The following is a 57,025-nucleotide window of genomic DNA, read 5'->3' as shown; positions in this document are numbered from 1 at the left end:
ATACTAAAAAGGCAGCCGCGTTGTTGAAAAACTGATCATTCAGACTGAAGTGTCGCTCGTTTCTGACATTGAATAAGTGAAACAGCTGAGCGAACACCAGCGAATGAAGCGTGATGGTATTCAAGTGTTCACGGTCATACCCTGCCAGCAGTCCCTGATTGATCCACATAATGGCTCCACCTATAAGCACCGAGACAAAAAGGATACGAAACACGTAATAGGGACTCAACAGCCGCTCATTCGGATTTCTTGGCGGCTTGGACATCGTTCCTTTTTCAAGAGGCTCAAAAGCCAGTGCCAGTGCGATCGTTACGGCTGTGATCATATTGACATAGAGGATCTGAACCGGAGTCAGCGGCATTTCTATACCGATCAGCAGAGCAGCCACCACAAGAAGCGCTTCAGCCCCATTAGTCGGCAAGATGAAAAGGATGGTTTTCTTCAGGTTATCGTACACCCGACGGCCTTCTCTTACAGCGTTGACAATGGTGGAGAAGTCATCGTCTGCCAAGACCATTTCAGACGCTTCCTTGGCTACTTCCGTTCCCTTTATCCCCATAGCGACACCGATATCTGCACGTTTCAGTGCCGGCGCATCGTTTACACCGTCACCAGTCATCGCACTTACATGGCCATTACTCTGGAGAGCTTCAACTAACTGAAGTTTGTTCTGCGGACTCGTCCTGGCAAAAACATCCACTTCTTCTACCAGTGACTGGATCTCCTCTTCCGACATGTCCTCCAGTTCACGACCTTCTGTTACTTTATCCTTATCTGTAATACCTAATTCCTTTGCGATCGCCAGCGCCGTTTCTTTGTGATCGCCTGTTATCATTTTAACCTGAATACCGGCTTCTTTACAGACTTTTATTGCTTCGATCACTTCTTCCCGCGGCGGATCGATGATTCCTGTCAGACCCAGCAGCGTGATGCCGGACTGGACATCATCATGATCGATACGATCAGTTGATTTTGAAACTTCTTTCACTCCTACAGCCAGGACACGCTCGCCTTTTTTCGAACGCTCGCTCACCCGCTCTTCCCAGTATTCACGTTCTTCTGAATCGAGGTCTGCCATATCAAACAACCGGTCAGGTGCCCCTTTGATATAGATTTTTTTCAAATTGCTCTCTTCCACTAACCCTGCCATATATTTATATTCTGAATCAAAAGGTATTTTTGACTGGATATCAAGAGCCTCAATGTCTACGTTTGATTTTTCAGCCAGTGTGATCAGGCAGCCTTCTGTCGGATCGCCTCTTACTTCCCACTGGTCGTCTTTCTGATATATATCTGCTTCATTGATTGTTTTTGCCGCTGTCAGAAGTTCTTTCAAATCATTTTCTTCTGCCACATCAACGGCTTCTTCCTTTTCATTTAATATCTCGCCTTCAGGTTCATAACCCAGACCAGTCACGGAGTAAGCTTTGTCTCTCGTCACAACTGACTGGACAGTCATTTCATTTTTCGTCAGGGTCCCTGTCTTATCTGAACAGATGACTGTCACGGCGCCTAAGGTTTCGACCGACGGCAGCGTACGCATGATCGCATTCTTGTCTGCCATCGACTGCACCCCAAGCGCCAGAATGATCGTCAGGATGGCCGGCAGACCTTCCGGGATGGACGCGACAGTCAGACTGATGACCGAAAGTAAAAGCTCTCCCCATTCATAATCATGGATCAGCATGCCGGCGATAAATAAAAGGACAGCCAGCACAAGGATGACGACTGAAATCGTCTTGCCGAATTTATCTGTCTGCCTGAGCAGCGGTGTCTTGATTTCTTCTACTTCATTCATGGAACGATTGATCTGCCCTATCTCAGTGGATTCCCCTGTTTCCACAACGATGCCTCTTGCTGTTCCAGAAGATACCGTTGTTCCAGAGAAAACCATGTTCGTCCGGTCACCCAGCGGGGTATCTTCGTCCAGTTTCTCCGTCTGTTTCTCAACAGATGTCGATTCCCCTGTCAGTGGTGATTCTTCTACTTTCAGCCTGTCCTCTTCAAACAGCCTTATATCAGCCGGTACTTTGTCACCGGATTTCAAAAGGACGATATCTCCGGGAACGATTTCTGTGGAATCCACCTCTGCTTTCTGTTTGTCCCGCAGAACAATCGCTTCCAGAGACAGCATGTTTTTGATTCCTTCCAGCGCTTTTTCGGCCTTGCTTTCCTGAACATAACCAATGACGCCATTCACGATAGCGACTAAAAGGATGACAGAGGTATCGATATACTGTTCCAATATAAAGGTAACGACAGCGGCGACCAGTAGAATATATATCAGGATGTCATTGAACTGCCTCAGAAACTTGACCCATTCCGGTGTCTGTTCACCCTCAGGCAGTTTATTCAAGCCGTACTTATCTTTTCGTTCTTCACTTTCATTTTCGCTTAGCCCGGTTTCTTTATCCGTCTCAAGTTCCTGCTCGACTTCTTCTTCGCTTAATGTAAACCATTTTATGTCAGCCATAAGGTCCCCTTCTTTATGAGATTATAGAATTTCTTGAGTCATTCATACTGTTTCTTACTTTGCCTGTATCCCAGCTGATTCTGCCATTCAGTCACATCATGATTATTGCATACACACGAGTTACTGACTAGTTCGTCCAGAATCCTCTTACATATAGAATAACATACTGAAAACTCTGATATCTTGTCTGGACGCTTGTAAAAGTATCTGCTCTTTGTTCTTGGATTCCTTTTGTTAGACACAAAAAGAGCGCAGATAATAAAGTGTATCTGCACTCAAGTTATATAAGTTATAGTTATTTGCTGCGATTTATATCACATCGAATAACTATCTATTCTCACTCATCTGTGTTAAAGTTGTAACAAATCTAAAACCACTTCCGGTTCAAAATCATACAGTACCTTCTCTTTCTCACTCGTCATCTCCACTAATCGAACGCTTTCGATTCCCCACTTATTCATAGTCTCGGCAGTAATTTTATTCTTTCTTAACGTTGTCTCCATCGGACAGTCTATCTCACCATCCGCATTCATCACTAAATCATTCTCATCCACAGTTAAAGTGATCACTTTCTCCGTCCCGATCAACACGATCATCAGAGATTTTAACGGATGCAGCGTTATTTTCGATTCTTCTTTCATTCATGTCACCCCATCAGAATAGTAAAAAAAACCAACAACTCAACTTATTTGTATATCCCATTGTTAAATTAGTAACATGATACCACGTTTTTGTAACTATTTTAATATATGTTCAAATTTTACCCAAATGTTAGTAAACCATCTCCTTACTGTATAATTTACAGTAGCGATAATTTTAAGAGCCCTATAAATCAACTATTCCGCATATTAAATTATTCATTTCTGATTTAATATTCACTCATGCTCTATTAAGGAGAATACAAATGGATAATATATACTATCATTTTGGTCAGACGCTGAAAACGATCCGTATGAACAAAGGCTATACCCAGGAAGACATCGCGGACGGTAAAATGTCGCGATCCAACTATACTAAGGTAGAGAATGATGAAATCAATCCGAATATCGTCAAGTTTTTTGCAATCCTCGACCATATGGATATGTCAGTGGATGAGTTCTCCTTTATTTTGAATGGTTATAATTTAAACGAAAAAGAGCATATTCTGTATTTATTCAAAAATATGACCCAGTCCCCTTCGCTACCCTATCTTCAGAATTTGATAAAAGCTTCAAATGACTTACTCCAAAAACGTTCAGATCACATGGTTCAGGACATCCTCAATGTAACGTTAGGTTACTGGGCACTTCTGAATGATCACGATCTGAAGAAAGCGCAGATGTACGCTGGTAAAGTTTGGGACCGCTTGAAAACACTCGATAAGATGTACCTTGCTGAATATCAACTTCTGAATAGAACGCTCTATTTATTTGAAATCGAAACAGCCATTTCACTAACGAACAAAGCACTGGACGACCTTCAGGAATATAAGTCATTTCAGGAAGCAGATGATCTGAGACTTTCTTACTTATCCAATATCGCCTGTATACTGATCGATAATGGTCAATATAAGCGGGCCATGGTCTATGTTGACCACTTGATCACTGAAAGCAAAAAAGAATACCAGATCATTGTTTTAGGAGCTGCTCTTGTACGAAAAGGGATGTGCCTGAAAGGTGACGGGTTTTCAGAAGACAGTGAGAATGCATTCAACTCGGCTATAGAAATGTTTGAAATCATGGATCGGGAGGATTATGTGGAAGGCACGCGTAAAAATCCCAAGGCTGTCTATAATCCATATGGATATGTAGACTTGAAAAGTAATTAACGGATCGACAACTATAACGTTATTTATTGCAGGATCAGACCTAATCGTCTGGTCTTTTTTTCATCCCGAAACGGGTTCGATTATTTAGAACCGTGTGATCTTGCCTACCCTGAAACAGCTTTACAATAGCTATTAATTGAAGTTTTACAGTATGAATAGTAATCTTTAAAGTAACAAGGATCGAATAGATTTCGAAATATTTAAGCAAGCCATGAAAGGAGAGGCGCTATGGAATTAGGTTTAAAAGACAAAGTCGCATTAGTCACAGGAGCAGCTTCAGGGATCGGTAAAGAGACGACCCGGGCTCTTTTAGAAGAAGGCGCAACGGTCGTGATGACTGATCTAGATGAGGAAGACTTGAAACAAGCTGCCATGGAACTGACTGAAAATGACAGACTGCTCTATTTCCCTTCAGACATCAGAAGTCTCGAATCTCTTAAGCAGTTACATGAATATATCAAAAAGAGTCTGGGGAGTATCGATATTTTAGTTCAGAATGCAGGTGTCACGGGGGCTCAGGGACTGTTTCATACGCTCTCGGATGACGACTGGGTCTATACCATCGAGCAGAACCTGCACGGCCCTGTGCGCGTCGCCAGAGAATTCCTTCCCGATTTAAGAGAAGGCGGCTGGGGACGGCTCATCTTTATTTCTTCAGAGAATGCAGTTCAGCCTTATGACAACGAACTGCCTTACGACAGTGCCAAAGCGGCGGTCTTGTCCTTTGCCAAAGGGCTGTCCCGTTCGTATGCCAAGGAGGGATTACTCGTCAATACGGTCTCCCCGGCATTTATTGAAACGCCGATGACCGACAGAATGATGCAGAAGCGGTCGGAAGAGAAGAATGTTTCCTTTGACGAGGCTGTAGACTCCTTCTTAGACGAAGAACGCCCCCATATTGAATTGAAGCGCCGCGGTCAGACCGAAGAAGTGGCTGCCGTCATCACCTTTTTATGTTCAGAAAAAGCCTCATTCGTCAACGGAGCCAATTACCGTGTAGACGGCGGATCCGTTGCGACGATATAATACTTCATTTATTTTTAAAGGAGAGATCAGTTAATGACTTTATCCAGCGAAAACTATTATGACTACTTATTTATCGGTGGCGGGATCGCTGCCGGCTATGCTGCAGAAGGCATCAGAGAAGTGGATAAAAAAGGCTCCATCGGTATCCTCTCTTCTGACCAGGATGGTCCATACACACGTCCGGCTTTAACGAAAAAAATATGGACAGATGACACGTTTACCGTTGACGATGTCCCTTTCGACACAGCCGAAGAAACAGATGCAGACGTCATGCTCGAAACGGTGGTGACGACTATCGACCGGCAAAACAAATCTGTCACCACTGAGGACGGTAAATCTTACACTTACAGCAAGCTGCTTCTAGTCACTGGCGGTGAACCACAGACACTGGACGGACCAGAAGACGACCGCGTCATCGCCTTCCGTTCATTTGAAGACTACCGCAAGTTGAGAGACGTCTCAGGAGACAACCAGCACGTCATCGTTGTCGGCGGCAGTTATATCGGAACGGAGCTGGCTGCCAACCTGAAACTGAACAATACTGAAGTCACTCTCATTTATCCGCAGCAAGTCCTGGGTGATACGCGTTTTCCACTTGAACTGGCAAAAGAATATGAAGACAGTTACCGGAAAGCCGGCGTCACTTTAATGCATGACAGCCGCGCCGATTCTTATAAAAAAGACGACGGAAAACTGGTCCTTGAACTGGAGGACGGAGAAACAGTTGAAGGCGATGCCCTCGTTTTAGGCCTGGGCGTCAAACCGCGTCTCTCCCTGGCAGAAGAAGCCGGTCTGGACGTCGAGGACGGGGTCATCGTTGACGACTACTTCCGCACGTCTGACCCTGACGTCTATGCGGCCGGAGATATTTCGGCTTATCCGGATCCGATTTTAGGTCGACACCGTATCGAACACGTCGATCATGCCCGCAAATCAGGAACAGCCGTCGGAAAAAGCATGGCCGGTGCCGGCGAACCGTATGACTATACCCCTTACTTCTATTCAAAAGTCTTTGATATTTCATGGAAAGCCATCGGCACACTCGATCCGGATCTGCATATCTTTATCGATCATGTCGATGACGGCAAAGTGGCTTATTATCTTAAAGAAGGAAAACCGGTCGGTATCCTGACTTGGAACGTGGAACCCGATCTGGATAAAGTCAGAGAGGTGCTTAAGAATCCACCAGAGACAGCTGAAGATTTGCGCGGACTCATTCGCGATAAAGAAGACGACTCTTAAACCAGGCAATATATGAGGAGGACTAACTTGTGAATACACATGTCGAAGGCAGTTATGCCAAAGTGGAAGATGCCCTGCGTGCCGTGGACACGCTGATCATGCGTGGTTACGATGCTGATGCGATCATACTCATCAGCAGTAAGGCACATCAGGAAGAACAGCTCAAAGCCGTTGATATCACGGTCAAACAGATTTCAGATCTGACTGATCAGGATAAGAAAGAGTTAGGCAAGCATATGGAAGATCTGGAAGACGGGCGCTTTGTCGTTCAGGTGACTGAAGACAAAGGCGAATCGAAGGAACAGTCTCCCGATGTCAATCCTTTGCAGGCAGACCGGGCCTATACTGGCGATGATTCTGGTCTTACTTCGGAAGAAGGTTCCTACACGGCTGATGCCGAACTACTGGAAGACCTCAGAAACAGCAGCACGGACCCTTCCAACAACCGTTCCAATGATGCGATCGGCTATTCCGACAGTATGAAGAATCCGAATGAGACACCACTAGATAACGGACCTAACCGTTCACTATAATTTACTATTTCGAATTTGAAGAAAGAAGCCGGCTGGCTTCTTTCTTTTTCATTTTATAGGTGCTTCAGCATAGATTCTGTGCCTTTCAAGTAGGTTCTCTGATCGTGAAAGGCACGCGCGACCTCATTGCGTGCCCTCCAGCTCGACTTTCTGTTCGCGAAGGGCACGCGCGGACCGTTTGCGTGACCTCCAGACCATTTTCCTGATCGCGAAGGGCACGCGCGGACCCAATGCGTGACCTCCAGCTCGGCTTTCTGATAGCGAAGGGCACGTGCGACCTCATTGCGTGCCCTCCAGCTCGACTTTCTGATCGCGAAGGGCACGCTTTGTTCTTATAAAAGAAAAAAGGATGGGAGCCCCATCCTTTTACCGAGCGATCGATTCAAATTCTACTCAAGCTCTAACTCTTTGAATAGTGACGGTTCAGGTAACTGGCCAGGGATTCCGCTTTTCTTCCTGTTATGGTCCGGAAGTCATCCGTAACGATATCCAAAAGACCCAGATTGGCTGCTTTATACATAGAAGCCAGCAACGCACCAAACCCTTCCGGTTCATCATACGTTTCTGCGAACTCTTCAAGCGATAGAGGCTCAAAACCGATTTTCTTTCTCGACACATCGCTGAGCGTATCTGCCAGCTCCCTCATTGTGTAAGAGCGGTCCTGAGTTAACGTGTATGTCCGGTTCTGAAGTGTGGCATCTCCTGCCACTTCCACGATCGCCTTGGCACTGTCTTCTCGTGAAATATAACTGACTTTTTCATGCGGGACCGGATAAACGACATTTTTCCGTTCGATCAGTTCAGGCAGATAACTGACCAGTGGATCCGCGTACATCGCATTCTTTATAACCGTATAAGAAAGCTTGGAGCTGGCCAGACGTCTGCTGGCGTACCCGTAAAACGGACTCATCTGAAACGGATTATTCTCCTGGTCCGCGTAGAAACTGACAAAAATGAACTGCTTCACCTCTGCTTCCTCTGCCGCCGTGACCACATTCTCGATTTCCGGCAGCCGCTCATAACTTGGGTGAACGATGCTTGGGATATAGATCAGGACATCGGTATCCTCCCAGGCCGAAACCAGTTCTGATTTGTTCCGGTAATCTGCTTTCTTCACTTCCACCCCCTGTTCTTTATACTCTTCAGCTTTATCGACATTGCGGACAGAGACCCGCAGTTCTTTAGCCGGTAAGCTATTTAAAGCAACGGTCATGACTTCTTTGCCTAAACGTCCCGTTGCTCCTGTAATGGTATAACGCATAATTTGCTCCTTTCATCAAACATCGTTGTACTGGAACCCTTTATTACCCTATAGTATAAGACAAACCTTACAGAATAGACAGAATAACGGATACCCCATTCTCTGTTTTTCCTTTAAAAGGATCCCAAAAGAATAAGACCCTTCTGACCCAGCTTGCCAGGTTAAAAAGCATTTGAATTTAGTGGCACAGATAGATAGAATAGGTATAATGGAATAAATTTTTCATGACAAAGCGGATGAGGATGATAGGATCCATGAGATATAAAAAAATAATTTTTGATTTAGATAACACGATACTCGATTTTTCAGATACCGAGGAAAAGTCTCTGAAAAGAGTCATAGAGATGTATGACCTTCCTTATACAAAGGAAACGGTTCAGACATATAAAGACATCAACCACGGCTTATGGCGAAAGCTCGAGCAGGGGATCATTACACGGGAAGAGCTTTTTTCCAGTCGTTTCGCCTTGTTCCTTGAAACGTTCGATATAAAGGTGGATGGCAAAAAAGTGGATGCCTATTTCAGCGAGTATCTTGGCGAAGGCTATAAGATGATGGAACACGCCCATGAGCTGATGACCGTCCTTAAAAACAACGGGTACAAGCTTTATGCCGGATCGAACGGTGTCGCAAAAACCCAGTGGCAGCGGATGAAAGGCGCCGGCATCACTCACTTTTTCGAAGAGGTCTTTATTTCTGAGGACATCGGTGTCGAAAAACCGGACCCTCACTTCTTCCATCATATTTTTGACACCTTAAACGCCCACACTAAAGAGGAATTCCTGATGGTCGGGGACAGTCTCACTTCGGATATCAAAGGCGCTAATAACGCCGGGATAGACAGTGTCTGGTACAACTATGCTGAAGTATCTGTCGATGCCGAACTCGCCCAGAGTACCTATACGATCACCAGCCTGCTTGAATTACTCCACCTGTTCAATTTAAAACGAGGAGTCACTCGCTCCGTTTGATCCCTATCGACTAAGTCAAAAAGAGATCAGAGATCACAAATAAGTAGACAGCTCAATACGTTTACCCAAACAAAAGGAACGACCGTCTCCCTGCATCAGGGAAAATGGTCGTTCCTTTTTCAAATTACATGTTAAATCGTGTCCATACTGAAGTCCAGGTCGGGTCCTTTAGGGACGATCCCCGTCGGATTGATGGTTTTGTGGCTGCGGTAGTAATGCTCTTTGATGTGACGGAAGTTGATCGTTTCAGAAACGCCCGGCCAATTATACAACTCTCTTGTGTAGAGCCAGAGATTTTCATAATCTGTGATGCGTTTGAGGTTGCACTTGAAGTGACCATGATAGACACTGTCAAAACGGATCAGCGTCGTAAACAGGCGCCAGTCTGCTTCAGTGATCCGGTTGCCGATCAGATACGGATTTTTTTCAAGGATCGCTTCCACTTCATCCAGGGCTTCAAAGAGTTTGGTGACTTCTTCGTCGTAGACCTCCTGCTTCGTCGCAAAGCCGGCTTTATACACCCCGTTATTGATCGCATTGTAGACACGGTCATTGATCTTGTCGATATCGTCCCTCAGTTCTTCAGGATAATAGTCACCTTCTAGCGCTCCAACTTCATCAAAGGCACTGTTCAGCATGCGCATGATTTCTGAGGATTCGTTGTTGACGATCTTGTGCTGTTTCAGATCATACAAGACAGGAACCGTTACCCGTCCGCTGTAGTCCGGTTCGACACGCGTGTACACTTCGTATAAGTAATCCGCATCATCCACCGGATCCGGGACGCCCCCTTCATCCGGCTCGAAAGTCCAGCCGTTTTCCGCCATCAACGGATTGACGACCGACACGGAGATCATGTCTTCCAGACCTTTTAATTTGCGCATGATCATCGTACGGTTCGCCCAGGGGCAGGCATTGGAAATATACAAGTGATATCTGCCTGGTTCGGCTTTAAAGCCCGCTTCACCACTGGGACCGGCACTGCCGTCTTTGGTGACCCAGTTCCTGAACTGGGATTCTTCTCTTATGAAACGTCCGTCATTTTTTTCGGTATCATACCATTTATCATGCCACTGTCCATCTACTAGTAACCCCATAATGTCCTCCTTCTAACGTTCAGATCCGTTTATTCTGCAGTCAGTTCGATCAGGTTGCCTTCAGGGTCTTCGATCACCGCTTCATAATACCCGTCTCCTGTCGTACGCGGTCCATCCATCAACGTATAACCGTCCGCCTTCAACTTATCCACAAGGTTATCCACAGCCTTTTCATCTCCGACGCTAAGGGCGAGATGTGCATAACCGTAGCTTTCTACATTCGGACGTTTGATGTCTTCTCTGTGCATCAGTTCCAGTCGGCTGCCTGAATCAAAGGTCAGAAAATAGGAACGGAACCCCTTTTTCGGATTATGATAAGGTTTACCGCTTTTTGCTTCAAAATAAGTTTCGTAGAACTCCCGCATTTTTTCCAGATCGATAGTCCATAAACCGATATGTTCAATTCTCACACTGCTTCACTACTTTCTTTTATTAGATACTTTTTTCCGGATATAAAATCCTACACCAATGAGTAAGACTAATATCAGTATAAATGGAATGGCGTAAATTAACCAAATAAATGCGTCCTGCATGAAATAATAGAAAGCAAAGAAGGAATCCACAAACGCTTCTCTGATACGGGCCAGGAACGACAGGCCATCTTCCCGTGTATTTGCGATGCGTGGACGTTCAGTTACCGACAGATGGACTTCTGTATAATCGATCAGATCATCAAAGGTTTCCAGCCGTGACTGAAGGGCTTCACGTTCCGCGATCGTTTCACTCAAGCTGTTTTCGATCTGAAGGATGTCTTCGATCGTTTCGGCCTGTTCCAGCAGCTCGTTCAGTCGTTCTTCTTTATTTTCCAGTACCTGAATACGAGATTCCGTGTCCCGGTAGGTCTGCGTGACATCTTCTGTTCCGATGTTCTCGCTTAACTTATACGCATCCATACCATCCAGATCGTCTAAAAAGTCGTTCAGTGAATCGGTCGGGATCCTGAACAGGTAATTCACCCGTCGGTACTGCCGCGACTGGTCTCTTGGAGCGATGCCTGACGGCGAATAGCTGGACTCATTGGAATATTCGATATAGCCGTCATACTCGCTCACTGTGTCCAGAACAAAGGACGTCGTTTCCTGGAAATCGAGCGTTTCGTACTCAAGCTGGACCCGGCGGATGACCTTGTCACCGATCAGCTGCTCACCCTGACCATCTGTGATTTCCGCTTCTCCCATCTCTTCTTCAACAGCGGCATCCTCAGCCGCTCTTTCGTCCATATATCCAGCACCCGAGTCCGATTCGGTCGATTCCGACGTGTCGTTACTTCCACTTGCGCAGCCGCTTAACATCACTATGAAAAGCAGCAGGAAAGCCAACCCTTTTTTTATCATCTGACATCACTCCACACCATTAGTTTATGTACCATTAAACCGCTTACTTAGCTCTATTATATAGTATAAGCAGGCAGATTAGCTACTCAGAACTGATTGAGTACTAAAAAGACTTCCTCACTCAATGGAGTCAGGAAGTCTTAACAATACCTTTTATAGCTTGAAGCGGTCGACCAGCTGATTCAGTTCTTCGGCGATCTTAGCTAGTTCTTCGGAACTGGCTGAAACTTCCTGCATCGTGCTGGTGGTCTGCTGGGCGGATGCTGAGGTCTGTTCGATACCTGCTGCAGATTCTTCGGAAACGCTGGCGATTTCTTCCACGCTTGCACTCATATCCAGCGTCTGCTGCTTGTTGGCCTGCAGCTTGTCTGAAATCTCTTTGATCGATGCCCCCATCGACTGAACGGATGACGAAATCTTATTGAACGTTTCTCCAGTGCTTTCGATCTGGGTCGTCCCTTTAGCCACCTGTTCATATCCATTCTCTAAACTCTGAGCCACACTGGATGATTCTGACTGGATGCTTAAAACGATCTCTGTGATATCACCGACGGAGTGGGAAACTTGTTCAGCCAGTTTCCTGACCTCTTCCGCAACAACCGCAAATCCCTTACCCTGTTCACCGGCACGTGCCGCTTCGATCGCCGCATTCAATGCCAGCAGATTCGTCTGTTCAGCGATTTCTTCAATCACTGAAACCAGCTTTGTGACTTGACCCGACTTGTTATCCAGTTCTTTCACACCATCGACCGACTGCTTGACGATCTGGTCGATCTTCTGCATCTGCATGACAGAAGAATCCATCAGTCCTTTTCCTTTTTCAGTCAAAGCTCTGACGTCATTGGAGGTCTGGTAGATCCGGTCACTCTGATCGGCTGAATCTTCGATCGTCTGGACAAAGTTCTGCATATTCATGGATAAGTCACTGGTGTAATTGGCTTGGGACTCAGAGCCGGAAGCCAGTTCCTGCATGGTGACTGCGATCTGTTCCGCACCCTGACCGACTTCGTGTGTCGATTGAGTCAGTTCTTCACTGGAACTCATGACCTGTGTCGTCGCCTGGGAAACAGATGAAATGATAGTTCGCAGTTCATTCTGCATCGCGTTGCTGGCGTTGACCAGTGTGCCGATTTCATCCTTGCGTTTCGTTTTCAGCGGCTTGACGGTCAGATTGCCTTTGGCTACTTCGTTCAAATTATGCGAAATACCTTTCAGCGGCGTACCGATCATTCTTCCCATGAGAACACCAATAACTACAGCCAGTACAGTCGCGATCAGACTGATAAGGATAATGACGTTTCTTAGTGTTTCATACGTATTCAGATTCTGATTATGTGTTTCACTGGATAACTCGTCTGTCAAAGTGAGCAGTTCTTCCAGATACATATTGGCAGCCCCATATCGTGCTCCGCTGTCACGCACGCCCTCCATCGTTGCCGTGTAATCACCTGCCGATAAACTGGCTGCTGTGGTACGTATGGATTCCGCAAACAAGTCCCAGTTCACTTGCATCAAATCAAAAATCTCCTGTTCATCTTCCCGTAAATCTCTGGCGCTGTATTCTTCCAGTAAAAGATCCACTTCTTCTAAATTCTCTACCGCACTTTCCCCTCGAGCCGGCACGGTTCCCACGACACCGGTCAGTAAATGGACCCTCGTATTCTCCATCAGCTGAGACACTTCGGATAAGATGATGGCGGGCTGAAGACGTTCGGTATACAGTTCTTCAGAGTTCTCATTGACTGTTCTCAAGCCGAAAAACGACAGGACCCCCAGCATGACGACGAGCAAGGCGATCGTTAAGTATGATAACAGTAATTTGGTTGTGATTTTCAAAGATATTCCCCCAATGTTCTAATAATAGCTATACCCATTTACTAATAATGAGTCATACAGTTTTATAATCGGAGGAAACCCAGTGAAATTAACCCTATTCAAAGGATTTTGTGCTTATGTCTAGATTTTTAAAATAGTTCTGTATTATAAAGTACAAACTAAAGAGGCCTTCGACTTTTTGGTCGAAGGCTTTCCTTATTGCAAGAGCTTTGGGTTGGGAAGTGACTGCTGGGTTATTGTTTATGGTTGAGTATAACCAAGTGATTTCTGTAGTGCCGGCTCGAAAGTATGTCTGCTTGAGAAGGCTCTATATGCGTCCAGTAGGTTATGCTCGCTATCAGTAATTCGCTGAGCGGGCGGTAAAAACCTCTTGTAGTGACCACTCAGCGCCTATTATTTATTAATTGGCCATCAGAAAGGGCTTCTAGTGACCGCCCAAAATTTTCGGACCTTTGACCAGGCTGTATCACACGCAAGTACAGTCAACCGGAGCACCTATACCATTACAGCAGGCAAAAGCAGAGGCCTTTACAACCTTATCAAATAGAACGAGAAAACGAGTTGGCCGAAATCTTTTCCCTTTATACCAGTCAGTAAAGGGAATCGCTGAGTCTATCCCATTATTTTTAGCTTACTTCTCCTTTACATCATTCATTCAGCGTCCTGCTCACTTAACCCGCGCTTCATACCTGTAAGGTCGCGAAGCGGTTGGATGTCCTGTACATATTCCAGGATGCCCATATATGTGCCATCGTCATCTCTGACTGCAGCATAGGTCACATGAATGAACTGTCCGTTTTTACGCGGGAACCACATGCTTTCCTTGTCTTTTCTGCCTGAGCTTAGATCCGCGATCAGACCGAGAACCATATCCAGACTTTTTGGAGGATGACAGTTTTTGACTTCCCGACCGATCGCACTTGGGGCACGGCGGAAAACTTTTTCCTCATCAGGAATACTGTCATTGAAATACTTGAACACATTGTCTTTGTTGATGAAGGTCAGTTCCAGAGGGAGGATATCCAGGATCTTCTCCACTTCATTCAGCGTCAAGAAGCCATTCCCGAAAGGCATTTCCTTGTGACGCGGAACATCTTCGATGGCGATTTCTTCTTTTTCTTCGCTGTCACTATCCTCTTCAATAAAGGAAACCCGTTCAGGCACCCATTCTTCTGCCGGTTTAACGATCGTGTAGCCGTATTCTTTACTGTCTTTAGCTATGCCTATCCAGTCGTCTTCATTAAAGATATCAAGGACTAAAGGTACGAGGATCGTCTCTTCTTTAAAAATCATTTCATTGAATTCAAAAGAGAAAGTCTCAAAGCTTTTCTGCAGTTTTTTCTTTCCGACTTGATCTATCGCACCTAAATCACGCTGCACCTGGTCGAACAGCTCGCGGATCTGATCATCGACTCCCCACATGACTTTCGGCGGTGCATCATGCCCGTATTTTTCCATGACCGGGAACCACACTTCTTCTTTACGTTTGTAATGGGTATCAAACTGGGCCAGTAAATCCAGCTGGTTGTTCAAGCCTCTGAGCAAGCCTTTTTCATAAGGCAGTTCACCCAGATTTGCGATGATCCGGTTGATGCGCATGACGGCTGCACGCATGGCCTGATTTTCAGTGCGCATGATCTGGATCGGATGACCTGGTTTTTCGAATTCACTGACTTTACCCGGTTCTGAGACTCTATTTTTAAACAGATTGGCATGGACATTGCACAGTTTCATGACATCTTCAAAAGTAATATCGTTGTCTTCACTGTCAATTAGTTCGTGTTCCATCAGTGAGATTTCGATTGCACTGATACCCTGGAAATGTTCGTCAAACTCGGCTTGGACCGACTCGGAATCCGCTCCTCCATGAAGGCGCAGCAGGATATCCTTGAGTACCGTTACACGTTTTTGCTGATTTTCATTCATGTATTCCGGTTTCTTCATGCTTCTGTTACCCCTTTTACTTCGTATCCGTTCCATTCCAGTTGTTTTGCCAAATCGTTCGGCTTCACATTGATCTTTTTTGCGCCCTGATTCAAGCTGACCAGTCGGCCAACTGAGTTTAACATCTTCGGATCCGTTAAAGGTTTAAACCCTGCTTTGACAAGCAGCGGTTTGATTTCAGGAAACTTTTCCAGAACCTTAAAGACTGGAACCGTAAAATCTATCACATTATCCATGGCTCAATTCCTCTCTTTAGTTAATAAATCACTTAATACTTTTTTATATAAAACTGACTTCGTGAATAATTTTCTTAATCATTCTAACACACTTATATGCTTCATGATGTTAAACTTTTGTCAACTTTAAGTACTCTTATTTTAAAAGGGGATCTGCAGGAGTTAAACACGTTTGATGATTACTCTAAAGAAGGCAGTCCCCCTTCCCTCTTCTTGACTTCAAAACTACATCATGCTATAAGTATGGAGTAACCGAATGAGACGTATTTGGCATAATAAATCGAATGAGGTAAACACAATGAAGACGATACGATTAAAAAAATATCTTTATATTATTTTAGGCACCCTGACGCTTCTGATCGGGACGATCGGGATATTCCTGCCCATCCTGCCTACGACACCGCTCCTGCTCCTGACTGCCTTTTTCTACCTGAGAAGTTCCAAAAAACTATACCAGTGGCTGATCCATCACCGCGTGTTCGGTGCGTATATCTACAGCTATGTAAAATTTAAGGCAGTTCCTTTGAAGACAAAAATCAGTGCCCTTAGTATTCTATGGGTATCCATTCTGTTTTCCATGTCCCTTATCGATAACATCTGGCTAAGGCTCATGCTGGCAGTTATCGCAGCCATAGTAACAGTCTATATCCTTTCACTGACGACCCTTCCGAAGGAGAAAATCAGTGAGATCAAACAGCTGCAGGCAGCTTTCCGAAATTGAAACGAGCTCGACTGAATAAAAAGTATTGACCACTTAAGTGGTCAATACTTTTTTTATATAGAACCAATGTCTCTTTAATCCAGAGTAAAACAGCCCTTATTTCTCAATTATATAACGTTATTTAACTTCTCAAGATGAATTTTATTCATTTTTTAGACAAATCTTTATATACATTTTTATATATCCTTATTGACTGATAATAATTCTCACTGTATACTATGATCAATGCCGAATATGTGAAAACATTATCAATACAAAGTTGAATGCACCACTTTCCAGTTCCAAAGACCAACGCGAAGGAGTCTTTAACATGAATATCCATCGTTTCATCGAAATCCGAAAAGCTAAGGGATACTCGCAGAGTGACCTGGCTGATGGGATCTGTACCCAAGCTACACTCAGTCGTTTTGAAAATAATGGACAAGTTCCTAACTTGAAAATATTAAATAAACTATGCAACCGCATTGACTTCCCTTTAAGTGACTTATTTCCCAAAGTCGGGGTTCGTTATTCTGAAGTCGTTGAAAAAATGAACCAGGCGGAGTTTTTCCTTATTACGAGTAAGTATGAAAAAGCTCACCAGCTTATCAGCAGCATTGCTATCGACACGATCGAAGATGCGCAGCTGCTGCTTCGTTATCATTACCTGAATGGTTTCATTATGATTTTCCAACATCAGCCGATCATGGATATTCTTTTCACCTTTGACCAAGTCCTCCTGGAAGAAGAAACGGCTGATACAACGATTTTCCGTTTACTCGCCCATACAGGAATCGGTATGGTTTATTCACGAGAAGGGGATCTCAGAAAAGCAGAATTCTACTTCAATAAGGTTCTTGAGAAAATCTATAACTATCCCAATAATGATATGGAAGACACCTGGCGTGTACTGAATATCGTCTATAACAGCGGGGTCTTTTATTCAAGGATCGATGAAATCGAGATCAGTGATGCACTCCTTTGGCATGCCGTCAACATCTGTTCAGATAACCATGTCACTTACTACTTAGCTAAAGCGGCGATCCAGCTGGCGAAAAATGCAATCATCAAAAACGAGCCGAAAGAGAAGATCCTGGAACTTATTTATGATGCACGAGCCTATTCTAAAGTAAACCGGAATGAAATCGCTCTGACAGAACTGGCTGATCTTGAACGATCGGTTCTCGAAACCATTTAATTTTTTACCAATGCTTGTTACCTTTTTAACATAAGGGAGGAGAACTCATGCCAGAACAACTAAGCACCATCCGGATGATGGGCACAGTCATCGATATCATGGTCGACACTTTAGATGATAAGATCAGTGCGTTGATCATTGAAGACGTGATTCGAAAACTCCACATCTACGAGCAGCGCTTCAGCGCCAACGACACCAAGTCAGAACTGATGGCTGTTAATCTGGCGGCAGGCATCTCTCCTGTGAGCGTTCACCCTGACCTTTATCAGATTATAAAGAAAGGAAAAGCACACAGTCTGGCTGAGGGCAGCCATCTGAACATTGCCTTGGGTCCTTTGATCAAAGCTTGGCGGATCGGCTTTGACGATGCTAGAAAACCGGCGGAAACAGAAATCACTGCAGCACTAGAGCTCACCGATCCGGATCTGATCCATCTCGATGAGGAACGGCAGTCGGTTTATCTGGAGAAAAAAGGGATGCAGATCGACCTCGGTGCCTTGGCAAAGGGCCATATCGCTGATTTGATCATGAAGGACTTAAAAAATCAGCCGATCACATCGGCCTATATCAACTTGGGCGGAAATTTTGTGTCAACTGGCTTCTCACAAAAGCGCGCCTCGGGCTGTTACCGCATCGGTATCCAGGATCCAAAACGGCCCCGCGGCAACTATCTGCTTGCGGTGGACACTCAGAACCAGTCCGTTGTGACTTCCGGCATTTACGAGCGCCAGCTCCACCACGAGAACGAGTCCTTTCATCACATTTTTGATACCCAAACGGGCTATCCGATCGAAACGGACCTTGCAAGTCTCACGATCATCTCCAAGGAGTCTGTCGATGGTGAAATTTGGACCACGCGTCTGTTTGGTCACAATCCTTCCACCATTCTTTCCACTGTCGAAGCACTTGTGGATATCGACTGCATCCTTATCACGAAAAGCAACACTGTCATGTATTCAAAAGGCCTGGAAGAAAAACTCATTCCCTTATCTTCCAGGTAACCAACTCTATGAATAAGAAAGGAACTAACGACTTATGAAACATTTAATCGGGCTTGTTGGTACAAACTCCAGCCAGTCAACCAACCGTAAACTGCTTCAATTTATACAAAGTCACTTTGCTGAAGAGGCTACTATGGAATTAATGGAGATCAAAGACTTCCCGGTTTTCAATAAACCGACAGACAGCCCCCTTCCTCCTGTCATCCAGGAAGCGGCGGACAGAATCGAACAGGCAGATGGCGTCATCATCAGCACACCTGAATATGACCATGCCATCCCTGCGTCACTGATCAATGCTTTGAACTGGTTATCCTATGATATCTATCCTTTTGTGGATAAACCAGTCATGATCACAGGTGCTTCGTACGGCACTTTAGGCTCTTCCCGTGCCCAGGCACAACTGCGACAGATTTTGGATTCACCTGAACTGAAAGCACGCATCATGCCGAGTTCAGAATTTCTGTTGAGTCATTCTCTGCAGGCCTTTGACGAAGAAAACCGATTGAAAGATGCGAGTCAAATCGAAAAACTTACCGGCCTGTTTGCTGATTTCCTGATATTCGTCGATCTGGTCAACCAGCTGGTTCAAGCCCACGACAGCAATGTAAAAGCAGCGGAAAACTTTTCCTGGGAAACTATCTAACATAGGAGTGTTAAAACAATGAAATTAATAGGCATCGTCGGCTCAAACGCGGACATCTCATATAACCGTTATTTACTTAACTTCATCAAACGCCATTATTCTGGTTTATTTGACCTGGATGTTGTTGAGATCAAAGACATCCCGATGTTCAATCAGGATGACGACCAGACAAACAGCTACCCTATCCAGCAGCTCAATCAGAAAATTATGGCGGCCGACGGGGTGATCATCGCCACGCCCGAGCACAACCATACGATACCGGCCAGCTTGAAAAGTGTCCTTGAATGGCTGTCATTCAAGATCCATCCACTGGAAAATAAACCGGTCATGATCGTTGGTGCATCTTATTATGACCAGGGCTCTTCACGTGCCCAATTGCACCTGCGTCAGATCCTGTATGCACCCGGTGTCAATGCTATTGTTATGCCCGGAAATGAATTCCTGCTTGGCAGAGTCAAACAGGCTTTTGACGAAGAATACAATTTAACTGATCAGAACACTGTGGACTTTCTTCAGACCGTGCTCGAGAAATTCCTCTCTTTTGTACGCCTGGTGAATCGTCTGGAAGCGCCGGTTGAAGAACCTTTACCGGAAGAAGATCTGCATGCGTCTCAACCGATCGACACCACTATCGAAGGGGTCGATATGGCTGCAGAAGACTGGGTCGAACAGGCAGCCGAAAAAGTCAATGCAGTTGAAGGGGATACCTATGTAAAACTGAACCGCGGGATCCTGACGGTCGACCAGATCAATACTTTCCTGTCCTCCATGCCGATGGAACTGACCTACGCCGACGAAAACAACCAGTTCCTTTATTACAATTACACCACGGAAGCGGAAGATATGCTTGCTGACCGTGTTCCGGGACAAGTAGGTAATCCGCTGGTCCTCTGTCACCCTGAGAGTGCCCTCAAGAATGTTGGCTGGGTCATCCAGCAGCTCCGTTCAGGTAGACAGGACGTCGTTCGCGTTCACGTACCGACACACGGTCCAGACAAGTTCGTCGTTCACAACTATCAGGCGATGCATGACGCGGAAGGAAACTATAAAGGCATCAATGAATATATCCTTGACTTTAAGCCGATCGTAGACTGGTACCTCAAACAAACCGGTCTGAAACTCGACGGCGATATCGATGCCGCATCCGGAGCCTCTCAGAAAGAGGAAGAAACCGTGGATGCCGGTAGTGGCGCAAGTGTGAAGAGCTAGTTAAATATAGATTTTTAGTTATGTGAGCCTTCGACCCGCGTCGAAGGCTTTCCTTATTGTAAGAACATTCGGTTGGGTAGTGACTACTGGTTTATTGTTTATGGTTGAGTAGGATCAAATGATTCCTGTAGTGCCTGCTCGAAAGTATCTCTTCATGAGATGCCTCTAAATGAGTCTTTTAGGTCATACCCGCTATCCACAATCTGTCGAGCAGACAGTATAAAACTCTTGTAGTGCCCACTCACTGCCTTCTATTTATTGGGTTGGAATCAGAAGGTGCTTCTAGTGACTACCCAAAAATTCAGGGCCCTTGACTGGGTCGTATCTGGTTGATTTAAGTCCATCTGATAAGAGATGATAATTTGAGCAGTCACTATAGACAGGTTTTATGTCCCACTCAGAAGACTGAGTATGCTGAGCAGACAAAAAGAAATAAACAAGCCAGTTAAACGTGTGTCGACGTCAATAAAGCTTCACACGACCGTTTCATTAAACTATACTTAATGCAACTTTAAGGAGGAGGCGACTTGATGGACAAAGAAACAATAGTAGAAAAAGCGCAAAAGTCGGGCAAAGATGAACGAGAGATGCAGATCAGGAATAAATCGTATAAATTCAGCTGGATACTCGTCTCTATTACACTCCTTGCTCTTGCAGGGTTCCGGGTATTCCAAAATGAAACCGTTACAGATTTATTTCTTATCCTGATCACTCATAATTTTGGTCTGATGCTTTACCAGTACTACCAGAAAAGAGAGCTGACAAAACTGACCTTCGGGACACTTTTATCCCTCTTTGCCTTGGGACTAGGTGTATTTGCCTTGTTAAGTCAATATGGTGTCTTTTAAATACTGAAGAATAAAGAGACGCTCTTATTTAAAGACTGCCTGAGAAAAGCACGTGCGGCTAAACACATTACACAGAATGACTTGGCACATTAGGCCGGCGTATCCAGACAGACCATCCTAGTCATAGAAACCTGACTCTTGACATGTCTATGCAGGATTCAGTTACCTTCCTGGATAAGTACTCGCATCTGGAATCATTGCATCCTTAGACGGTGTGTGGTTTACTTTAGGTAAGCAAAACAAAGATACTAACGAACGGTTTATAGGATTTCCAATAAACAAAACCATTTAAAATCCTAAATATACTGAATGAGGTAGATACTTATGACCACCCCTTATGACTACGTTGTCAAAACGCCTTCGGGAGAAGATTTCGACTTGAAGCAATATGAAGGACAGCCTCTACTTATCGTGAACACTGCCAGTCACTGCGGTTTCGCGCCTCAGTTTGAAGGTTTACAGCAATTATATGACAAGTATAAAGACGACGGACTTGTTGTGCTCGGCTTTCCATGCGGCCAGTTCAAGGAACAGGAATTTGACGACATCAATAAGACGATGGAATTCTGTCAGGTCAACTATAACGTCTCCTTCCCGATGTTCGCGAAGATCGATGTGAACGGCGAAAACACTCATCCCTTATATAAACACTTGAAGGACCAGCAGAAAGGCCTGTTCTCCGATAAGATCAAGTGGAACTTCACTAAATTTTTGGTCGATGAAAACGGTCAGGTCGTTCAGCGCTATGCCCCAGCGAAGAAGCCGGAAGATATCGAACAGGATATCCAAAAAGTATTGGGGAAACAGTAACGGCATCTCGGTACTCTTCATTCAAACGATTCCGTCAAACAAATCAAAACAGACTCAGCACAGTAATATGCTGAGTCTGTTTTGATTTATATTATTCATAACGTGACCATGTTGAGTAGATTTCAACTTCTTTAGTTTCTTCATTCACTTTATATACTACTCTATGCTGATGATTCAATCTTCTTGAATATCTTCCTTCGTGTTTAGGGAAAAGTTTTTCAAATGATTGCGATTGACTATATGGATCCTCTTTCAAAGTTGAAACGATTTCCTCAAACTGTTTCCTTAAATTTGAGGCCTTTAGTTTTTTAAAATCTTTTTTAGCTGAGTTCTTTATTTTGATAGCGTAAGTCGACATTACAGATTATCCCAGTCGATAGCGTCTACTTCAGTAAAACCACTTTCATCTTTTTCACGACTTCTAACTTTATCTAACGTACCCGTCTGCTCTAAATATAATGTTTCCTGTATAGCTTTCCAGTCATCTAGACTAATTAATACAGCATTATTCTCGTTTGTACTACTAATGATTTGAATTTCACTATGGTTCTCATTGACTTCTTTTAATAATTGATAGAATTGTTTCCGAGCTGAAGTGGGGTTTAAAGTTGTCTCCGGCATAACTGATCACCTCTTATCTATTTTTACGTACATCATACCGTACGCTTATGATTGCGTCAACAGTTCCGTACTTGCAATAAAATCAATAGAGATGTATCCACATAAGTTATTAACGATCATATAGATACATAACAAAGAACCAGCACATTGATTATGCTGGTTCTTTGTCTGCATATTCAGATTTATATTATTCTCAAACGACTGGCATCAAGTTTTCTAAATATCTCAAGGTTTCTCTGCTCAACTCTTATACCTTCACTTCTGCATCCACGCCGAGCAGGTCTTTGTTGGCATCTAGTATCGGCTGCACACATCCGCTGATGAATTCATCCACTTGTCCGGAGGCTCTGCCGGTATAGTTTTCTGCCTTCAGCACCTTCATGAGGTCATCTTTTGAAATGTTAAAAGCCTCATCGGAAGCAATGCGGTCGATCAGGTCATTGTCCAGGCCTTCTTCTTTGACCCGTCTGGCCGAGGCCATCGAATGCATGCGGATCTTTTCATGCAGCTCCTGTCTGTCTCCGCCTCGTCTGACGGCTTCCATCAGGATATTCTCCGTTGCCATAAACGGCAGTTCCTGCTCCACATGTGCGGCAATCACTTTCTCATAGACGACTAGATTACTGGAGACATTCTCGTATAAGTTCAGCACGCCGTCCAGTGCCAGAAAAGCTTCGGATACAGACAGCCGTCTGTTGGCTGAATCATCTAATGTACGTTCAAACCACTGTGTCGCAGCCGTTATAGCCGGGTTCAAAGCATTCACGATGACGTGTCTGGATAGAGCACTCATCCGTTCCGAACGCATCGGGTTACGTTTATAGGCCATTGCAGAAGACCCGATCTGTTTCTTGCCGAACGGTTCTTCCACTTCTTTCATTCCCTGAAGCAGTCTCAAGTCGTTACTGAACTTGTAGGCACTTTGAGCAATTTCAGATAAGGTGTTCAGAACGATCGAGTCGACTTTTCTTGAATAGGTCTGACCGGTCACTCGATACGTTTCGTTGAAGCCCATTTTCTCAGTGACTTTCTGATCCAGCAGTTTCACTTTCTCTTCATCACCGTCAAAGAGGTTCATGAAGCTGGCCTGAGTACCGGTGGTGCCTTTGACCCCTCTAAATTTAATAGAGTCCAGCACATAATCCAGTTTTTCCAGATCGATGACCAACTCGTTGATCCAAAGCGTGGCCCGCTTCCCGACCGTCGTCAGCTGCGCCGGCTGATAATGCGTTAAACCAAGTGTCGGAACGTCTTTATACTCTTTCGCGAAGTTGGCCAGTTCACTGATGACATTGATCACTTTTTTTCGCGTCAAAAGCAGCGCTTCTTTCATGACGATCAGGTCCGTATTGTCGCCCACAAAGCAGCTCGTCACGCCCAGATGGATGATGCCTTTTGCATTCGGGCACTGAACACCGTAGGCATGGACATGACTCATCACATCGTGTCTGATTTCCTTTTCCTTCTGTTCGGCAACGTCATAGTTGATGTCATCGGCATGCGCTCTCAGTTCATCAAGCTGTTCTTCTGAAATAGGCAGCCCGAGTTCACTTTCCGCTTCGGCTAACGCTACCCACAATTTGCGCCAGGTCTTGAATTTTTTGTCATTTGAAAAGAGGTAGGACATCTCTTTTGACGCGTATCTCGTTTCCAGTGGTGATGTATATGACTCTCTCATAAGTTCCCCTATCTTTCTCTAGTGATTGACGACTATTAAAAGGTATCTAGTTAAAGACTTTCTCTAGATCTCGTTGACCACGATCGTCTGGTCTCTTTTCGGTCCGACCGAAACGATCGACACTTCCACTCCCGTGAATTCTTCAATGCGTTTCAAATAAATCTTGGCATTTTCCGGCAGTTCATCATACGTTTTAGCCGTCGCCGCTTCTTCCCCCCAGCCTTCGAACGTTTCATAGACCGGTTCGCACGCAGCCAGATCTTCCAGAGAAGCCGGGAAGTAATCGATCATCTGACCATTGAATTTATACCCGACACACACTTCGATCGTGTCCAGACCGGCCAGCGTATCTATTTTCGTCACGACCAGATTCGTCAGTCCGGATACACGGGCAGAGGTTTTCAGGATGACCAGATCGAGCCAGCCACAGCGTCGTGGTCTGCCGGTCGTTACCCCGACTTCGCCGCCTTTTTCCTGGATCCATCTGCCAGTTTCATCGGTGAGTTCCGTCGGGAATGGTCCTTCACCGACACGCGTCGTATAGGCCTTGGCCACACCCACAGCACCTTTCAGCATCGTCGGACCGATACCCGTTCCGGTACAGACGCCGCCAGCGATCGTGTTGGACGACGTCACAAAAGGATAGGTCCCGTAATCGATATCCAAAAGCATCCCCTGGGCGCCTTCAAACAGGACTTTCTTGTCGGCTTTGATCTCATCATACAGTCGCACAGACGTATCCTTGACGAATGGGATCAGCCTTTCAGCATAGGCGCTATAAGTTTCATAAACTTCATCAAAGTCCAGCGGTTCCTCATCATATACGCTCACTAATAAATCATTCTTTTTCTTGATATTTTCTTCAAGTTTTCGTTTAAATACATCAGGCTTGATCAAGTCGCACATTCTGATACCTGATCGTTCGGCCTTGTCCGTATAAGCAGGTCCAATGCCTTTGCCGGTGGTGCCGATGGCGTTCTTTCTCAGTTTATCACTGGCTTTGTCCAGCAGACGGTGGTAAGGCAAAATCACATGCGCCCGGTCACTGATCAAAAGTTTTTCTGGCGTCACCTCTACATTCAAGTCTTCCAGATAGCTGATTTCCTTGAAAAGAGCTTCCGGATCGATCACCGTGCCGTTACCCAAAATGTTCAGTTTATCATCATATAAAATACCAGAAGGAATCAGGTGAAGCTTGTATTCACTTTCTCCAACGATCACCGTATGACCGGCATTGTTTCCTCCTTGAAAGCGAACGACCAGATCGGCACTTTCTGCCAGAAAATCCGTCATCTTCCCTTTTCCTTCGTCTCCCCATTGTGCACCTAACACGACAAACGTTGACATTCATTGTCCTCCTTAGTAAATCGCTCTATTTATGAGCCTTCACTTATCCTCATTAGCGGTATCAAAAATCACTCACTTTCGATACCAGAACAATGGTATCAGAGGCATGGAGCCCAGGTCAATAAAATATCGCATGAATTTAGTGGTTGAGTGGTTAATGTTCGTGTTTAGGTACATGACAAGAGGCTTACTACTAATTTGAAGTCAATTTTCTTAATTTATATAGTATCTGCTATCGTTTTACTATTCTTTCATATTAATATTTGATAAAAACACTATAAAAAAAACACCATAATACTTTATGCTTATGAGCTTAATAATATGTTTTGAAATACTATATATTGGTAGAAATAGAAGTTGATTGTAAACATAATTGTTTAAGAAACGATCTACTGGTGATACGATGTATTTGAGGTGAAACTTATGGCTGATAAAATTTCAAAAGAAGCGCGTAGTAGAAACATGTCACTAATTCAGTCTAAAGATACTAAGCCTGAAATGCTTGTCAGAAAGTATCTCTTCAACCGTGGTTTACGCTATCGTCTCCACGACAAAAGGTTACCTGGAAAACCTGATTTAATTTTCCCGAAATACAAGACAGCTGTTTTTGTAAATGGATGTTTCTGGCATCGCCATGGCTGCAGGTATACCACCACACCAAAAACTAATACTGATTTCTGGTTGGATAAGTTCCAGAAAAATGTAAATAGAGATATTCAAAATTATGAAGAATTGGACGAGGCAGGATGGAATGTAATTGTTGTATGGGAATGTGATTTAAAAAAAGACAGAAGAGAAGAAACATTAGCTGAATTGTATGATAAAATTACTGACTCAATTAAATAAAACAGAGAATAGCTGAATCATTGTTGCTCTCCTAGTTGTTTTACCTTGTAACAGTACCTGACTGTCTCATCAATCAAAAACAAGGAGGATACTATTAGGGTTAAGGTTTCACTTCATCTTGATGATAAAGAAGAACGGTTGATCAAGGAGTACGCAAAAGCTAAAAATAGCAGCGTAAATGCATTGATAAAACTTTCCGTGTCAGAAAAAATAGAAGCTGACCTCAACTTAGAACTTTATGATAAAGCAATGCAAGAACATTAATCTCATTCAGAGATTATCTCTTTCGTAGGCATGGTCAAAGAATTGGAAATTACAGACTGATTGCATATATTAACGATGAGACAGTCACTATATTGATATTAGAGATTGGTCAACGTCGGGATATTTACAAATAAAGAACCAGCAGGTAATTTGCTGGTTCTTTATTTTTGATTCTTCTACTTTTTAGGGCGTTTAGTGGATTTTCCTTTATTATTTTGGTATATGAAATATATTCCTAACCCTGCGAAAACTAGTATCATAAAGGTCCCGAAAGTAGTTGATAGCTCTAAAATAGATATTACTGTTACAAAAATAATCGCAAGAACTATAGCTATAATTAATTGTTTTTTGGTAAACACATTTTCACCTACTTATTAGTTTAGTATCTATCTTCGATTTCTAATCGTGTTAGTAGATGGATAACAGTTATACAAATATTCATATTCATTTTAAGTCCTTAGATTTTGTTTCTTGCTATTCTAAAAATAGTCAATTAAAGAACAATTGGTAGTTCTGAATAGGAACTACCAATTTAAGATTTTCAGTACCCATACATTTTTTCTATTTTATATTTGGGAAAGATCAATCCGGTATATTCCACCAAAACAAAATATCGCTCGTTTTTTTCAATTGATCCCCAGACATCCGTTATGACGACGTCCTCACTTTCCTGAGGAGATTCCTCTTCTCTTTACTAGCGTTTTTCTTCCGCCCCAACCTGTTCAAAGTAAGAGTCCAAGTATTCCAACAATTCTCCAAACAATTCCGGAAATGCATTGGATCCCGACACTTCGAATGTCTCTCTGTCATCAAAGGTCAGTTTCAGTTCCCACTGGGTGCCGTCCAGTATGTAGGGATCGTAGTATTCTTCATCCCATGAAAGGATGAACAGTTCGTTGAACAGCTCATCTTTGATGGCCTGCCATTCGTTCAAGGTGATGCGCAGTTTCATTTCGCCGTCTATCCTCACACTGATCGGCGGTGTGAGTGTCACATCCGCATAGCTGTCGCGTTCTTCTATGAGGATCTGCTTGAATCCTTGATGAAAACCGCCGGTACTGAAGTAAAACGTGTGACAATCTTTAACGACTTCATTCGATTTTAAACCAAACGTCTTACCGCAGGTCTTACACCTGTATTTGTCTGTACCTTGTTCATTCATTTCGACCGTTTCATTCCCGCAGTAGGGACATTTTAAGTCATTCATCATCTGTTTTCCTCATTCCCCTTATTTGAAGAGATCCCAGAAAGAAAAGGATGTCTTTTTATAAACTTTGTTATAGGCTGCTTTCTTTGGGTTCTTCAGCCATCCCATGCCTTTCTTGCCGTACCCAGGGATCAGTTTTTTCTTTACCGCCCGTTTGGCTCTGCCTGTGGTCTGTGCTTTAATCGAGCGCTTGATACTTGGTTTACGCATACCGAATTTCATTTACCATCCCTGCTTTCTTCTCTTTAGTCTCTTCCTTAAATTCCCTTTTTTAGTCCAGTACGTCGAACCCGCCGGCTTCCATATCGAATCGCTTCACGATTTTTTCACCGTAAGTGGCTTCAGAGGAAAAGATAATGGAGTCACCGACCTTCGCCAATCCTTCGACCTTTTCTGATGCGGACAGCAGCATATCTTCTTCACCTTCAAGCGTCATCGTAAAGATACCGTCTCTTGAATGAAGAGAGTAGAAAATGCCCTGTTCAGTAAGGAGATAGGCAGAGACCCGGTCGTCCTTTATCAATTCCGGTTCACTGTTTTCCCCTATTTCACTTCGGTAAAGTTCATTATCTTCACCTAAATAATAGTAATGTCCTTCCCAGACCATTAAATCATCTGCGTCGTCTTCAAGAATGATACGGGGATCTTCTCCATCGAGATCATAACTCTCTACTCTATCGCGATTCTCATAACTGACCAGCAGCCGATCGTTATGGAGTGTCAAACTCTTTGCTCTGACGTCGATCAGCTGTTCAAGGTTTTGCCCGTTCAGGTCCATGCGGTAGACATTGAAGTCGCCTTTCCAGCTCACAAAGTAGATCCAGTCCCCTTTAATCTGCATCTCTGACAGATGACTCAAGCTATACAGTGTCGAGTGATCCGTGCCATCTACTTTCATTCTTTCCAGACTTTCGCCTTTTGTAAAGTAGATCCAGTCATCGACCACATTCAGATTTCTGATCCACGACCCGCCCTCACCTTGCTGTAAGTAATCTTTGCTTTCAAATGATTTATCCGTTCTAACGAGATTCAAGTCATTTTCGACATAGAATATATCGTCTTCTGTTTCGACAGCAAAGCCGGCATTCACTGCATTCACCATAGAATTTCCGGCTGCATCATCGGATGAGGCTTCAACTTCTTCACGAACATTTGAAAAAGAGTTGTGACGAAGGACGTTCATGCTCCATACCAGATTAGAATCCATTAAAATCGGTAGAAGAACTATAAAGGCAATATAAATAAACTTGAGTGACGACACGCCTTTTCTGGTCCAGAGACTTTCTTCACCCCGGATATTTTTTGCGAGTACCGTGATGTAATGCTTCGGTCCTTCGATCCTCAGGTTACTGTTTGCGTAGTACAGCGTGATCTTGTCGTTAAGAATAAGATTAAACGGGATATCGAATGTCGGTCTGACGGTCATCTCTGCTTGCCTTTTATCAAGCACTTCAAACCGGCCCTGCTCGATCAGCCTGTCCAGACCGTCAAAGCTCTGGACTTCTTCCTCGCTGGACTGATGCCTGTACTTGGCGATCAGCCAACGGAGAAATACCAGGAGATAGAGAAAGATAAATATCCAGTGGATCCCGGGCCCCATGCTAAAAACGCTTCGGTAACTCCAGTAAAACAGCAGGGCCAGCGGCAGATAGATAAAGACTGTTCCTCTTACAGCTATATTCAGCCAGTTTTTCACTTCTTTCATCCGTTCTCCTCCTAATCATTTGTCTTTAGTTCTATGTATTATTATTTAATCCTAGTTTATCAAAAATGACCTGTCTTTTGATAGCGCTTTTTAAAATAAACCTATATTTTATGCATTTTTTCCAATAGCATGGCATAATACTTTGTGTCATAATCTTAAACATTTAAGACTTCCTTTTCCGTTCGTGGTAAACTTGTGAATAATAATCAAATGAATTTATCCTTCATAAAAGAAAGCAGGTGCATCATGCCTATCAAACAATCTGATCCTCATAAAAAGAAAGCAGTAATCAGCGTACTTTTGATTTTGCTCTTTTTAGTTCCAATGCTGGTCTCTCTGTATCATTATTTCAAGCCTGTACCCGAAGGACTTTCTACAAAAGGAACCATACATAAAACAAATGATCTAGAGTTCCTGTATGACCTGACCTATGAGAATGAAGCAGGTGAAGTGATACACGAACAGCAGATTTTTGATCGCGTGTATCGCATGATCGACGAAGCCGAGGACTTTATCGTTCTGGACATGTTCTTGTTCAACGACGACTATGACCATACTGCTCCTGACTTAAACTTTCCTCAGTTATCGACTGAACTATCCGACGCTTTGATAGAAAAGAAACAGACGGAACCAGATGTGGAGATCGTTTTTATCACCGATCCCATCAACACCTTTTACGGTACATATATGCCCGAGCACATCGCACAGATGACGGATGCGGGAATCAGCATGGTATTTACCGATCTAAGTCCACTGAGAGATTCCAATCCTGTGTATTCCGGTTTTTCACGCACCTATCTGGACTGGTTTGACCGCTCTGGAACCCGCTATCTTCCGAATATCCTTCGTCCACAGGGGCCTGAGGTCGCCGTGCCTTCGTATACGAAACTGCTGCACTTCAAAGCGAACCACCGGAAAACACTGATGACCGAACGGGAAGGCCTGATCACTTCCGCCAATCCTCATGACGCCAGTGCCTATCATTCCAATATTGCCTATGTCCTGAAAGGCGACATCTTAAAGGATCTGCTGGCTTCAGAAAAAGCTGTAGCTGAGCTGTCTGGTTTCGACACGACGCTGTTTGAATCGTTTAAAGTTCAGAATAAAAGCAGTGAATCAGGCGATGCCTACAGCGTCCAGCTTTTGACGGAAAAGAAAATCAAGGTCTCACTTTTGGAATCGATCAGTCAGGCAGATGAAAATGATGCGATCAAAATCGGGATGTTTTATCTCTCAGACAGAGACATCATTGATGCCCTGCTTGAAGCGGACAAGAGAGACGTTTCGATCCAGATGGTTCTCGATATCAATCAGGATGCCTTCGGGAATAAAAAAATCGGCATCCCCAACCGCCCCGTCGCAGATGAACTGACCAAAGGTGACAGTACCATCGCTGTCAGATGGTACAAGTCGCACGGCGAACAGTTCCATTCTAAGTTTTACATCCATGAGACAAAGACCGAGGTCACGATGATCGGTGGTTCGACCAATTTCACGCGTCGGAACCTGGATGACTATAACCTTGAGACGAATGTGAAGATCACAGGAACAAAAGATCAGCCAGAAATCGAGGACATGCTGCAGTACTTTGACCGGATCTGGAACAACGAGGGCGGCACCTATACCGTCGACTACGCCGAGCACGCAGAAGCAACGGCCTGGAAAGACTGGCTCTATCACATTCAGGAATTTACTGGCCTGTCGACGTTCTAGGTGAAAAGAAAGTACGTCCTTTATATGAAACAACTTAGAAACAAATCCTTACTCCAAAGTAATATTAAAAGAATAGACAAAAAGAAGAGGTCAACATCCTGACATACGCTTATCGACAAGCAGGTTTTATGAAGTATGCCAAAGTTTTGAAATATCAGTGGTTGCTTTGTACATTAATTTTCTAATATGGTATAATTTAAATAGAAAAAGAGGACATGCTCGATACATGCCCTCTAATGTAGAACCGTTTAAGACGGTAGCAAATTTGATTACTAAAAAATAACCGTTAACTTGCCAAAGTTAAGGACGGTTATTTTTTTGTCATTATTTAGCTTTATCAGCACTTACGCAAACATTAGAGTCCGTCATTTACTCGTATTGTAAATGACGGACTCTATTTTTATTTTAATTTCTCTATCCGTTTTCGTTCTCTTCTCATATTGTAAAGGTCCTTTCCCAGTAATATCAGGGCAAACAAAGGAATCGTAATCAAGATAATAGCCAGCAGATCCCTTGTCGAACTATAGGATGCAGAAGAGAGTCCCATCACTGTTAAGTGGGCTACGGCATAAGAGATAGACAGTAAAAATGCCGTAAACGACCATTTTACGATTTGTTTATGTCGACGAAACAGTAGAGCGATAATTAAGCTTATTAATCCAAACAGAACAGCTGTCATAAGAAAGTAAGACAGATTCAATCTCGGCAAAGTCACTATTCCTCCATTTGGGATTTCATTGATTCCGTATATCAATCGGTCCTCTGTCCCATCCGTCTGATAATAATAAACCGATGAGACTGTTTCAGCTCCTTCGTTCAAGACAATTGTCCCGATCTCGTCTGACTGGACGTATTCATCCCAAATAGTCGTCCAAGTAGTGAGATGATAAGTCGTGCCAGATCCTCCTTCTGACGCATACTCGTTTATATCATACCCTGAGACTTGTTCGTCGAATATAATGACGACAGACCCGTCTGCTTGGTCGCTCACTTGGATAGTGTCTTCACTGTATGGCAGATACTTTGGTGCAGTCAGAAAAGCAAAGAGGATGGCAGAAAACAATAGTGTAAATACAAACGTCAACGCTATCGAAAGTGTCTTTTTCTTTCTTAGTGCAGATTTTATCTTCAGTAAAGGCATAGCGTTATGATCTTCTGGTGCAGGATATGGCTGGTTCAGTTCTTCCAGCAACTTTTGACAGTCCTTACAGTACTCAAGATGGGTTTCCACCAGTTGGACAGAATCCTCACTGAGCATATCTTCCGCGTATAACGGGACAAGATCTCTTATGACATCGCAGGATACATTCATTTGTTCTTCCTCATTTCTTCTCTTATTTTTACTTTCGCTCTATAAAAGGTCACACAAGCCCAGTTATCGGTTTTACCAAATAGTTCAGCAATCTGTTTGAAGCTCAGTTCTCCAAATAACCTCAACGTAAAGACTTCTTTGTAAGGTTCAGAAAGCTGATGGAGAACTTTATGTACAGCCATCGCTTCTTCTTTTGAAGAGACAATCTTTTCGATATCTGTTTCAGCTTCTATTTCTCCTATGGAATCAAGTCCCGTCTCCTTCTTTGATTTCCTCAGATGGGAGTAATAGGTGTTTTTAGCAATCTGAAAAAGCCAGACGTGAATATCACTCTCCCCTTTAAAACTATCCAGAGACTTCAATGCTTTTAAAAACGTTTCAGACGTAATATCTTCTGCCAGATGCTTATCTCTGGTTAAGCTTAATACAAAGTAATATACATCCTTAAAATACAATGCGTATATCTCTTCAAGTTCCACCGCTTTCTCACCTCCTATATATAAGACGCACCAACCATCAAAATCTTACAAACTTTTTATAATAAATCATAAAAGACCTCTGTTTTCTCTAGATGAGAATAGAGGTCTTTATATTTGATATTGATTTCTTGTTCGCTATCCTTTACAGAATCACTCAATGTAGATGCCGCCAATTTTATCGCTTTTCAAATCATACCGCTTCATTTCCATCGTTCCAAGACCGCTCGTGGTACGAAACAGGATCGAGTCTCCAACTTTGGTCAGACTGTCCGCATAGTTTGTGGCATAGACGCGTTTACTTGGAGAACCATTATGGTCCGTCTCGTGAATGCCATGACTCGGATGAATATCATTGTCAGAACTAAGCGTATAAATGACTTTATCTTCTGTCAGTGTATACGTCCCGACTGCTCTGTCTACCAGCACTGTTGTATCCGATGCCTGATTTTCATTGCGTTTATACAATTTTCCGTCAGAGCCAATATAATAATAATAGCCATCATGCCTGACTAAATCTCTCGCTGATTCATTGAGTATCACTTCATTCCCAGTGCCGTCAAGATTCCTGCGTTCGACGACGCTGTCATAACTGACAAACAACTCATCACCGTATACGGCAAGGTCACTGGCTTCGACATCCATCAGCCGCTTGAGATTTTCTCCATTCAGATCCATGCGGTAAACGTTGAAGTGGTCCACCGTGTTGATGAAGTAAATGCCTTCCTCTGTAACATGGACATCCGTGGTATACCCCAGGTCATACAGGACTTGTTCCTCTGTCCCGTCTGTCTTCATCCGACGCATTGTTTCGTTATTAGTTAAGTAGAGCCAGTCCCCTGTGAGATTGATATTCCTAAAAGTATTAAAGTTGTTATTTCTCACAAGAGTCTCTTCAAAATTCAGATCTTTATCTGTCTTGATGACTGAAGAGTCCCCATGAACGTAGAAGATATGATCAGTATCTTCTGCGCCCAATCCATCATTGTTGATGTTTTCGACTATAGGCTGAAACTCACCTTCGACTAACATAGCCTCAGCCTTTTCAGATGCATCTGCATTGTGCTTCATGACATCCACTTCCCACAAGATACCACTTTCTCGGATAAATGGGAGTGGAAAGAATATTAATGAGAATATCAGTCCGAATACTTTTCTGAACTTCCATTTCTTTTCAGGCGATCCTTCGCGAATAGTTTCCGACAAAATCGTCACGTAATGCAGTGGCCCACTGATTGTCGCTGTATCCTCTTTATAGTGGATTTCTACTCTATCATCGATGATCAGACTAAAAGGCAAGTCAAAGGTGGGCCTGGCAATGATCGTATCTCTTCTGCGGTCGATGATTTCCCAGCGGTTCTGATTTAATGTCCGTTCCAGATGTTTGACATCACTGATTTGTTCTTCCTCAAGTCTATGTTTGTATCTCGAATACATCCAGCTCACTACAACACCTAAATATCCAAGGACCGTTAGCCAGTCAAAACGCATCGCTACGCCAAAGACGATCTGGTACAGGAGTGAAAGCAGTAAAACGACTGGCAGGTAAAGAAATAAGGCACTTCGCAGAAGCAGATTAAGATAGTTCAGTATTTTATTCGGCATCCCCGCATCCCTTTCTGTAAGTTTCTCAATATGTATAGGTTTATTTCTTCTATTGTAGCAAAACTCACACCTTCAAGAAAGCGGTTGTTGGCATTAGATTAATATTAATGTTTCACTATAAAATAAAATCCCTCGCGAACAGTTCACTTCATTAAGTCTGAGCTGTCTGCGAGAGATTTTATTAACAATTAATCATCAATGCTATCCGACTCTTTTTCAGCTTTCTGGTTGATTTCACTGATATACCACAGAATCAACAGTATTCCTGCTCCAAAAGACAGATATATAAATAGATTAAATATATCCGGGGTATAAGTTAATGCCTGTATAAATCGGTCTTCACCCCATGAACCACTGTTTACACTTATCAAAGCAGCTGACAAATATTTTGTGCTGTAAAGAATAGCAGACGCTAAAATAAATACACTGCCAATTATTCCTTTAACCATACTTATCTCTCCTCACATAATAATATAGCTGATGTCGCTTCAAAAAATTTAAAATCAGATGAGAACTTTGCTTCTCGATTGTAAATGTTTATATCTAATCTTAAGTTTTAGCACTTTTAGCTTTGAATTGTTCTATACAAACACTTCGAACATAACGGTTGCTGCCACAATGATTATGCCACTTGAAAGCTTAATCTCTTTCTCGTTGAACTTTATTTTCTCAAATAAGTAAAACAAAGATATAATCGTCAATATATATTGAGAACTGTACAATAAGTAATCCTCAGTATGTATAATCCCTCAACTTTTAATCAATAGATTATGAATCAATGTTCGACTGTAATTTTGAAAGTATTATATACCCAACATCTTTTTTGTGTATACCTCAATATGTATATGTTTATTTTTCTCTATTGTAGCAAAACTTACACCGCCAAGAAAGCAATAGTTCCATTATTAATTGTCCCGCCTACTCCATCGAAATTAAGCCAATCAGTAATGTTGTAATTTCACTCACTTACTAGTACAATGTGAGTATAATTAACTTATAGTGTACTAGGAGGTATTCTTATGAGTGTAAAAGAAAAAAAGCGTATCCAAGTTCAGATCGACAAAAACCTTGCAGAAGAAGCTGATCTCATTTTCAATGAACTCGGTTTAAATCAGACAGCTGTTTTAAATGCCTTTTACAAACGCGTCGTAGCGGATGGCGGACTACCTTTTGAATTAAAGTTGACAGATAAGCAAAAAGCAGCCTTGAATTTATCTAAAGCTGCAGAAGATGTGCCTGTAAAGAAACTCACTACTAAAGAAGACGTCGATGCATGGTTCAAAGATGATGAACAAGACTATTAGCCCCAATGATGTAGTAGGACTTTATGTCTCATATTTAGATGGAACAGGTGGGAAGAGACGTCCAGTACTCATCTTAAAAACGTATAAAGAAGAATTAAGCTTTTTTCGACTGACAAGCCAGTATGAGAGTAAATCTTCTAAAATCAGAAAGCAGTATTACCCAATAAAACACTGGAAAGAAGCCGGTCTGAAAAAACCATCATGGATCGATGTGGGAAGCGTACTGAAAGTGAATAGAACACATTTAGACAGCGTCACAAAAATTGGTGCTCTAGACACTGACGATATCGATGGATTAGCTCAGTTCATCAAGAAAATAGATTACCATAAATAATAACAGTTGATTTAAAGATGACTTTAGATTTGCTCTAGTGTCGTCTTTAAATTTTTCTATATAAATAGTTCGAACATTACGGTTGCTGCCACAATGATCATGCCACTTGAAAGCTTAACCTCTTTCTCGTTAAACTTCATTTTTTCAAGCAAATAAAACAACGATATAATCGTCAATATATACTGAGAACTGTACAAGAAGTAATTATCAGTAGACAAAAATAATCCTGGTAAGCTTTCATAAACGGCTGCTGTGACCGACAATATCGCAAACAAGATAGGTATTCTTAGTTTCATTGTCATGATGAATGCTTCATCTCCTCTACTTAACCACACTAGGTTTCCTGAGTATATTGTACCCTATCAGAAAGTGTATCTTTGCATAGCCTCAACTGAATAGCCACGTCAGCCAGCCGATGACCATGCCTAAAATAACCATTAGCTGAAGGATCAGCGATATCGAGGATAGTGCTTTGACCCAGGTTGCATATCTGATGATATCAGAACTTGTTAATATGTATGTTGAAAAGACAATGCCAAATACCGGAACGATATATGACAGCATGATAAGCGTGACGACTTTTGCGATGAGCTGCAGTTCTTTGTTATTGCTTCTCTCCATTAGACTTCTCCTCCCTTCTAAAGTCATTCATTTTCGACTTTTCCATACCATTGTAGCGTAGATAATCAGTATTATTAGTATATAATCCGTACTCAACATACTTTTGCGCCTCTTCATAATATATTTGCCAAAATTATAATGATTTATCGGCCCTTTTCTTTTAATCCGAGATCACTTAAACATGAGTCAGATGCTATTATTGTATACCATCTGAGCTGAGAAGTGGTAAAACGGTAGTGTAATCCGACCATTTTATTTTTCGACGTTCATTTTGAAATGTGACGAGTCATTTTAGCAGGTGCACACAATACGAGGATTGTATCAACGAATACTTACGTTAGGTATTTTATGTTAAAAGTACACTTGAGCAACACTCAGACGATTTTCATTAAGCGCACTGCCGGCAACTCCTCTTTGAGTGATGCTAATAAGGCGTTCATTGGACGTACTCAGGTTGAATTCCGTTTAAGCAATGCCAATGGGGCGTTCATTCGACGTGCTCAGGCTAAATTCCGTTTGAGCAATGCCAATGATGCGTTCATTCGACGTACTCAGGCTAAATTCTCTTTGAGCAATGCCAATGATGCGTTCATTGGACGTACTCAGGCTAAATTCTCTTTGAGCAATGCTAATGTGGCGTTCATTGGACGTGCTCAGGCTAAATTCTCTTTGAGCAATGCCAATGGAGTACTCATTAGGAGTACTCATATTAATTCTCACTTGGGCGGTACTAACTAGAATCACTGAGACATTCTACTAACAGGAGAACCATTCTCGCATTTGTTCTCTACAGTTAATTGGAAAATAATGGTTGCTGCAACGATAAAAGCTTTTAAATAACCCCCCGACCACTTTATCTATAAATAGATGTAGATCGGGGGTTCTTCCAAAATGTCTACTTAAGTCTTACGCGTATTCACTCCATCTCATCAAGCATGTCTTCGATTCCCGGATCATTATACTCCCGGATCTCAATCTCATTCGTCGTTGTCATTCTTCCGGGCTCACTGTCTGGCTGGATGGCGACAGACTCTTGCACTTCCGTTTCCAGCGTGTACTGGACCAGCACGCCCTCATTATCGACGACTGATTCCAGAACGATCCCTTCATAAGAAAGGCCTTCCTGATAAGCGATATTGTGTTCGACTGACTGAATGATCTGTTCGATAGCGTTTAGATCCTGTAAACGTTCCACTTCATCTTCTAACTCTGACAGGTTTTCTTCTTTCTGTTGCTCCAAGAATGCCTCTGAGTAATTTACAGTGTAAACCACCGTATCATTTCGTTCTTCTTTCGTTATGTCATCGATCATCGACTCATCGAGGTCTATGTCCAGCAAAGGTTCCAGAGGAGAGCCAAAGTCTTTCTCGGCTTTTACCCATTCAGCATCATTGACCACTTCTCCATCCTGGTCGATATATCTGCCTTCCTCATCGACTCTACCGAAACGTTCATATGTAGTTGAATCCACAGACGAAAGCTCTGTTTTCGTTGAGACGTCACTGTCAGGTCCTTCCATGACCACGGACGACTGCCAGTCCATCCCTTCGTCCGTCATCACGAATACACCTTCTGTCTCAGTCTCTACCGCACCTTCATCTCTCTCAACACTGGTCGTTACGCTGAACCGCCCGTTATCCACTTCAGATAACTCTTCGCTTGCCTCTTCAACTTCTTCGGCATACTGAGCTGTATCTGCATTCTCACAGGCAGCCAGAGAAAAAGTAGCTATTACTATTCCACCTACAATTTTTAACATCGTATCCCCCCACTTTATAATTTAGTATCTTATTATCAACTAACTTTAGACTACTTAATTACAAGCTCTTTTTCAAAAACAGTTCATAGAATCTGGCGAAAATTTCTGATTCTATTGAGTGAGTCGATCATTGGGAAATACCTGCTTTCCTTGTTTTTTCATAAGTATATGGCTGATTTTGTTTTGTAATTTCTTTTGTACTTGCAGTACTTGCAAATACTGACATCGATGGGGTAATACTTGTAGGTAGTGCTATAGCTGCTGCTATGCCCAAGAATGCCTTGCGATTTTTTCTTTTGTTGATTTTCATAGTTATTATCTCCCTTTAATTTAATTTTTTATGTCTTATATAGACAACCATTACTGCTCCGATGATTCCAGAAATGAAGTAGTTTAAACCATACTCATTGTCCCAAAAGGAAAAGATTAGGAAATTTGCTATACATAATAATTCTAGACAGATAAGTTCAAGTTGTTTTCTGCCCTGAAATTTTGTGTTTTTCCATCCTAATATACCAGCGCCTATCAAAGCGACCCATAGAAAAAGCGAAGAACTTTCGTTGTTATCATTCAAATAAATAGAATAAAAACCTAAAGAAGCAACTAGTAAAATAAAGTAGCCTGCAGTTACAATGTTTTTTTGTTTTATAGACAACATATATGTCCCCCCTCGATTTTTTTATATTTTGATTTTTGACAAAAAAAAAGACTTGTTCTCTTACTTCCATTGACATAAATAATAATATCTCCACGCATTTAGAGCTTTCCCTACATGACGAAGCGAGTCGGTAATCCCACTAGCTTAAAACAAAATTAAATCAAAATTTCAGTAAAACTCTAAAAAAGATTGGACTTGCGCCGATCACAAAGGACAATAGTTCTGGTGCGATTTCCCAGCCGTATGGTATCATTCTCTCACTCCTCTCAAGGTATTAGCCAATACACCTCGAGTATACCATCGATAAACAAAAAAAGAATAGAATGTAACGCTTTGCGTCAAAACTGTATATTCTATTCTATCACTGATATTCAATTTGTATACGTATATATTCCTTTTATTGAATATGTTCACAACAAAATACCTGCATACTGCTCCACATCTTTCTTCAAACCCTTTATTTATTTTGTTTCTCCTATAAATTCCAGATAGCTTAGTATCTTTATGATTTTCTCAATTTCCTGCGGTTTTCCTTGGTGAATATCTAATATAGACGGACGACTACCAATCCACTACCTCATCGCATCCTCTCATTAGACTCGAAAAAAACTTCCCCTTTGAGTGATACAAAGGGCCCAATTATTAGACATAGTGACTTTTTTAAATGAATAACTGGATCCTAAGATAGCGGGCTTATTCTATCCCCAGTTTATAAGATCCAGTTTCCTTTTCCTGTTGGTTGATGAAACACATAATCTTTTCTATATTAGTAATTTACATTTATATTGCTGATTGTTCTAAAAATATCACTGTATATATTCTTTATCTCATTTTCAGTTAGCTCTTCTCCTTCTTCTCCACCCTCAAATATCCAGTGTTCGCCATAATCATTCACTGAATGATACAAATACCCGGCTGCATAACTCTTTGGATAAACGTCTGCCACGTTCTGATAAGTAGGACCTTTAAATACAAAAGGACTGTGGGCTTTTGTTGTACCGATAAAAAAGACGGGGATTCCTAATTTTTCATAAGCATTAACATACTTGTCATCAGATGCTTCGACTAAGTTTTCCGGCATTATGAATAATGCATCTCCCTGTACATTCATTGCATTATTTTCATCTGCTAAATCATCAAACGTTACAGTTGAAAATGAAATATTATCTTCAGAAACATCCGGAATATCTCCAATTATACTTATCCTTAATGCATCTCCTGTATATGGGTTGGTGTTGCTGTTGCTGTTAGAACACCCTGAAATATATACGATTAGTAATATAGGTAAATAAAAAATCCATTTTTTTCTCAACATATTGAGTTACTCCTTAATACAATGAATATGTTTTTTGAATAGTCATATTACTAGATGTGTAAGTCACTGTGCCACTTGTATTTACACTGCTTGAGAAACCTGGAATAGATACCGTCACTCCTCCCCCAACATTCCGCTTTAGAACAAATTTACCTGTTACTCCTACAGTGACTTTTGTTTGAGGTAAAGAAGCTTTAGGATAATAATGAGACTCTCTCCAGGTTGCTTGACTCGAGCCAGCTGCTGAATCAGAACCTTGTGTATAATCATCAATTTGTCTAAAAGATCCATAACCTCTGATTAAAAAAGTGGCACTTAGCTCTGCTTTATAATTACTGTTTCGAGAATATGCTTGGGTCCAGCTTACGTTCCTGTATATAGTAGAACCTGCAGTACTTGTCATCATTACACTTTGTTTAGATTGTGATGATGGTATTACTCTTTCTTGAGCTTCCTTGAATGTTATATTTTCATTTTCAGCAACCTTTTGTATATATTCCAATTGAGAAATATCTGTAACTGTATAATCACCAAAATCTCCAGTTTTCATTAAATTAATTGGTTCTTTTAATGTTCCTTCATCAGCCAATACGTTTTCAGATCCTGATATAATTATACTGAACATACATCCTAAAGTTATTAATACAGAAATTACTTTTTTCATTATAAACTCCTCCTAGTTTGTTTATAGCATCAATTTAAACAGTAATGCAGTTACTCCAATTACAATAGATAATAGTTCTGGTACGATTTCCCAGCCGTATGGTATCATTCTTTCACTCCTCTCAAAGTATTAGTCAATACACCTCGAGTATACCGACGATAAATAAAAAAAGAACAGAATGTAAAGCTTTGCGTCAAAACTCTTTTCATTCTATTCTGTCTTTAATATTCAACTATTTTTTTTCTTAATTATTTCTCACAAGACAACACCCGCATACTTTTCCACATCTTTTTTCAAATCTTCCACTTGCTTTGTTTCTCCTATAAATTCCAGATAGTTTAATATCTTTATTATTCTCTCGATTTCCTGCGGTTTTCCTTGGCGGATATCTAAAATGACCTGGTAAAAATGAGTGAGTGTTTTCTCGTAGAGTTGATTCTTTCTAACAAGATGCTGATCCAGTTCTTGCAGAAAATAACCAACCAGTTCATCCTCATCTCTTTCAAGGAAGAGATCAATGCAATTGAGCAGAAACAGAACAATGTCATCCTGGTACAGTCTTAATTTTTTTCTGAAAACCAGTTTCTTTACTGTTCTTTTATACGCCATTTGAATATATTCGGTATCAAAGAGGAATAAACAGTTCATGAATAAAGCCAGTTCCATGTGGTTCCAATGCGTCACTTTATTGAGATGGTCTTTTATCTTATGTACATTGTTATTAAGCTGTTTTTCTCTTTCAGGAGACAGGTTTCCTTTATTTCTCCGTTCAATTCCCAGCATTTGTGTATGAAGAGCAAGGTAATAGAAGTCATGTGTTTTTTCATATTCTACTAAGATTCTACTTTCAACCTCTTCAGACAACGTTCCTTTTGAGTAATAGTCCGTATATACTTCTAAATACATTGCCTGCTTTTTCGAGGATTTCCCTTCTTCCAGCAGGAATAGGAATTCCTCCATCCGGACATTTAGTCTGTCCAGCAGTTTTACCAGCAAATCAAACGATAGTGTCTGATTGCGGTTTTCAATACTGGATAGTGTGGTTCGTGTGGTGATAGTGCCAGCCAGTTCCTCCTGCGTCAGCTGACGTTCTTTCCTTAATGACTTGATCAGTGCTCCTGTATCCATTGGTCTCATTCTCCTTTTACTTGAATTGTATTTGTCCACACTTCTCCCATCACGATGGCATAGCTGCGTACCAGATAAAGACACTATAAGCCATAAACATGATCGAGAAGATATAACCGGCTAATAATAAACCATCCATTATGCTTATTTTCTTTAAGATTATACGGTTTCTGAGATACAAGCTTAGAGAAATCACCGCACCTGTCAACAGGATGATCTGCACAATGCCTATCGGATAATATCCCGGATAATAGTTCTCCGGCAGAACGATGTACAAGACGTAGATGCCTATAAGCAGAAGGTCAAAAACGCATAGAATCTGGAAGCTTTTCTTAGTGGACATGCTCGACTCTCCTTTTTGATTTTGACGGTTAAACAATCACATCAGCAAACAAAATATTCAATATGATCCCCAAACCTACACCAAAAACGATCCATATGATTTGAACGATCGTGATAGCACGTTTGATATGTGCTTCTTTTTCTCTCCCTGAAAAGTAAAAAGACAGGAACAGTCCGGCAGTAATCACACTGACAATAGAACTGGTAAGCAGATTCGTCTGAAGGTCAAGCAGTCTTAGAATAAAGTTAAGCACAACTCCTATGGCGCTAGAGTAGAATATCGCTTCCCAGATCTCATTCTTATAGACAAATTCCTCTTTGGACAGCCACTGAGTCGGAAATTTGATAAAGGCATACTGAATACTCAAGCCGATCAGGGCACCAATGATTCCACCTACTGAACCTATAAGGCCGCCTGCCACAAGTATCCCAGTGTCTTCTCTTGCGGAAAGACCCGCATCCAAGGTGAGCATTTCGTAAACAGCCACTCCCATTAGAACAGCGATAAATACGGCCATCCCAGCTTTAGGAAACCCTTTGTTTATTTTTGATTTATCAGTCATCTTTTTCCCCCTGTTATGTATACAAATAAGTACTTATATATATTTTATTTAGTGTATCACAACTCCCTCTCACTTAAAACACGATTCTTATTTGCTTATTCCTACTAGCAGCTTAGCTCGAGTTTAAATTTCTAAGAAAAATAAAAAAGCTCCAATCACCTTCATTTCAGGTCATTCAGAGCTTATACATCATATTATCTGATTACTGTTAATCAGCAACAAAGCGTTCCAAGTCCAGCGATTTTTTCAGGTTTCTAAGATACTTCATGGCTTGCGTCCAGTAGATAAATTCTTTCACACGAGAGACAACATAATCTTCGATGACATCTTTTAAATGCCAGTCAAAGAAGTTGTACTCAGGGAGAAAAATGTCTGACGTCGGCAGTCCGATATCATACTGCAGCAGGACTTCGTTGATTCTTTGCTTCGTATTCTTCCGGTCGTTTTCAGAGCCATAACAGATGACAAGTGCACTTTTATTGTTCAACTCTTCAGAGATGGTTGCGAAAAGCTGACAGTAATCTTCTGGTACCCCACCTGAAAATGTAGGCACGATAAAGATATACCCGTCTTTTCTTGCCAGCTGCTGATGCCCTTTGTCTGAAACCATTAACTGCTCGTCGACCGGTACTAGAAAGTCAGTTAAAGCAATCACTTCAAACGTCGTATCATAAGCCCTTCTGCCCACTTTTTTCAGATAAGGAAGTACTTTTTTAGATACGGTGGCACTTTCCTTTTCATTCTCCTTATCGATGAGAACCACACCTATATTATTCACTGCATGAGCTCCTTCCAAATTTTATTGGATCTTAGTTGACTATCTTAAGCATAAAGTATACAGTAGCTGTAAAGTCAAGGAGTGAAGCTTTATGAAGAGCAGCAAGTACCTGAAAATCTCTGAACTGGCACAACTTGTCCATATCAACAAACGGACCCTGCATTATTATGATGAGATCGGCCTGTTTTCTCCGGAATTCAAGGATACCAACGGCTACCGCTACTATGCGATGACGCAGATCATGGATTTGAGCATCATTCTTTCTTTAAGAGAACTGGGCATGCCGCTTGATGAAATCAGAGACATTTTAACAGGCAGTTTTAACGAATACACGCTGTCGCTGGAACACAAGCTGGATGACATTGAATCAAAAATTCGAGACCTGCACACTATCAAAGATATTATCTCACGGAAACTTGAATACATCGAAACGGCTGAGCGGTCGCATATGGAGATCAATCGTATCACTTTAGATGACAGTTATCTGATATTAAGTGACCCGCTTAAAGACCCGTCTTTGCTGAATGTTCTGGATGAAGCACATCAGCTCGTCGATCAGAAAAGCCAGTACACCCTTCCAAACAACGAGTACGGCTTTATGATAAGCACGACTAAGAAGTTCGCTGATCCAAAAGACGAATCCTATGACTATTTATATATCGATGCACCTATAGACGACGATAGACACCATCTCAAGCCGGCCGGCGAGTATTTGTCACTGGTTTATCAGGGGACCGAGGACACGCTATATCTGACCTATGATAAACTGATCAACTACTGCAGGGGGCAGGGTATCGAACTAGAAGGGTACTTTCACGAAAAAGTGCTCCTCGATTCTATTCAGAAAAACCAGGATAATATGGTGACCGAGATCCAGGTGAAAATAAAAGACTAGCGGTGTAGCTTTAAGTTTATCCGACTTATTAGCTTGAGTCACCGGTTTTAGGGAAGCCACTCTATGCTGTGAACCAGCCTCTTGAGGTAATTGGCACCATTTTTTTACTTTTTTCATCAGAACTTGTCACAATAACGTTATTAGAACACCTTTCTGAGGAGATAGTCACTAAAACTTGTCGCAATATCAGTATTAGAACAGGTTTCTAGGAAGATACGTACTAAAACTTGTCGCAATAACGTTATTAGAACATCTTTCTAAGAATAAACGCATCAAAACGTGTAGCAAAACGAATATTGGAACAACTATTTACAAAATTCTCATTAAAACCTGTTCCAATATCATTATTAGAACAGATAGCTGGGGAGATACGCATTGAAACTCGTCACACTCATGTTTGAAAAACTTTAACTTGAGTGAAAACAGGAAAGAGTCTGGGACAGCGTAGCCCCAGACTCCTCCACTTATATTTTTTCCCGTTCATAGATACCGTGTCGGCCAAAGTAGCTTTTCGTTGCTTTGATGATGACCGGACAGAGCAGTAATAGCCCGATCAGGTTAGGCAAGGCCATCAGACCGTTCAGCGTATCCGCCAGAGCCCATATCGCACGCAGGCCACCCACAGAACCTACGACGATCAATGGGATATAGACCAGTCGGTAAAAGAGAATGACTTTGGGTCCGAACAGGAACTCGATACAGCGCTCGCCGTAGTAAGACCAGCCGATCAGTGTGGAAAAGGCAAAGAAAACCAGTCCGAACGTCACGATGTACCCGCCGAACGGGAGCCCTTCGTTAAAAGCAGAAGTCGTCAGCGCTGCACCGTCCAGTCCCGTATCCACAGAACCCGTCATAACAATGACTAAAGCTGTGATCGTACAGATAACGAGGGTATCCGCGAATACTTCAAAGATCCCCCATAGCCCCTGACGGACCGGATGATCTGTCGTCGCGGCGGCGTGGGCGATCGGTGCACTTCCCAGTCCCGCTTCGTTGGTGAACACCCCTCTGGCCACACCATATCTAAGAGACATGGCCAGTGTGGAACCGGCAAATCCGCCTGCTGCAGCACTTCCTGTGAAGGCCTCACGGAAAATGATACCTATGGCTTCAGGGACCAATGTGATGTTTGCCAGAATAATGATCAGCCCACCCAGGATGTAGATGGCCGCCATGAAAGGTACAACGACTTCCGTCACCTTCCCGATTTTTTTGATGCCACCGACGATCACTAAAGCAGACAGGACAGCCAGCACGATCCCCGTGACAAGCGGCTCGATACCGAAAGTCTCATTCAGTGAAGCGGCGACAGAATTTGACTGGACCATATTGCCGATACCAAAGGTGGCCATCGCCCCAAAGAGAGCGAACAGAATGCCCAGCCACTTCATGTTGGCGCCGTTCGTCAAATAATACATCGGACCACCGACGAACCGGCCGTCTTCGGTCTTCTCTCTGTAGACGATCGCTAAAACAACTTCTCCGTATTTCGTCGCCATCCCGAACAAGGCAGCAACCCACATCCAGAACACAGCCCCGGGACCACCGATCGCGATTGCTGTCCCGACTCCGGCAATGTTCCCTGTCCCTACCGTAGCGGCCAGAGCTGTCGACACTGCCTGAAAAGCCGTGATTTCACCTTCCCCAACCTGATCTTTTTTGAATATCTTGAAGAAAGTCTGTTTCATCACATAACCGAACTTAGTGACCGAGATGAATCCTGTCAGTATACTTAAGAAGACACCCGTCCCCACTATTAAGATGAGAAACGGCCATCCCCAGACCAAGTCATTTATAAATGCATTGATTTCCATTAATCTATCCATGTTTTTCTCCTTTTAATTCATTACTCATTATTTTCTAATATTTATAATACACAACTATTTTTCATAAGTACATCATTATTTTCATTTACCGATTTTTATCTTCTCTCAACTCATTGTGGTAAACTGACTATAATGCATTCATACCTACTTGTTAATAAATAATGGAAGGGTGTCTCCACTTATGACCTTACTTAAAGATTACAACCTGATGGATGACAAAAAACTGATCTTCTGGTTAAATATGGCCGTCATCCCGTTGTTCCTCTTCTTCATCGTCCTGTTCACTACTTTTAACTATGTATTTTTTGGAACCAGTGATTTCGGCTATAGCGTCGGCATGGATAACCTGAGCGGCTTTCTGATCTCACTCGCGTCCTTTTTCGTGATTTACTTTGTGCTCGTCGTTCTACATGAACTGATACACGGCGTTTTCTTCAAACTGTTCGATCCGGACGGAAAAGTCAGCTTCGGCTTCAAGAACGGTATGGCCTATGCCACCAGTCCGAATTCCTATTACCAAAAGAACAGCTTTATCATGATCTGCCTGGCTCCCTTCGTTTTCATTACAGCCGGCCTGATGCTTTTGATGGCTCTTGGCCTTATCACCGAATATTTCTTTGTCTTCTATGCCTCGATCCATGCGGCGTCCTGTGTGGGAGACTTCTACTGGGTCTTCCTGCTTTCCCGGCACTCCGGTGACATCCTCGTTAAAGACACCGAAAAAGGCATGACGGTTTATCTGAAAGACTGATCGACGTATCTAAATAGATCTATTTTCGAATCGTTTAGAGATTGAAATAATCAAGAAATTTGGAATGGAAGTATGCTGTTACAGTACCTGAAACAATACAGAAAGAGCCTTGCGCTACAGATGATATTACTATCTGAAGCGCAAGGCTCTTAGTTTATATGACGGGTTGACAATTCTTTTCTAGATGTCAACTGTTCTTAGCAGTCTGGATCACCAAAGTGCTTTTATTTAATCTACATTGACAGACGGGGTATCTTTTGTGAGCGTATAGGTTTTACTTTCCAACTGGAAATACGCATCCACCAGATTTTTCAGTTCCGAAGCTGCCTGGTCTGCTCGTTTGGCCTGTTCGGAGTTGATGGACTCAATGACTAAAACGGCATTTTCTGTGTCTTCCTGAAGCATCGTCCGCTTGGCTTCACGCCAGTTGAGGCAGCGGCAGACCGCTCCTTCGTCATCATAGTAAATGATCTCCTCAGGCAATGCGGGGGCATCAGTCTCTGCTCCGAGCGGGAAGAAGGGTTCGCCGCCTTTTGCTTTGCCCAAGTGCAGGTCGCCTTCAATGACATCCAAATCTTCTCCGCCGCATGGCACGGCGTACTTTAAAGACACACTGTTATAAATATCGACTAATGGATTGATCGGTGAAAAGTCCCGGTCTTGACTGGCACGTTTCAGCAGGGCTTCGATGGATGACCGTGCCCCTTTTTTCGTTTTGAACTGACGGAAGGCCTGGCGCCACTCATCGATCACCGGATTCTGACTGAAGGGTTCCTCTGTCAGATGAGTTTTGGCTTCCTGCTTGCCTTTTTCAAGCAAGCCTTCAAAATAGGCTGTATCTGATCCATCCACTTTATTGTCGAGTCCTTTGACGACCAGTACATTGATCTGTGCATCAGGGAACAGGTCCCAGAATTCTTTGTCCACGTTGATTTTTATCATGCTTTTATCCTCCGCTCTTGATTTTAATACTCTCTCGTTTCGCCTTGCTTCACAGCTTTCCAGTCTGCTTCGATATTGTTCTTTACTTTTTCCAGCAAAACAGATAAGTTCTTCTTTTCTTCTTGCGTCAGTCCTTCAAGGGCTACCCCGTTGGAATGCCTGTTTTCCCGACGAATGTAGTCCGCAGCTTCTTTACCTTTATCGGTTGGAAACAGCCGCTTGATTTTTCTATTGTCCGGGTCAGGGTTTTTTTCAATGAAGTCCTGTTTCACCAGCTTATTGATGGCTCGGGACGCTGTTGTGCGGTCTACTTTGACCAGGTCAGCCAGTCGGTCAGGGATGATTCCCGGGTTCTCATCGATTCGGACCAGATACAGATACTGCCCTCTCGTGAGAGCCAGCTCTTTGAATTCGATATTCGCGATCGAGTCCAGTGCCCGGGCGATAACGCCGATGTCTCTTAGAATATCACTCATGTGTCACCTCACACTTAAAGTTGATCAAAAGTCTGTTTCTTATTTCATAAGAATAGACTACAGCATTTTTGTTGCATTTGCAACAATTAAAACGAAATATCCAATTCATACTACGTCAGTAACAGCCTTTCAGGACTTTGCTGCTGTCTGACTACTTTACCTATACATAAAGTGATACAATGAAGTCAATTAAATGAACTCAAAATTTTCTTAAACTCGTATGATAAACGTTTTTTACCGTTCACTGAAGGGAGACTCATCATGGATACTTCAGTACTAAAGGTTTCACACTTGAAAAAACTGATTCAGAAAAAACTGATCATCGAAGATGTCAGTTTTGATATCCAAGCGGGTGAGATCGTCGGTTTCCTGGGTCCCAACGGTTCCGGGAAAACAACGACCCTGCGGATGATCGTCGGCTTGTCGACACCTACTTCAGGAGACGTTGAAATCTGCGGCTATTCTCTTAAAAAAGAGTTTGTCAAAGCGATGTCCAATGTCGGCTGTATCATCGAAGGACCGGATTTGTATGATTATATGAGCGGGTACCGGAATCTTGAACTGCTCGCCAGCATGTCAAAAGACGTGACAAAAAAAGACATCGATGAGGCGGTCGCCTTAGTCGGGATGGAAAACCGCATCCATGATAAAGTGGCTGTATATTCCATGGGGATGAAGCAGCGTATCGGTCTGGCTCAGGCCCTGATTCATAAACCCAGACTGCTGATCCTGGATGAGCCGACGAACGGTCTCGACCCTCAGGGCATCCACGAATTCAGAGAGATCGTTAAAAATCTGGCCCGCGAAAAAAACATTTCGGTCCTGATCTCATCGCACCTGATCAGTGAAGTCCAGCTGATGTGCGACCGCGTCAGTATCATCAATAACGGCAGGATCATCCGAAGTGCGTCGATCGATGATGCTCTGGTCACCGGCGAGGTCGTCTGGACATTAGATGATCCACAAAAAGCTCAGTTGCTTTTAAAAAGCACGTTTAAAGTGGAAGCAGCGATCGCAGGACATACGCTTAGAGCCACAGTTGACCCAGAAAGGCTTTCAGAAATAAATAACACTCTCATCGCTTCAGGCTTTGACATCACATATGTAGAACATAAAAAGCGTACCCTGGAAGATCTGTTCTTGTCACTTACCGATAAACACACGATTTAGTGGAGGAGGATCGTTATGATCGCACTCGTACGGAATGAAGTAATGAAAATTTTATTGAAGAAGAAAATGCCGCTGATCATGATCCTGCTTCTGATCTTTGTTGGTCTGCTTTCTTATGGACAGAATTATGCCTACGAAAGAAATATAGACCAGTTTGAAGCAGAGTCTGGTGAAACAGCCTTTGACTGGCAGGGACTGACGACGCAGCGGCTCGATGAGCTTGAAGAACGCAGCCAGAACGAAGCCATTCCCGGGGAAGTCCGCGCCTCTTTCGACAGAGAAATCGAACAGCTGAACTATTTTATCGAAAACGACATCAATCCAGTCACCCCGACCGCGGCGAAATTCAACGTGTCTTTCGCTGAACAGGGCATCACCTTATTCATTCCTTTGCTCATCGCTATCCTGGCGGCCGACCTCGTTTCCAGTGAATTTTCCAGAAAGACGATCAAAATCCTACTCACCCGCGCCGTCCCCCGGTGGAAAGTGCTGCTGAGCAAGTATATTGCCCTGCTTATAATGACCACCCTCTTGGTGTTTATCATAGGAATCACGACGACCCTGGTTTCCTATCTCTTCTTTCAGGAGTGGGGCTTCAGCGAACCCATCGTGACCGGCTTCACACTATTTGAAGGCACACTGAATTCAGATTCCACGATACTGATCCCCAGATATCAGTATACTCTGCTGATCTATTCTCTCGTGTGGTTCGTTTCCATCATCGTCGCTTCAATTACCCTGCTGATCTCATTGATCGTGGACACGAGTGCCTCAGCTATCGGCATCCTGATGGCGGCTCTGATCGGCGGCCAGTTCCTGCAGTTCTTCTTGTCCGACTGGGAGCTGGTGAAATATTTCTTCGTGACGAATCTGGATCTCACCCGCTACCTGACCGGATCCTACCAGCCGGTCGAAGGTATGAGTCTCAACTTTTCCATTCTAATACTAAGTGTCTGGGCGATCGGCTCCATAGCGATCAGCTTCATTGTGTTTAACCGCAGAGATGTCCTGGTCTGATCACACGCCCAAGGAGGTGCACCATGTTTAAAAAAGTCGTTTGGCCGCTGGTATCAGCGAGTGCCCTGATCCTGGCACTAGTGTTTGTTTTTGGATTCGTCACGTCCATCATCATCAGCGGAGGCGAAGCAGATGTTCAGACAGAAACTCAGACGGAATCCCCTGAAAATATCCCAGAAGAAGTCATGCCGCCGGATGGGGCTTCTGACATCCTCATCCTCGGCGACTCCATCGGCTTCGGTGTTGGAGACGAAGAAAACCTGGGGATCGGAGAAAGATATCTGGATCTGCTGGAAGAAGACAGTGAGACAGATACAACCATCACAAACAGTTCGGTCCCGGGTTTTGAAAGCAGTCAGCTGGCAGACTTGATCGAGAGCGGAGAAAACCGGACAAGTATTGCCGGTGCCGAGCTGATCATCCTTTCGATCGGCGGCAACGATTTGAACCGCCTGAACTTAGAGGATAACGTGACGCTCGCCCCTGCCTTTGAAGAGGCGCTCAACATCTATAAAGAAGATCTGACATTTATCCTGAGTGAGATCCGGTCCATCAATCCGGATGCGCAGCTGGCAATCATTGGTTTGTATAATCCATACAGCGAGGACGACCCTCAAAATGCACGCTTTTTATTAGACTGGAATCATGAAACACGACTGATCGTCAATTCGGATGCTGCTTTTGCCTATATCCCGACCTATGAACTATTTACCTACCACTTAGACGCGTATCTTTCACCGGATGACTTTCATCCAAACGGGATGGGGTATCAGGTCATTGCAGAAACACTTTTCAGGATATTGAACTACAGCACTAATTAACTTATCATTAGACGTATACGCATGAAGGAGTGATGATTATTTTTACATTGGGAAGAATAATCGATTTAAACTACAAAACAAACCGGCTCGTCGTCCTGTTGACACTGGCGGCTTCGGCTGTAGGATGGCTGGTGACTGGCGCGTTTCTATCCGGTCTATCTATTGGTGTCGGCGTCTTTTTGACTTGGGCACTGGCTCGAGAAATCGATCCGAAACATGACTATTCAGCAATTCTGGCTGCCGGCTTTGCACTTATCAATCTATTTTACTATGAATCGGTCCAGCTGCTGGTTCTCGGCTGGCTGCTTTTGGTCTTGAGAATGGTCAACGGCCTGTGCGGGAAAGCGGTGACTGTCTTTGATATGCTTTTGACTTTGGGCCTCACAACCTATCTGTCTTTTAGTAACGACAACAGTATTTATCTCGTCGCCTTTCTTTTAGCCATATATCTTGTTTCAAAAGGACGAAGGCTGACACGGACTTTCGTCATCATCAACGCGATCGCATCCGTGCTGTTTCTGGTACAGAGTTTCTTTCTGGATTATTTGAATTTCGATCCTGTCTCTGGCATGGATACGCTCACCACAGTTTTTTTCACTCTTATTGGGTTATCATTTATCCTCTTCTGGTTTTTGTCCCGAGAAGAAGCTTTAGATGATCAGGGAAATAAAGTAAACAGATCCAGACTATTTGCTGCTCAAATCTTATATAGTGCCTCCGTTCTGCTTATATTTTTCTTTGACGACGTCAGTCTAAACAATCTGATCATCTATGCATCCGTTATTCTCGCTGTTACTTTATTCTATATTGGATCAAAGTTAGCTAAAGCTTTTTAATGCAATAAAGCACCTCTTTATCCGTCCAAAACTGGATAATAAAGAGGTGCTTTGCTTTATTTGAGATTATTTTACTGCTTCCTCTTCTTTGACTCTTAACGGTTTTAATGCCTTGCTCCAGGCGTTGACCTGATCGAGCATGGCGTTCATGTTGACTAAGTGCAGCTCGGCGGGGTTGAAGGTCGTGAAGTTTTCAAAATCAGTGAACAGAGACAAGGTCGGATGCACACGGACATCAGCGATCTTCAGTTCAGCAAACACGCCGCGAAGATGTTCCGCTGCACGTGCGCCGCCGGTCGAACCGTAGCTCACGATCCCGGCTGCTTTGTCGTGCCAAGCTTCTCTCAAGTGGTCGATCGCGTTTTTCAGTACGCCTGTGTAGCTGTGGTTGTATTCCTGAACCACAAAGACAAAACCGTCCAGGCTGTCGATTTTTTCATTCCAGGCAGCGATGCCGGGTTCTGTCCCGTCGGTGGTTCCTAAAAAGGGTAATTGGTACTCAAGGATATCGACGATCTCATAGTTGGCGTCGTCACGTTCGTCCGCGATTTCTTTGACCCATTCGCCGACCTGCGGGCTGACGCGAGCGTCCCTTGTGCTGCCTAAAATAATACCCATATTTAATTTGTTTTCCATGATTAAACTCTCCTTTTTCTTCTAGTTTATAGTTTGTTGTTTCAGTAGTTTTTGTATCGCTGCTAATCGATCGGTTCCAGTTTGCTTTCGATCTCTTCTCGTCTGTGTTCCAGAAACGGCGGCAGGACGAGTTCTTTGCCTAAGTGCTCAGGGTCCTGGTCAACGGTGAACCCGGGGCCATCTGTGGCAATTTCAAAGAGGATACCGTTGTGCTCTCGGAAGTATACACTTCTGAAGTAATACCGGTCGACTTCTCCAGAGGACGGGAATCTGTTCTGGCGTGCCATTTCATCCCAGTACTGGAGCTCCGATCCTTCACTCACACGCAAGGCTAAATGATGGACGCTGCCTCGTCCCGGTTTCTCATCCGGCCCATCCAGTTGTTTGACTAAAATCTCACCGTAACTGTCTTCCTTCACCGTCTGAAACAGCTTTTCGTTGTTTTCACTGTAAACCTCTTCGTATTTCATAAGCTGTGTCAACGTTTCAGTAAATCTATCGCTATCCCTTACTGTGATTTCGATCGGACCCATCCCGCGAATCTGATGTTCTACCGGAACTTCTGACTGCTCGTAAGGATCCCAAGTATCCATCTCTTCACCATCAGCGACAAGCAGAACCAGCTGCAGGCCGTCCGGGTCTTCAAACTTCAGCCCCTTGCGCTTGGCATAGGTGGTCATGCTTCCGTGATAGACATCTAAGTCTTCAAAACGTGCTTTCCAGTATGCCAGGCTTTCTTCTGACGGGACCATCAGACCGATCCGGGTGATGGCATTGGTCCCTCGGTGAGTCCTTCCGATGCTCGGCATTTCAAAGAAGGTCAATCCTGTCCCCGGACTGCCCGTTTTGTCTCCGTAAAACAGATGATACATCGACGGATCGTCCTGGTTGACCGTGACTTTGACCCGATGCAGCCCTAAACTATCTTTATAGAATCTATCGGTTTCTTTCGCATTTTTCACCAGCATGGAAATGTGGTGATGTCCTAATAGTGTCGACATGATGATTCCTCCTTATGATTTTAACTTGACTAGTCAAGTGATACGTTAAAAAAAAGCTGGCTTGCTGTTAGCTGTTCAACTTTTTTTCAGTGTGTTTCTGTACTTTTGTCACTAAAGCATACAATTTCTTCTGCTCAGCCTTGGTCAGACACTCGTCCATCAGTGACGTCTGAAAGTCCAGCTGATCTTCAAAGACTTCATCCAGCTTTATCTGGCCTTTTTCAGTCAGGCTGATCCACTTGGTTTTCCATTCAACGGTTCGTTCAATGTATCCCTCACGTTCAAGCCGGCTCAGCATACGAGAGATCCCGCCGGCTGAAATCGTGATCTTATCAGCCAGCTCACTCTGCGACAAAGGCTGATATGTGCCGATCTGATTGAGTACGTCAAACTGCGCTGCCGTGATGTCATATTTTTTTACATTTTCGTTAGAAAGCAACGCACTCTGATGAGTGAACCGTGTAATACGCACCCATATGAGTGAAGCTAGTGTATTCTTTCTCACCGGTATCATTCCTTTCGATATTATCAGTTTACATGTAAAGTGATAAAGATGCAAGGACTTTTTCTTTTTATCTGTTATAAATTTATTCGCCTGCTCTAATAAACCATAAAAACTCCCAAAACAAGCTTTAAAAGCTAGTTTTGGGAGTCGTTTAAATTCTTTCTAAATCTCACCTATTTTTTCGCCGCCGCGTTCGTCTTCCCATTCTTTCAACACACGTTTCTCGACAGGGTTTCGTGGACGTTTCCGTTCAGGAGAGGCTGACAAGTCACGTCCCAAACGCTTTTTCATCTTCAAGAGCTCCATTTCACTCATTCCTTTTGGTGCCTTGATTACTTGATCGTTTACTTTAAGTTTTGTCATTATAAGCCCCTTCTCTTCATTTATATTATAACATAGTGATTATTTCGATACAGATTCACTCATTTATCAATTCGTTTAAGTAATCTTTTATCTTATCGATATTTTTTACTTCCTTATTCGAAATAGAGTTTAACCAATTTCTCAGTTCGCTTAGTCTTAACTCACTATCTCTTATAGCCACAAAAGTATCTTCACCATCAACATCTTCTTCGTAAGTATACCCCATAACTATTGGCGATAACGACAGTCCATAGTATTCACCGTTTATTGCTGGAAAAGCAATAAGTACATATTTCCCCAGTTCGAATAACGAATAAGGAATACCTTCTCTTTGAAGATACAGAATCAGTTCAAATTGTCGTTTCTCAGAAGCATCTACTTCTTTAACTATATCGTAAAAATAGTCAAACAACTCTCTTTCAGCTTTATCCAAAGTATTTCTGATATAAGGAATGTCCAGTTTGCTGTGATGCTTTTGTATCAATTGATAGATCCACTCGTCCTGCATGAATTCATCCCACTGCACCAATGCGACAAGACGGTCTTTAATAATATCTTCAACGCCAATAACGGACAGTTCAAAACCATCTTCTGTGGTCACGTTTCTGATATAGTGTTCATCTGCATCTTTCAAAACTGAATCAGGAACTTCGACAAAAATCTTCAGCTCATCGTGGATACTGTTCCTGCCCTCACGACGGAAACCTAGATCACTCAATGCCTTCATGATTTTCTCATGGTTCACACCCACAAAATCGATGTCCTGTGTCGTGTATCCACCTTCTGTATAGATTTCTACTGACAGACCACCAACGACGATCAAGTCAATGTCATAAGCTTCTTTAACATACTCTGTTATCACACCAGCAACACGAATAAGTTTGTCTGTGTTTGTATCAGGTACAGATTTGAGTTCATCTAAAACTGTCAGATAGTTATTCACATTCACAAAACCCCTCCTCTTGCTCTTCATACCTATTATACGCTTTTGTTTACGTATTCAACAATGGGAAGCTATTTATCTGTAATACAACTTGATGTTAGTATGAAATCCTGGACACGTTTTGATAGAATAAAAACTATCGAAAAGGAGTGTCTATCGATGTCAAACCGAAGAACCTATGATGTCGACTATAAGAAAACGCTAGTCAGTTTGTACGAAAATGGTCATTCAGTAAAGAATTTAAGTGAGGAACATGGCATAGCAGAACAAACCATTTATCGGTGGATCAAAAAATATTCCACAGATGAAAAAACCGGGTATTCTGAAGCAGATATCGAAAAAATTAAAGTAGAGAATGCCCGTCTTAAGACAGACAATGATATCCTAAAAAAGGTCTTAGCCATGTTCACTCAAAAATAGACCGCGATGACTTT

At 42.9% G+C, this 57,025-nt stretch carries 63 protein-coding genes (1 of these 63 cut by a window edge); 25 read left to right on the top strand and 38 right to left on the bottom strand.

Translation table 11 applies throughout. The annotated features are described in order from the left end of the window. Positions 1-2,473 carry the 5' portion of a cation-transporting P-type ATPase gene (locus BMX84_RS06265; protein ID WP_091488157.1) on the bottom strand. The gene continues 185 nt to the left of window position 1, outside the view, so 2,473 of the gene's 2,658 nt are visible here — the first part of the coding sequence; the start codon lies at positions 2,471-2,473; its stop codon lies off the left edge, out of view. A 350-nt stretch (positions 2,474-2,823) separates the two neighbouring features. Further along, positions 2,824-3,114, bottom strand: coding sequence for a hypothetical protein (locus BMX84_RS06260; protein ID WP_091488155.1), 291 nt, complete (start codon positions 3,112-3,114; stop codon positions 2,824-2,826). Between the two features lie 263 nt (positions 3,115-3,377). On the opposite strand from BMX84_RS06260, the gene BMX84_RS06255 reads away from it, so the two are divergent. The 4 genes from BMX84_RS06255 (at position 3,378) to BMX84_RS06240 (ending at position 7,081) form a co-directional block, all read left to right on the top strand. Next, entirely contained in the window at positions 3,378-4,280 is a 903-nt protein-coding gene (locus tag BMX84_RS06255; protein WP_091488154.1) for a helix-turn-helix domain-containing protein, read from the top strand. Positions 4,281-4,508: 228 nt separating this feature from the next. Beyond that, positions 4,509-5,306, top strand: a complete 798-nt coding sequence (locus tag BMX84_RS06250) for an SDR family NAD(P)-dependent oxidoreductase (protein ID WP_091488152.1) — start codon at positions 4,509-4,511, stop codon at positions 5,304-5,306. A gap of 33 nt (positions 5,307-5,339) precedes the next feature. After that, positions 5,340-6,548 (top strand): NAD(P)/FAD-dependent oxidoreductase, encoded by a 1,209-nt coding sequence (locus BMX84_RS06245; protein WP_091488150.1) that lies wholly within the window; start codon positions 5,340-5,342, stop codon positions 6,546-6,548. Positions 6,549-6,577: 29 nt separating this feature from the next. After that, positions 6,578-7,081, top strand: coding sequence for a hypothetical protein (locus BMX84_RS06240; protein WP_091488148.1), 504 nt, complete (start codon positions 6,578-6,580; stop codon positions 7,079-7,081). A gap of 400 nt (positions 7,082-7,481) precedes the next feature. Here BMX84_RS06240 and BMX84_RS06235 read toward each other — a convergent pair whose 3' ends face one another. After that, positions 7,482-8,342, bottom strand: coding sequence for an SDR family oxidoreductase (locus BMX84_RS06235; protein ID WP_091488146.1), 861 nt, complete (start codon positions 8,340-8,342; stop codon positions 7,482-7,484). A 254-nt stretch (positions 8,343-8,596) separates the two neighbouring features. Between BMX84_RS06235 and BMX84_RS06230 the strand changes: the two genes are divergently transcribed. Continuing rightward, positions 8,597-9,313, top strand: coding sequence for a YjjG family noncanonical pyrimidine nucleotidase (locus tag BMX84_RS06230; protein ID WP_177165483.1), 717 nt, complete (start codon positions 8,597-8,599; stop codon positions 9,311-9,313). Positions 9,314-9,444: 131 nt separating this feature from the next. On the opposite strand, the gene BMX84_RS06225 is transcribed toward BMX84_RS06230, so the two are convergent. From BMX84_RS06225 to BMX84_RS06200, 6 genes are all read right to left on the bottom strand, one after another. Continuing rightward, positions 9,445-10,410: a glutathione S-transferase family protein gene (locus BMX84_RS06225; RefSeq protein ID WP_091488143.1), complete on the bottom strand. Its 966-nt coding sequence runs from the start codon at positions 10,408-10,410 to the stop codon at positions 9,445-9,447. A gap of 29 nt (positions 10,411-10,439) precedes the next feature. After that, a complete protein-coding gene (locus BMX84_RS06220) occupies positions 10,440-10,820 on the bottom strand; it encodes a VOC family protein (protein WP_091488142.1) in 381 nt (126 codons plus the stop codon). A 9-nt stretch (positions 10,821-10,829) separates the two neighbouring features. After that, complete coding sequence (locus BMX84_RS06215; RefSeq protein WP_091488140.1) at positions 10,830-11,744, bottom strand: DUF4349 domain-containing protein; 915 nt, start codon at positions 11,742-11,744, stop codon at positions 10,830-10,832. A gap of 153 nt (positions 11,745-11,897) precedes the next feature. Continuing rightward, positions 11,898-13,580 (bottom strand): methyl-accepting chemotaxis protein, encoded by a 1,683-nt coding sequence (locus tag BMX84_RS06210; protein WP_091488138.1) that lies wholly within the window; start codon positions 13,578-13,580, stop codon positions 11,898-11,900. A 651-nt stretch (positions 13,581-14,231) separates the two neighbouring features. After that, positions 14,232-15,524 (bottom strand): DUF438 domain-containing protein, encoded by a 1,293-nt coding sequence (locus tag BMX84_RS06205; protein WP_246119088.1) that lies wholly within the window; start codon positions 15,522-15,524, stop codon positions 14,232-14,234. Continuing rightward, positions 15,521-15,760 (bottom strand): DUF1858 domain-containing protein, encoded by a 240-nt coding sequence (locus BMX84_RS06200; RefSeq protein WP_091488136.1) that lies wholly within the window; start codon positions 15,758-15,760, stop codon positions 15,521-15,523. The genes BMX84_RS06205 and BMX84_RS06200 overlap by 4 nt, the downstream gene beginning before the upstream one ends. Positions 15,761-16,016: 256 nt before the next feature. Here BMX84_RS06200 and BMX84_RS06195 point away from each other — a divergent pair, with 256 nt between their 5' ends. From BMX84_RS06195 to BMX84_RS06165, 7 genes are all read left to right on the top strand, one after another. Continuing rightward, positions 16,017-16,481: a YbaN family protein gene (locus BMX84_RS06195; protein ID WP_218142341.1), complete on the top strand. Its 465-nt coding sequence runs from the start codon at positions 16,017-16,019 to the stop codon at positions 16,479-16,481. A gap of 310 nt (positions 16,482-16,791) precedes the next feature. After that, positions 16,792-17,658: a helix-turn-helix domain-containing protein gene (locus tag BMX84_RS06190; RefSeq protein ID WP_091488132.1), complete on the top strand. Its 867-nt coding sequence runs from the start codon at positions 16,792-16,794 to the stop codon at positions 17,656-17,658. A 47-nt stretch (positions 17,659-17,705) separates the two neighbouring features. Then, on the top strand, positions 17,706-18,659 hold the full coding sequence (locus BMX84_RS06185; protein WP_246119089.1) for an FAD:protein FMN transferase: 954 nt from the start codon (positions 17,706-17,708) through the stop codon (positions 18,657-18,659). A gap of 34 nt (positions 18,660-18,693) precedes the next feature. Then, positions 18,694-19,302, top strand: coding sequence for an NADPH-dependent FMN reductase (locus tag BMX84_RS06180; RefSeq protein ID WP_091488130.1), 609 nt, complete (start codon positions 18,694-18,696; stop codon positions 19,300-19,302). Positions 19,303-19,320: 18 nt separating this feature from the next. After that, a complete protein-coding gene (locus BMX84_RS06175) occupies positions 19,321-20,511 on the top strand; it encodes an NADPH-dependent oxidoreductase (RefSeq protein ID WP_091488129.1) in 1,191 nt (396 codons plus the stop codon). Between the two features lie 530 nt (positions 20,512-21,041). Then, positions 21,042-21,359, top strand: coding sequence for a DUF6442 family protein (locus tag BMX84_RS06170; RefSeq protein ID WP_091488127.1), 318 nt, complete (start codon positions 21,042-21,044; stop codon positions 21,357-21,359). Between the two features lie 324 nt (positions 21,360-21,683). Next, entirely contained in the window at positions 21,684-22,169 is a 486-nt protein-coding gene (locus BMX84_RS06165; protein ID WP_091488126.1) for a glutathione peroxidase, read from the top strand. A gap of 91 nt (positions 22,170-22,260) precedes the next feature. Here BMX84_RS06165 and BMX84_RS06160 read toward each other — a convergent pair whose 3' ends face one another. The 4 genes from BMX84_RS06160 to BMX84_RS06145 form a co-directional block, all read right to left on the bottom strand. After that, complete coding sequence (locus BMX84_RS06160; RefSeq protein WP_091488124.1) at positions 22,261-22,527, bottom strand: Txe/YoeB family addiction module toxin; 267 nt, start codon at positions 22,525-22,527, stop codon at positions 22,261-22,263. Continuing rightward, complete coding sequence (locus BMX84_RS06155; RefSeq protein WP_091488122.1) at positions 22,527-22,790, bottom strand: type II toxin-antitoxin system Phd/YefM family antitoxin; 264 nt, start codon at positions 22,788-22,790, stop codon at positions 22,527-22,529. The genes BMX84_RS06160 and BMX84_RS06155 overlap by 1 nt, the downstream gene beginning before the upstream one ends. A 247-nt stretch (positions 22,791-23,037) precedes the next feature. Next, positions 23,038-24,468, bottom strand: a complete 1,431-nt coding sequence (purB, locus tag BMX84_RS06150) for an adenylosuccinate lyase (RefSeq protein ID WP_091488120.1) — start codon at positions 24,466-24,468, stop codon at positions 23,038-23,040. Positions 24,469-24,531: 63 nt separating this feature from the next. Beyond that, positions 24,532-25,815: an adenylosuccinate synthase gene (locus BMX84_RS06145; RefSeq protein WP_091488119.1), complete on the bottom strand. Its 1,284-nt coding sequence runs from the start codon at positions 25,813-25,815 to the stop codon at positions 24,532-24,534. A gap of 423 nt (positions 25,816-26,238) precedes the next feature. Here BMX84_RS06145 and BMX84_RS06140 point away from each other — a divergent pair, with 423 nt between their 5' ends. Then, positions 26,239-26,661, top strand: coding sequence for a very short patch repair endonuclease (locus tag BMX84_RS06140; RefSeq protein WP_091488117.1), 423 nt, complete (start codon positions 26,239-26,241; stop codon positions 26,659-26,661). 57 nt (positions 26,662-26,718) lie between these two features. Continuing rightward, positions 26,719-26,925 (top strand): DUF6290 family protein, encoded by a 207-nt coding sequence (locus BMX84_RS12715; protein ID WP_343283810.1) that lies wholly within the window; start codon positions 26,719-26,721, stop codon positions 26,923-26,925. Positions 26,926-27,619: 694 nt separating this feature from the next. Here BMX84_RS12715 and BMX84_RS06125 read toward each other — a convergent pair. The 3 genes from BMX84_RS06125 to BMX84_RS06115 are packed head-to-tail and all read right to left on the bottom strand — an operon-like array spanning position 27,620 to position 29,837. After that, positions 27,620-28,132: an IS1 family transposase gene (locus BMX84_RS06125; RefSeq protein ID WP_143058677.1), complete on the bottom strand. Its 513-nt coding sequence runs from the start codon at positions 28,130-28,132 to the stop codon at positions 27,620-27,622. A gap of 21 nt (positions 28,133-28,153) precedes the next feature. Further along, entirely contained in the window at positions 28,154-28,354 is a 201-nt protein-coding gene (locus BMX84_RS06120; protein ID WP_091488112.1) for a hypothetical protein, read from the bottom strand. 49 nt (positions 28,355-28,403) lie between these two features. Then, positions 28,404-29,837, bottom strand: coding sequence for a DUF5050 domain-containing protein (locus tag BMX84_RS06115; protein ID WP_091488111.1), 1,434 nt, complete (start codon positions 29,835-29,837; stop codon positions 28,404-28,406). Positions 29,838-30,083: 246 nt separating this feature from the next. Here BMX84_RS06115 and BMX84_RS06110 point away from each other — a divergent pair, with 246 nt between their 5' ends. Then, on the top strand, positions 30,084-31,550 hold the full coding sequence (locus tag BMX84_RS06110) for a phospholipase D family protein (RefSeq protein ID WP_091488109.1): 1,467 nt from the start codon (positions 30,084-30,086) through the stop codon (positions 31,548-31,550). Positions 31,551-31,950: 400 nt separating this feature from the next. Here BMX84_RS06110 and BMX84_RS06105 read toward each other — a convergent pair whose 3' ends face one another. From BMX84_RS06105 to BMX84_RS06090, 4 genes are all read right to left on the bottom strand, one after another. Continuing rightward, positions 31,951-32,862: a zf-HC2 domain-containing protein gene (locus tag BMX84_RS06105; RefSeq protein WP_091488107.1), complete on the bottom strand. Its 912-nt coding sequence runs from the start codon at positions 32,860-32,862 to the stop codon at positions 31,951-31,953. After that, positions 32,859-33,341, bottom strand: coding sequence for an RNA polymerase sigma factor (locus tag BMX84_RS06100; RefSeq protein ID WP_091488106.1), 483 nt, complete (start codon positions 33,339-33,341; stop codon positions 32,859-32,861). Before BMX84_RS06100 ends, BMX84_RS06105 begins: the two co-directional genes overlap by 4 nt. 150 nt (positions 33,342-33,491) lie before the next feature. Then, positions 33,492-34,943, bottom strand: a complete 1,452-nt coding sequence (locus tag BMX84_RS06095; RefSeq protein ID WP_091488104.1) for a DUF5050 domain-containing protein — start codon at positions 34,941-34,943, stop codon at positions 33,492-33,494. A 188-nt stretch (positions 34,944-35,131) separates the two neighbouring features. Further along, positions 35,132-35,392: a hypothetical protein gene (locus BMX84_RS06090; protein WP_091488102.1), complete on the bottom strand. Its 261-nt coding sequence runs from the start codon at positions 35,390-35,392 to the stop codon at positions 35,132-35,134. 570 nt (positions 35,393-35,962) lie between these two features. Between BMX84_RS06090 and BMX84_RS06085 the strand changes: the two genes are divergently transcribed. Together BMX84_RS06085 and BMX84_RS06080 are read left to right on the top strand one after the other, a co-directional pair. Beyond that, positions 35,963-36,247, top strand: a complete 285-nt coding sequence (locus BMX84_RS06085; protein WP_091488101.1) for a type II toxin-antitoxin system RelB/DinJ family antitoxin — start codon at positions 35,963-35,965, stop codon at positions 36,245-36,247. Beyond that, a complete protein-coding gene (locus tag BMX84_RS06080; protein WP_091488099.1) occupies positions 36,213-36,581 on the top strand; it encodes a type II toxin-antitoxin system PemK/MazF family toxin in 369 nt (122 codons plus the stop codon). The genes BMX84_RS06085 and BMX84_RS06080 overlap by 35 nt, the downstream gene beginning before the upstream one ends. Before the next feature lie 387 nt (positions 36,582-36,968). Here the strand turns inward: BMX84_RS06080 and BMX84_RS06070 are convergent, their stop codons facing one another. Beyond that, the gene (locus BMX84_RS06070; RefSeq protein WP_091488096.1) at positions 36,969-37,202 is read right to left on the bottom strand and encodes a hypothetical protein; all 234 of its coding nucleotides are present in this window, start codon (positions 37,200-37,202) and stop codon (positions 36,969-36,971) included. 348 nt (positions 37,203-37,550) lie between these two features. Between BMX84_RS06070 and BMX84_RS06065 the strand changes: the two genes are divergently transcribed. Continuing rightward, entirely contained in the window at positions 37,551-37,940 is a 390-nt protein-coding gene (locus BMX84_RS06065) for a hypothetical protein (RefSeq protein ID WP_091488094.1), read from the top strand. A 178-nt stretch (positions 37,941-38,118) separates the two neighbouring features. On the opposite strand, the gene BMX84_RS06060 is transcribed toward BMX84_RS06065, so the two are convergent. The 9 genes from BMX84_RS06060 to BMX84_RS06020 all read right to left on the bottom strand — a co-directional run bounded on the left by BMX84_RS06060 (position 38,119) and on the right by BMX84_RS06020 (position 44,409). Continuing rightward, positions 38,119-38,961 (bottom strand): hypothetical protein, encoded by an 843-nt coding sequence (locus BMX84_RS06060; protein ID WP_091488093.1) that lies wholly within the window; start codon positions 38,959-38,961, stop codon positions 38,119-38,121. Positions 38,962-39,088: 127 nt separating this feature from the next. Next, entirely contained in the window at positions 39,089-39,271 is a 183-nt protein-coding gene (locus BMX84_RS06055) for a hypothetical protein (protein WP_091488091.1), read from the bottom strand. Positions 39,272-39,286: 15 nt separating this feature from the next. Continuing rightward, positions 39,287-39,619 (bottom strand): hypothetical protein, encoded by a 333-nt coding sequence (locus BMX84_RS06050; RefSeq protein ID WP_091488090.1) that lies wholly within the window; start codon positions 39,617-39,619, stop codon positions 39,287-39,289. A gap of 766 nt (positions 39,620-40,385) precedes the next feature. Beyond that, the gene (locus tag BMX84_RS06045) at positions 40,386-40,934 is read right to left on the bottom strand and encodes a hypothetical protein (RefSeq protein ID WP_091488088.1); all 549 of its coding nucleotides are present in this window, start codon (positions 40,932-40,934) and stop codon (positions 40,386-40,388) included. 13 nt (positions 40,935-40,947) lie between these two features. Continuing rightward, positions 40,948-41,598 carry a hypothetical protein gene (locus tag BMX84_RS06040; protein WP_091488087.1) on the bottom strand — a complete coding sequence of 217 codons (651 nt, stop codon included), beginning with the start codon at positions 41,596-41,598 and terminating at the stop codon, positions 40,948-40,950. A 255-nt stretch (positions 41,599-41,853) separates the two neighbouring features. Next, positions 41,854-42,726 carry a helix-turn-helix domain-containing protein gene (locus BMX84_RS06035; RefSeq protein WP_177165482.1) on the bottom strand — a complete coding sequence of 291 codons (873 nt, stop codon included), beginning with the start codon at positions 42,724-42,726 and terminating at the stop codon, positions 41,854-41,856. 49 nt (positions 42,727-42,775) lie between these two features. Beyond that, positions 42,776-43,069, bottom strand: a complete 294-nt coding sequence (locus BMX84_RS06030; RefSeq protein ID WP_091488083.1) for a hypothetical protein — start codon at positions 43,067-43,069, stop codon at positions 42,776-42,778. 28 nt (positions 43,070-43,097) lie between these two features. Beyond that, positions 43,098-43,631: a hypothetical protein gene (locus tag BMX84_RS06025; protein WP_091488081.1), complete on the bottom strand. Its 534-nt coding sequence runs from the start codon at positions 43,629-43,631 to the stop codon at positions 43,098-43,100. A 208-nt stretch (positions 43,632-43,839) separates the two neighbouring features. Further along, on the bottom strand, positions 43,840-44,409 hold the full coding sequence (locus BMX84_RS06020; RefSeq protein WP_091488080.1) for an NADPH-dependent FMN reductase family protein: 570 nt from the start codon (positions 44,407-44,409) through the stop codon (positions 43,840-43,842). 91 nt (positions 44,410-44,500) lie between these two features. Here BMX84_RS06020 and BMX84_RS06015 point away from each other — a divergent pair, with 91 nt between their 5' ends. Continuing rightward, entirely contained in the window at positions 44,501-45,304 is an 804-nt protein-coding gene (locus BMX84_RS06015; protein ID WP_091488079.1) for a MerR family transcriptional regulator, read from the top strand. Positions 45,305-45,768: 464 nt separating this feature from the next. Here the strand turns inward: BMX84_RS06015 and BMX84_RS06010 are convergent, their stop codons facing one another. Beyond that, on the bottom strand, positions 45,769-47,130 hold the full coding sequence (locus tag BMX84_RS06010; RefSeq protein ID WP_091488077.1) for an alanine/glycine:cation symporter family protein: 1,362 nt from the start codon (positions 47,128-47,130) through the stop codon (positions 45,769-45,771). Between the two features lie 181 nt (positions 47,131-47,311). Between BMX84_RS06010 and BMX84_RS06005 the strand changes: the two genes are divergently transcribed. After that, positions 47,312-47,881, top strand: coding sequence for a DUF3267 domain-containing protein (locus tag BMX84_RS06005; RefSeq protein ID WP_091488075.1), 570 nt, complete (start codon positions 47,312-47,314; stop codon positions 47,879-47,881). 228 nt (positions 47,882-48,109) lie between these two features. On the opposite strand, the gene BMX84_RS06000 is transcribed toward BMX84_RS06005, so the two are convergent. Continuing rightward, positions 48,110-48,820 (bottom strand): B3/B4 domain-containing protein, encoded by a 711-nt coding sequence (locus BMX84_RS06000; RefSeq protein ID WP_091488167.1) that lies wholly within the window; start codon positions 48,818-48,820, stop codon positions 48,110-48,112. A 26-nt stretch (positions 48,821-48,846) separates the two neighbouring features. Next, entirely contained in the window at positions 48,847-49,299 is a 453-nt protein-coding gene (locus BMX84_RS05995) for a MarR family winged helix-turn-helix transcriptional regulator (protein ID WP_091488074.1), read from the bottom strand. A gap of 261 nt (positions 49,300-49,560) precedes the next feature. Between BMX84_RS05995 and BMX84_RS05990 the strand changes: the two genes are divergently transcribed. Genes BMX84_RS05990 through BMX84_RS05975 form a run of 4 tightly spaced genes read left to right on the top strand, consistent with a single transcriptional unit; the run spans position 49,561 to position 53,143 of the window. Beyond that, entirely contained in the window at positions 49,561-50,469 is a 909-nt protein-coding gene (locus BMX84_RS05990) for an ABC transporter ATP-binding protein (RefSeq protein WP_091488072.1), read from the top strand. A 15-nt stretch (positions 50,470-50,484) separates the two neighbouring features. Beyond that, positions 50,485-51,486: an ABC transporter permease gene (locus tag BMX84_RS05985; protein WP_091488070.1), complete on the top strand. Its 1,002-nt coding sequence runs from the start codon at positions 50,485-50,487 to the stop codon at positions 51,484-51,486. Positions 51,487-51,509: 23 nt separating this feature from the next. Further along, positions 51,510-52,307: a GDSL-type esterase/lipase family protein gene (locus BMX84_RS05980; protein WP_091488068.1), complete on the top strand. Its 798-nt coding sequence runs from the start codon at positions 51,510-51,512 to the stop codon at positions 52,305-52,307. Positions 52,308-52,339: 32 nt separating this feature from the next. After that, the gene (locus BMX84_RS05975; RefSeq protein WP_091488066.1) at positions 52,340-53,143 is read left to right on the top strand and encodes a hypothetical protein; all 804 of its coding nucleotides are present in this window, start codon (positions 52,340-52,342) and stop codon (positions 53,141-53,143) included. Positions 53,144-53,209: 66 nt separating this feature from the next. Here the strand turns inward: BMX84_RS05975 and BMX84_RS05970 are convergent, their stop codons facing one another. The 5 genes from BMX84_RS05970 to BMX84_RS05950 form a co-directional block, all read right to left on the bottom strand. Then, entirely contained in the window at positions 53,210-53,779 is a 570-nt protein-coding gene (locus tag BMX84_RS05970) for an NADPH-dependent FMN reductase (RefSeq protein ID WP_091488064.1), read from the bottom strand. A gap of 62 nt (positions 53,780-53,841) precedes the next feature. Beyond that, on the bottom strand, positions 53,842-54,780 hold the full coding sequence (locus BMX84_RS05965) for a ring-cleaving dioxygenase (RefSeq protein WP_091488063.1): 939 nt from the start codon (positions 54,778-54,780) through the stop codon (positions 53,842-53,844). Between the two features lie 67 nt (positions 54,781-54,847). Next, positions 54,848-55,285: a MarR family winged helix-turn-helix transcriptional regulator gene (locus BMX84_RS05960; RefSeq protein WP_091488061.1), complete on the bottom strand. Its 438-nt coding sequence runs from the start codon at positions 55,283-55,285 to the stop codon at positions 54,848-54,850. Between the two features lie 162 nt (positions 55,286-55,447). Further along, positions 55,448-55,648: a hypothetical protein gene (locus BMX84_RS05955; protein WP_091488060.1), complete on the bottom strand. Its 201-nt coding sequence runs from the start codon at positions 55,646-55,648 to the stop codon at positions 55,448-55,450. Positions 55,649-55,703: 55 nt separating this feature from the next. Next, entirely contained in the window at positions 55,704-56,597 is an 894-nt protein-coding gene (locus tag BMX84_RS05950) for a hypothetical protein (protein ID WP_091488058.1), read from the bottom strand. 153 nt (positions 56,598-56,750) lie between these two features. On the opposite strand from BMX84_RS05950, the gene BMX84_RS05945 reads away from it, so the two are divergent. Continuing rightward, positions 56,751-57,011, top strand: coding sequence for a transposase (locus BMX84_RS05945; RefSeq protein ID WP_091479429.1), 261 nt, complete (start codon positions 56,751-56,753; stop codon positions 57,009-57,011). Positions 57,012-57,025 lie beyond the last annotated feature (14 nt).

Origin of the sequence: Alkalibacterium putridalgicola (assembly GCF_900109825.1) — a bacterium.
Lineage (GTDB): Bacteria > Bacillota > Bacilli > Lactobacillales > Carnobacteriaceae_A > Alkalibacterium > Alkalibacterium putridalgicola.
This window is presented reverse-complemented; position numbering and strand designations above follow the sequence as displayed.

Bases quoted from the DNA above. Each gene is read 5' to 3' on its own strand.
- BMX84_RS06225 (WP_091488143.1), bottom strand. From the start codon at position 10,410: ATGGGGTTACTAGTAGATGGACAGTGGCATGATAAATGGTATGATACC.
- BMX84_RS06030 (WP_091488083.1), bottom strand. From the start codon at position 43,069: ATGTCCACTAAGAAAAGCTTCCAGATTCTATGCGTTTTTGACCTTCTG.
- BMX84_RS06195 (WP_218142341.1), top strand. From the start codon at position 16,017: ATGAGACGTATTTGGCATAATAAATCGAATGAGGTAAACACAATGAAG.
- BMX84_RS06060 (WP_091488093.1), bottom strand. From the start codon at position 38,961: ATGTTAAAAATTGTAGGTGGAATAGTAATAGCTACTTTTTCTCTGGCT.
- BMX84_RS06120 (WP_091488112.1), bottom strand. From the start codon at position 28,354: ATGAAATTCGGTATGCGTAAACCAAGTATCAAGCGCTCGATTAAAGCA.
- BMX84_RS06185 (WP_246119089.1), top strand. From the start codon at position 17,706: ATGCCAGAACAACTAAGCACCATCCGGATGATGGGCACAGTCATCGAT.
- BMX84_RS06010 (WP_091488077.1), bottom strand. From the start codon at position 47,130: ATGGATAGATTAATGGAAATCAATGCATTTATAAATGACTTGGTCTGG.
- BMX84_RS06200 (WP_091488136.1), bottom strand. From the start codon at position 15,760: ATGGATAATGTGATAGATTTTACGGTTCCAGTCTTTAAGGTTCTGGAA.
- BMX84_RS06110 (WP_091488109.1), top strand. From the start codon at position 30,084: ATGCCTATCAAACAATCTGATCCTCATAAAAAGAAAGCAGTAATCAGC.
- BMX84_RS06025 (WP_091488081.1), bottom strand. From the start codon at position 43,631: ATGACTGATAAATCAAAAATAAACAAAGGGTTTCCTAAAGCTGGGATG.
- BMX84_RS06015 (WP_091488079.1), top strand. From the start codon at position 44,501: ATGAAGAGCAGCAAGTACCTGAAAATCTCTGAACTGGCACAACTTGTC.
- BMX84_RS06260 (WP_091488155.1), bottom strand. From the start codon at position 3,114: ATGAAAGAAGAATCGAAAATAACGCTGCATCCGTTAAAATCTCTGATG.
- BMX84_RS05975 (WP_091488066.1), top strand. From the start codon at position 52,340: ATGATTATTTTTACATTGGGAAGAATAATCGATTTAAACTACAAAACA.
- BMX84_RS05985 (WP_091488070.1), top strand. From the start codon at position 50,485: ATGATCGCACTCGTACGGAATGAAGTAATGAAAATTTTATTGAAGAAG.
- BMX84_RS06035 (WP_177165482.1), bottom strand. From the start codon at position 42,726: ATGGATACAGGAGCACTGATCAAGTCATTAAGGAAAGAACGTCAGCTG.
- BMX84_RS06250 (WP_091488152.1), top strand. From the start codon at position 4,509: ATGGAATTAGGTTTAAAAGACAAAGTCGCATTAGTCACAGGAGCAGCT.
- BMX84_RS06145 (WP_091488119.1), bottom strand. From the start codon at position 25,815: ATGTCAACGTTTGTCGTGTTAGGTGCACAATGGGGAGACGAAGGAAAA.
- BMX84_RS06140 (WP_091488117.1), top strand. From the start codon at position 26,239: ATGGCTGATAAAATTTCAAAAGAAGCGCGTAGTAGAAACATGTCACTA.
- BMX84_RS06245 (WP_091488150.1), top strand. From the start codon at position 5,340: ATGACTTTATCCAGCGAAAACTATTATGACTACTTATTTATCGGTGGC.
- BMX84_RS06175 (WP_091488129.1), top strand. From the start codon at position 19,321: ATGAAATTAATAGGCATCGTCGGCTCAAACGCGGACATCTCATATAAC.
- BMX84_RS06190 (WP_091488132.1), top strand. From the start codon at position 16,792: ATGAATATCCATCGTTTCATCGAAATCCGAAAAGCTAAGGGATACTCG.
- BMX84_RS05945 (WP_091479429.1), top strand. From the start codon at position 56,751: ATGTCAAACCGAAGAACCTATGATGTCGACTATAAGAAAACGCTAGTC.
- BMX84_RS06165 (WP_091488126.1), top strand. From the start codon at position 21,684: ATGACCACCCCTTATGACTACGTTGTCAAAACGCCTTCGGGAGAAGAT.
- BMX84_RS06065 (WP_091488094.1), top strand. From the start codon at position 37,551: ATGTTAAAAGTACACTTGAGCAACACTCAGACGATTTTCATTAAGCGC.
- BMX84_RS06085 (WP_091488101.1), top strand. From the start codon at position 35,963: ATGAGTGTAAAAGAAAAAAAGCGTATCCAAGTTCAGATCGACAAAAAC.
- BMX84_RS06205 (WP_246119088.1), bottom strand. From the start codon at position 15,524: ATGAAGAAACCGGAATACATGAATGAAAATCAGCAAAAACGTGTAACG.
- BMX84_RS06070 (WP_091488096.1), bottom strand. From the start codon at position 37,202: ATGGAGAGAAGCAATAACAAAGAACTGCAGCTCATCGCAAAAGTCGTC.
- purB (WP_091488120.1), bottom strand. From the start codon at position 24,468: ATGAGAGAGTCATATACATCACCACTGGAAACGAGATACGCGTCAAAA.
- BMX84_RS06105 (WP_091488107.1), bottom strand. From the start codon at position 32,862: ATGAATGTATCCTGCGATGTCATAAGAGATCTTGTCCCGTTATACGCG.
- BMX84_RS05965 (WP_091488063.1), bottom strand. From the start codon at position 54,780: ATGTCGACACTATTAGGACATCACCACATTTCCATGCTGGTGAAAAAT.
- BMX84_RS06055 (WP_091488091.1), bottom strand. From the start codon at position 39,271: ATGAAAATCAACAAAAGAAAAAATCGCAAGGCATTCTTGGGCATAGCA.
- BMX84_RS06230 (WP_177165483.1), top strand. From the start codon at position 8,597: ATGAGATATAAAAAAATAATTTTTGATTTAGATAACACGATACTCGAT.
- BMX84_RS05990 (WP_091488072.1), top strand. From the start codon at position 49,561: ATGGATACTTCAGTACTAAAGGTTTCACACTTGAAAAAACTGATTCAG.
- BMX84_RS06090 (WP_091488102.1), bottom strand. From the start codon at position 35,392: ATGGTTAAAGGAATAATTGGCAGTGTATTTATTTTAGCGTCTGCTATT.
- BMX84_RS06170 (WP_091488127.1), top strand. From the start codon at position 21,042: ATGGACAAAGAAACAATAGTAGAAAAAGCGCAAAAGTCGGGCAAAGAT.
- BMX84_RS06215 (WP_091488140.1), bottom strand. From the start codon at position 11,744: ATGATAAAAAAAGGGTTGGCTTTCCTGCTGCTTTTCATAGTGATGTTA.
- BMX84_RS06095 (WP_091488104.1), bottom strand. From the start codon at position 34,943: ATGCCGAATAAAATACTGAACTATCTTAATCTGCTTCTGCGAAGTGCC.
- BMX84_RS06125 (WP_143058677.1), bottom strand. From the start codon at position 28,132: ATGAATGACTTAAAATGTCCCTACTGCGGGAATGAAACGGTCGAAATG.
- BMX84_RS06155 (WP_091488122.1), bottom strand. From the start codon at position 22,790: ATGCCGGAGACAACTTTAAACCCCACTTCAGCTCGGAAACAATTCTAT.
- BMX84_RS06115 (WP_091488111.1), bottom strand. From the start codon at position 29,837: ATGAAAGAAGTGAAAAACTGGCTGAATATAGCTGTAAGAGGAACAGTC.
- BMX84_RS06235 (WP_091488146.1), bottom strand. From the start codon at position 8,342: ATGCGTTATACCATTACAGGAGCAACGGGACGTTTAGGCAAAGAAGTC.
- BMX84_RS05980 (WP_091488068.1), top strand. From the start codon at position 51,510: ATGTTTAAAAAAGTCGTTTGGCCGCTGGTATCAGCGAGTGCCCTGATC.
- BMX84_RS06180 (WP_091488130.1), top strand. From the start codon at position 18,694: ATGAAACATTTAATCGGGCTTGTTGGTACAAACTCCAGCCAGTCAACC.
- BMX84_RS05970 (WP_091488064.1), bottom strand. From the start codon at position 53,779: ATGGAAAACAAATTAAATATGGGTATTATTTTAGGCAGCACAAGGGAC.
- BMX84_RS06080 (WP_091488099.1), top strand. From the start codon at position 36,213: ATGCATGGTTCAAAGATGATGAACAAGACTATTAGCCCCAATGATGTA.
- BMX84_RS05995 (WP_091488074.1), bottom strand. From the start codon at position 49,299: ATGAGTGATATTCTAAGAGACATCGGCGTTATCGCCCGGGCACTGGAC.
- BMX84_RS06255 (WP_091488154.1), top strand. From the start codon at position 3,378: ATGGATAATATATACTATCATTTTGGTCAGACGCTGAAAACGATCCGT.
- BMX84_RS06005 (WP_091488075.1), top strand. From the start codon at position 47,312: ATGACCTTACTTAAAGATTACAACCTGATGGATGACAAAAAACTGATC.
- BMX84_RS06040 (WP_091488087.1), bottom strand. From the start codon at position 41,598: ATGAAAAAAGTAATTTCTGTATTAATAACTTTAGGATGTATGTTCAGT.
- BMX84_RS05955 (WP_091488060.1), bottom strand. From the start codon at position 55,648: ATGACAAAACTTAAAGTAAACGATCAAGTAATCAAGGCACCAAAAGGA.
- BMX84_RS06045 (WP_091488088.1), bottom strand. From the start codon at position 40,934: ATGTTGAGAAAAAAATGGATTTTTTATTTACCTATATTACTAATCGTA.
- BMX84_RS06160 (WP_091488124.1), bottom strand. From the start codon at position 22,527: ATGTCGACTTACGCTATCAAAATAAAGAACTCAGCTAAAAAAGATTTT.
- BMX84_RS06050 (WP_091488090.1), bottom strand. From the start codon at position 39,619: ATGTTGTCTATAAAACAAAAAAACATTGTAACTGCAGGCTACTTTATT.